This window comes from Heliomicrobium gestii, assembly GCF_009877435.1.
GTDB lineage: Bacteria > Bacillota > Desulfitobacteriia > Heliobacteriales > Heliobacteriaceae > Heliomicrobium > Heliomicrobium gestii.
On the sequence record NZ_WXEX01000009.1, the window covers coordinates 1 to 57,671 of the forward strand.

A 57,671-nucleotide genomic window follows, 5' to 3' on the forward strand; every position below is an offset into this window, starting at 1 on the left:
AAGCGGTCACTCTTGTTCCCTCTGAAGAGCCCCTTTCTTTGATAGATGAACCATTATGTCTTGAAAATTCTGTCGATGACGAATACGATAATACTGTAACACCGGTAAATGAAAGCGTTGAAACAACGGAGGATTCTGCCGAACCAGAACCGAAAGTTGTTACAGCACTGAAAGTCATTGATGACCGGGAAGAAAGCGGGATGGGGATGATCGTTGCAATAAATACGGTCAACAATCCGGACTTGACGAACTCGGCGCCACCGGAACCTTCAGTACCGTCGAAACTCGACTTCGGACAACTGATGGAAGAGGCATTCCGACGGAAAACGCACGGCGATCTACAGGGCACCCTGGAGATTTTCCAGCAAATCACCTGTTCCGGGATCAGCATGGAGGATGAGATATTTATCATCCTCGAAATGTGCGCCATTTACGAACTGATGGAAAGACCGGATGAGGCTTACCATCAAATCACGACATACTGGGGAAAATATCAGGGGAATTTGCCCGCACCTATCCTTGCGGAGATTGAAAACTACCTAAAAACGTATCGTGCGCCGCGAATGGCTGACGAACGAAATGGTATAAGGAGGACGGCTGTGTGACCAAGAGCCAGAATATCATCGGTTTGGCTATCATCAGCATTAACGATGGCCGTGAGCTCGGTTTGGTTCGTGACCTGATCATCAATCCTGACCAGGGATCCGTAGAATACCTGATGGTGGAGAACGAGTCCTGGTATTTGGGAGCGCAGGTCATTCCCTTCGAACGTCTCCAAGGGGTCGGCGAAGACGCCGTAACCATTGAGAGCGAAGAAGCCTTGCAACGCTTGACCGAAATGGCCGATGTTCAGGGGCTGATCCAGCGCCAGGTCAAGGTCAAAGGAACAAAGGTGCTCACCAAACGGGGCCGCCGCATCGGCATCGTCAACGAATACTTTGTCGATGTCTCTTCCGGCAAAATCACCGGGTGTCTGCTCATGCCCTCCCGGCAACAACTGGCAGCACGTATCATTCCGGCGGAGAGTGTGGTCACCTATGGCCGCGACGTGCTGATCGTCGTGGAAGATATGGACGAAGCGAAGCTGGTAGAATACAAGGGTGATGACGAGGACACCGTTGTGGCTGCGCCAGCCGCTCCGGCTGCTCCTGCTCCCGCTCCCGCTCAGGTGATATCCATTTCCCCGGCAGCCGTCTCGCCGGCGACTCCCGTTGCCGCTCCCGAATCGGCTCCGGCGCCCGCTCCGGTTGCGGCTGCGTCGGAAACGGCTTCCTCCATCGCATATACACCGGTGGAAGACCGCGAACCGCTGCCGCCTGTCAAGGAGCCCCTTGTCGAAAAAGAACCGGCGCTGCGGTTGATTGAAGACTTATCCGTCAGCCCCCAAGCGGTCGAGGCCGATATGGATCCGGTAGCCCGTCTTCTTGAAGAAGAGGACAAGCCAAAAGAAGCGGAACCCTTCGCCTTCCCTGCTCTGGAGAAAAAAGAAGTGGGCGAAGTGAAGCCTGAAGGCGGCGACGGACAGGAACGGGGCGCCCTCTTCGGCCAAATGCAGCACAAGTACTACGTGGGCAAGGTGCTCACCAAGACGATCACCAACAACTTAGGTGAAGTGGTTGCTGAAGATGGCGACATCATCACCGAAGAGATGATCGAGAAAGTCCGTCAATCCGGTAAGTATCTGGAAATGATCATGAACGTCAAAGACTAGCCTGCCTTTCGCCAGCTTTTCCCCTCGCGAGAAAGGCAAAGGGAAGCCAGCGCATAGGACGGAAGAACAACGGTGAGACAGTGGGACAGACACAACAGAAACGTAAATCAACGCGGGCGGTTGCTTCTCAATGGAGCATATCGCCCGTTTTTTTCACATCTTGAGGGGTCCGGCGTCCCTCTTTCACGTCTTCCCGGTGTGCCTGTCCAGGGAACGCTTTTCGGGGGTGGTCCGGCGAGCCTGTTTGCCGCGATAAAAAGGGATTATAATAAAAACCGATGGCTCCGTAGCACTTGGAAAGATGGAAAGGTCAGGTGACGCAAAGATGTCTGTTGGCTACAGCGAAGTAAGCCTACATATCCATGGCGTCGATTCCTTGAAAGGGAAACGCCGGGTCTTGAAAAGCATCATCGAGCGGCTGCGGGGCAAGTTCAACATCTCTGTGGCAGAGGTCGATCAACATGACCTCTGGCAGGCATCGGTCATCGGCTTGGCCATCGTCAGCAATGACCGCACCCATATCCGCCAGGTTCTCGACGCGGCGGTGAGGCAAATCGAGGGCTCGGGCGAGGTGGATGTCGTTGCTGTCGATACAGAGATTATGTAACGACCGGCGCTCACGACCCGACAAGAGATCCTCATGAGTCATGAGGCGCATTGAGAGAGTAAGGAATTGAAAAAATTTGCTGGCAAAGGATTGAGCGCGATGCCCTGCTTGCGGTAAAATGCAAAATAAAGGGGTTTTTTCGATGCTTTTGGATCTTCTCGAGAAAAGCAGTGAAGCCATTGCCCAGTTGTTGGCGCAGCATCAGCAAGGGGATGTGGTCAATCATGAAGCCACCGATGGCGGCACGACCAAGTTTGTCTTGTCCCTCCCTAAAACAGCCCAGTTGTACCTGGCTGAGTCGTTGACACAGACACTGGCCAAGGGGGTCGCGTCAGAATCGGGAACGGTGACCAGCCTGCTTAGCGCCACCTTTCCCACGATGCCCAGTGTTGTCTTGAACCTGGCTGCGCAGGTGATCGTCGCTTTAGGCCAGAAGATTGCTGATGAATCGAAGGGCCAAGGCATCATCATCACCCTCTACCTGTCGCCGTTGCAATCTCCGTCAATTGCGCCCCAATAACCGGTAGCGCCCAGACGCCTCGTGTTAGGCGGAAAAGCAAAGTATGTAGGACAAGGGAAATATACATAGGAGTGAAGACCCCCGCTGTTCTCCTGTTTTCGGAGGCAGTGGGGCTCTTTTTTGGGGTTGTGCAGGATCTTTTTTTCTTCCGTTACGTTTTTTTTCATGATACAGTGAGAATAACGATCCTGAAGGACTGCCTTTTCGGATGATCGCGCAGAGTCGGATTGGAAGCATGCCATTTGCCATCGCAACATATTTTGAGAGAACAAAAGGGGAAGAGATCACCATGGACAAGCCGGAAAAAGCAGCAACGATTTTTCAAGAAGGATACAACTGCGCCCAGGCCGTGATCGGCGCCTTTGCCCTCGATTGTGGCATCGATGAGGTGACGGCGAAAAAAATGGCGGCCGCCTTTGGCGGAGGCATCGCCCGGACCGGCGAGACCTGTGGCGCTGTCACCGGGGCGATGATGGCCATCGGGCTTCGCTACGGTCAAACCTGCGGCAGTGACAGTGAGAGGAAAGAAAAAACCTATGAGCAGGTCCATGAGTTCCTGCAGCGCTTCCAGGCGCGCAACGGCCTTCTTCGCTGCAAGGAACTGCTTGGCTGCGACGTGAGCACGCCGGAGGGGCGCCAACAGGCGAAGGACGGCGATTATCACAACACGCGCTGCCCGAAGTTTGTGCGCGATTCTGCGGAGATCTTGGAATCGCTTCTTGAGGAAGGGCGCTTGCGGGACAGTCAGAATTAAAAAGAGAAGTAAGAATGAGAAGAAAAAAGAGTCGGCGATTTACGTTTCCTCGCGCTTTTTTTGCCTTTTAAATGCTTCCGTAATATCGGAAGCGTTTTTTTTATGGGTTATCGTCGAGAACAACGGCGAAGAAAACGGTAACCTGACAGAGCAAAAGAGAAGGAACGGCAGAACATGCTTTTTCCTTTAACCGTAGGATAAGAATGGGCAGTTTTTTCTCCGTCGACCACCCACCTTCGCAAGCGTCATGGGCGGACGGAATCCAGCCGGCAGAAGATGCGCAGGGAGGTTGACCTCCGTGAAGATTCGTAAAGGCAATCGCAAGGATATCCCCGTCCTAGCGAAATTGATCGCTTCCTTGGAACCCTGGGCAGCCTACGGGGTCAATTATGAGCGAGCCAAATATATCCTAACCAATATGCGTGATCAGATCTATGTCGCTGAGCAAGAGGGGAAAATGGTCGGTTTTATCACACTGCGGGGGTACGGGATGGGGGAGTTTGGCGCTTACATTCGGATGTTGGCCGTTAAAGAAGCCTATAAGCGTCAGGGAATCGGCAAGGCGCTGATGAACTACGCCTGTAAAGTCCTCAAACCCTATGGCCGCAACGTTTTTTGCGTCTGCAACGTGAAGAATCAAGCCGCCTGCGCCTTTGTGGAGTCCTACGGGTTTTTGCGGGTGGGGATCATGGAAGACCTTTATCAAAAAGGGTATGATGAAGCGCTCTACCGGAAAACGATTCCGTAAGCAAATAAGAGGAAAAGAGTTGGGGAAAGAAGCTCGCCGATGGGCTCCAGGGTTCTGCGCAAGAACAAGGGAGCCTTTTGTTTTGCATGAATTAGGATTGGCAGGGATATGCAGAGAAGGAAGAGAAAAAGAGAAGGAGATTTTGATCGAAAAAGCCGGAAAGGTGGCATCTGAGATGGCAGTTTACGAAGTGATTGATAAGCTCACCGGTAAACAGATAGAGGAGGCCTATCACCTGTGCAAGCAAGAGTGGTGGGGGAAGGAGCGCAAGCTCGACGAGTTTCAAAAAGCCGTTCACCACTCCAGTGTCGTTCTGGCCTTTCGCGAAGTGGAAACAGAGAAAATCATCGCCTTTGCCCGGGTGATCACTGACTTTACCTATAAGGCGATGCTGATCGACATCGTCGTCGCCGAGCATTACCGAAAAAACGGATTGGGTCGTGAGATGATGGAGCGGATCGTCCACCATCCCGAACTGGAATCGGTGTCTATCTTTGAACTCTTCTGTGCGCCGGAACTGACGCCCTTTTATGAGAAGTGGGGATTTGTTGAGCGGTTGGGGAAGGTTACCTGTATGCGGAGGAGATTGGAGCAAAAAATATAAATATCGTCTTTGATTTACCCTTTTGTTCTATCTTAGGGATGGACTGGAAAGTAGAATTATGCTAGCTTAAGTGTGAGAGCCATAAAGAGGACCGCTATTTTTTGGGTTTTGCTGCGCGAGCGACGATGGTCGGCAGAAAACCCGGGGGTCGCTCGATCCGATAAAATCAAGGGTTTGCGGGTGATCGAGTGGTTACGTGCGGGTTCGTTTGGGAGCAATAGTGGCCTCGCTCGCAAACGGCGGCGCGAGGCCTTGTGGGACAAGGGGGAGAGAGGGGCGCAGTCTCAGAAGAGGTTAATTCCCGTAGGGAATTGAAATAGAATTCAGTCAGTACGCCATTCCACTCTTCGCCTTTATACGTCTCAGAAGAGGTTAATTCCCGTAGGGAATTGAAATGCGGATGCGCGGCACGTTCTCGATCATAATCACGCTGTCTCAGAAGAGGTTAATTCCCGTAGGGAATTGAAATACTAGACGATACCCGCGTCGAAACCCACCAAATCGACCCTTCGCGAATTTAATTTGCTCCGAGCGGGAAGGGACACGTAGTGGGCGTAATATAAAAATCAAGCCACCTGAAAAAAACAGTATTTCAAAAGAAAGATGCATAAATTTATTTTTTGGAAAAGGGGGCTGTATTATGGGAGCCACGGGCAAATTATTGGGAACGATGATAAGTATGGTTTTATTATTAACGTCAACAAATCCGGTTTCCGCTGAGACAATCAACGACATTAAAATAGTTTTATATGGAGAAGAATTAAAAACAAACGATTTTTCTATAAATAAAGATACGAATACTATTTATATCAAAAAGAAAAAAACAGTATTAGGAGAGACTGCTGATAAAAAAATATTATTGTACTCAGAAACACAGGGGAACGGAAATTTTTACGGAATAACATTAGAAGATAGTACCAATAAGAACAGAAAATATTTTGAGTGGAGTAATATTTGCAATGCTACTTGGTTTCCCAGTATTACAAAAACAGATTTAAACAACGATAATAAAGAAGAATTGGTAATTATATTAACAAAAGCTCATGGAACAGAATGTCACGAGGAAGAAATTCATATTATAAATCCTGAAAATTTTGAGGAATTCCAAATCGAACCATTTGATAATATAGAAAAAGATATAGTGTTTAATAAAAGTGAAGATAATAATCAAATTAAATATAGTATTTGTTTCAAAGGTAAAGAAATTTTGGTGCAAAAAAACAAAACCGAATTTAAGGGTGTTGAATTTTTTGACAATATCAAACTTAATAGTATTGTTAAGTTTGATGTAAAAAACAATACTTTAACAGCCACTTTACCTTTGCAAATTTCCCCTCAAATCTTTATTGGGGAAATTAAATTAACATATAAATTTGAGAAAAACAAATTCATTCCGCATGTTTATTCGTTTAATAAATACTAGTATTAACGAGAATTTGAGTATTCAAATAAAAAAAGACGGGTAACCGTCCTTTTTTTTGTTAATTTATCTCTTGATATACGTCTATAACCTTTACCTCCTTGCTTCTTTTATTCCTGACAAATATAACACCACTTAACTCCAGAGTGTAATCATCCTTTTTCATAATGCTAATCTGCCTTCCTGATAATTCATAATTTGATTGTCCATTTATAACAACATCCGTGGAACCGTTTATTACTTCGATAATTCTATCAAAGAAACAACGCGCAGTACAATGAATTGTAATAATATCTTCATACTCTCTTTCTGGTTCGATTGGTATATCTGCGAAAAATGATCGATAATTATAATCACCTAATGCATAAGCAGAGTCGCCGCCAATTAATAATAACGCAACAGTTAAAATAACTTTTAATGCGGCGTTTTTCGCCATATTACCAACCATCCAACCCTCATCTCCCTTTATAATCTCGTCTCTTATTTTACCATATTAAATTTATATTTCCAAACAAAAATATGCACTGGAGCCGCATAAGTCCAGTGAAAAGGAAGGTGAAGACTTGAAAGTGAGTTCGCAGAATAGATTCGCGCCCCGTTTTTATAAGAGGTCGGTCGGGAACATCCCAAATATTGAGTTTGCTTCGGTGAAGATCCATTGCTATTTTATTACCTTTTGGCAGGCGCTTAGAAGCGGCTTAATCTGGGCAGACTGTAATTGCATACAAAACCTTTCTTCCTTCGGTTGTTTTTTGATCAAACCAAGTGTTGGAAGAATCGCGGGTTTCTATGCAGCCCGGTGGCTCAGGCTACCGGTTTTTTTCTCCCCCAACATACCCGAAAAAACGAAACGCCCCTTAGGTCATCAATCATCCGACCGAAGGGGCGTTTCCATCTTAATGCGAGAAAGCTTACGCCTGTTCCCGCGTGTAATTCAGCAATCCACCCGCCTTGATGATCGCCACTTGGCGCGGTGTCAAATCAGGACGGACGAGGAAGGTTTCACCAGTGGTTGCGTTGCGGACCTCCAAGGTTTCGCTCACGCCCAGTTTAGCCGACAAATCGGCGATCTCCAGACAATCGCCCTGGCTGACTTTGGCGATGTCGGCCTCATCGGCGAAGGTGAGGGGCAGGATGCCGAAGTTGATCAGGTTGGCCCGGTGGATGCGGGCGAAGGACTGGGTGATGACGGCCTTGATGCCCAGGTACATAGGCGCCAGAGCAGCGTGTTCCCGCGACGAGCCTTGGCCGTAGTTCTGGCCGCCGACGATGAAGCCTTGGCCGGCTGCTTTGGCCCGCTCGGCAAAGGTGGCGTCGACGCCGGCGAAGACGTGCTGGCTGATGGCTGGGATGTTGGAGCGCAGCGGCAGGATCTTGGCGCCGGCCGGCATGATGTGATCGGTGGTGATGTTGTCGCCCACCTTGAGGATCACGCCGGCTTGCAGGCATTCCGGTAGGGGCTGGTTGATCGGCAGGGGCTTGATGTTCGGTCCGCGCAGGACTTCCACTGCGGCGGGGTCGGCGGCCGGTTCGAGAACCATGCGGTCATCGATGAGGAACTGCTCCGGCATGACCACGTCGATGGCGTCACCCAGTTCGCGGGGATCGGTGAGGACGCCGGTCAGGGCGGCGGCGGCGGCCACCTCTGGGCTGGACAGGTAGATGGAGGCGTCCTTGGTGCCGCTGCGGCCTTCAAAGTTCCGGTTGAAGGTCCGCACGGAAACGGCGCCCGAGTTGGGCGACTGGCCCATGCCGATGCAGGGGCCGCAGGCCGATTCGAGGATGCGGGCGCCGGCGGCGATCAGATCGCCCAGGGCGCCGTTGCGGGCGAGCATCTCGAAGACCTGGCGACTGCCGGGAGCGATGCCGAGGCTGACCGTCGGATGAACCGTCTTGCCTTTCAAAATGCCGGCGACACGCATGAGGTCTGTGTAGGAGGAGTTGGTGCAGGAGCCGATCAGAACCTGGTCGACCTTGATGGGGCCCACTTCGCGGACCGTCTTGACGATATCGGGCATATGGGGGCAGGCGACGGCCGGTTCGAGAGCCGACAGGTCGATGGTCAGCGTTTCTTCATAGACAGCATCGGCGTCAGGGCCGAGTTTGACCCAGGCGTCTTCACGGCCTTGCGCTTTCAAGAAGGCTTTCGTCACTTCATCAGAAGGGAAGACGGAGGTGGTGGCGCCCAGTTCAGCGCCCATGTTGGTGATGGTGGCCCGCTCGGGAACAGAGAGGCTGGCGACACCGGGGCCGCAGTATTCCACGATCTTGCCGACGCCGCCCTTGACGGAGAGCAGGCGCAGGACTTCCAGGATGACGTCCTTGGCCGAGACCCAGGGGGAGAGCTTGCCCACCAGGTTGATGCCGACCACTTTCGGGCAGGTCAGGTAGAAGGGGCCGCCGCCCATGGCGACCGCCACATCGAGGCCGCCGGCGCCGATGGCGATCATGCCGATGCCGCCGCCCGTCGGGGTGTGCGAGTCAGAGCCGAGCAGGGTCTTGCCGGGGACGCCGAAGCGCTCCAGGTGGACCTGGTGGCAGATGCCGTTGCCGGGGCGGGAGAAGCGGATGCCGTGCTTGGCCGCCACCGTCTGCAGGAAGCGGTGGTCGTCGGCGTTTTCGAAGCCGCTTTGCAAGGTGTTATGGTCGACGTACGAGACGGAGAGTTCGGTCTTGACGCGAGGAACACCCATGGCTTCAAACTGCAGGTACGCCATGGTGCCCGTGGCGTCCTGAGTCAGGGTCTGGTCGATGCGAATGGCGATCTCTTTGCCGGGGATCAGTTCCCCTTCGATCAAATGGGCGGTGAGGATTTTCTGCACAAGGTTTTTGCCCACGGATTTCCCTCCTCTAAAGTGCTCAGTCACTGCTTCTCTGGGTTGGTGAGCGACGCGAGAAAAATATCTGATGACGACGCTGTTGTCGCAGTGTCCGTTACAGTAGGAAAGTATAGCATTGGAAAGCCTTTGTGGACAAGGCGCTTCGGTCGTGTATCCACTATACATGAAGACCGTTGGCCCCTTGTGTTTTTGGAGAAAAAGAAGGATTTTTTAAAATATTGTCAAATAAAACATGGTAATTCCAAGAGGAGGTATGTAGGAGGTATGTCGATGCGCAATAAGAAAATCACTCGTGTTATTTCGTGGCTTTCCATGGTGCTTTTCCTCTTTTCCATCGCTCCCCAGTGGGCGTTCGCGTCCACGAAGAGCGCTGACAGCAAGAAAAAACTGACGGTTTCGTCCAGTGATCCGGCGGACAGCGCCGTCGTCACCGATCTTTCCAAACCCATCGTGATTCGCTTTAACAAAGAGATCCGGGCGGGCAAAAACTACGACAAGATAACCATCAAGCGCAAAGATAAAGCGGTCACGATCAAACAAAAAACCATCAAGGCAGATACCCTGACCCTAACGCCCAAAGAATCTTACACCCGGGGGGCCGAGTATACCGTACAGATTCCGAGTAAGTCGGTCATCGGCGTGAACGGTCAGGAACTGCAAAAAGCCGAAGAGTTCACCTTTAAGACATCGAAGAGCACAGACACGAAAAGCCTCTCGGTCCTCAAAACCGATCCGGCCGATGAAAAGACCAATGTGTCAAGAAACGCTTCGGTTACGGTCACCTTTAGCAAACCCGTCGTCAAAGGCGACACCTTTGCCAAGATTTCGATGACAAACCGTTCGGGTAAATCGATCTCTTTCGACGCGAAGGTCAGTGGTTCCAAGGTCATCCTTACGCCGAAAAGCCGGTTGGCGGCCAATACAACATACACCGTTGCGCTGCCTGCCAAATCAGTGAAGGATGAAGAGGGCAACGAATTAAAAAAGACATACGATTTTATCTTTGTAACGGAAAAGACCAGAAAATAGCTCTCAAGGACATTCAGCGATCTTTCCTTGAACGTATCGCCGTTCAGCAGGGAGGTCGCTTTTTTATCGGCTTCTTTTCCTTCTAACTTTCGATAAAAGCGTCGCACCGTGGAGACCATTGTAGGAGGTCGAGCGAGATTTTTGAAGTTTGAACCAAAGCGCCGGACTTACGATTTTGGTTCAAACCATCGTGACCGGAGAATATAACAACAAGGAACGAGCCTCCCGTCAGCGGTAGGAAGGATTTTTCTCAAAACGGGGAGAACTGTTACCAAGTCCCATAGGGCTACTTTTTGCCAATTTACCAAAGCAGATGGAGTGTCGACAACATTGTTTCACATCGTACTGGTAGAACCGGAGATCCCCCCGAACACGGGCAATGTGGCCCGCCTTTGCGCCGGCACGGGCTGCGAACTGCACCTGATCCGACCGCTCGGATTTTCCATCGATGACAAGCAACTCAAACGGGCCGGGTTGGATTACTGGCACCTGGTCAAGGTCCATGTCCACGACAGTTGGGCGGCCTTTATCGAAACACACCGGCAGGCGAACCTCTTCTTTTTGAGCACGAAAGGGAAGAAGGCCTACCATGAGTTTCACTTCCGGCCCGGTGATTTTCTCGTTTTCGGCAAGGAGACGAAGGGCTTGCCTGAGGCGATCCTGAACGAATGGCCCGAGCGGGTAACGCGCATCCCGCTGGCAGCCGATGCCCGCTCGTTGAACCTGTCCAATGCCGTCGCGGTCGTCGTCTTCGAGGGATTGCGGCAGAACGGCTTTGCCGGGCTTCTGTAACCCTCCGCGCCATCTGAGCATGGCCGGGGGAATGGCGGGCCGGTGACGGCGCAGGCGGAAGCGGCCCAGCGGTTCGGGGATACGGGAATGAAGAAAGGGGTATGTGGATGCAAGGCCAGATCAAGCGCATCGGCGTGCTGACCGGCGGCGGTGATTGTCCGGGGCTGAACGCCGTCATCCGCGCCGTAGTTAAAACGGCCATTCGGCGCTACGACCTGGAGGTTGTCGGCATTATCGACGGTTTTCATGGTCTCGTCAACGACGTGATGGAGCCGCTCACGGAGTCGAGCGTCTCCGGCATCCTGCACCGGGGCGGCACCATCCTGGGCACGACCAACCGGGACAACCCGTTTCGTTACGCCGTCGAAAAGGACGGCCAGTTGACCTTTGAGGACCGCTCGGAACAATGCATCGCCAACATGAAAAAGCGGGACATCGACGCCCTTGTCATCATTGGCGGTGATGGCAGCCTGTCCATCGCCCTTGAATTTTACAAAAAAGGCATTCCTGTCGTCGGTGTGCCCAAGACGATCGACAACGACCTCTCGGCCACCGATGTCACCTTCGGCTTCGACTCGGCCGTCACCACGGCCACCGAGGCCCTCGACAAGCTCCACACCACGGCCGAGTCCCACCACCGGATCATGATCCTCGAGGTCATGGGCCGCTATGCCGGCTGGATCGCCCTTTACTCGGGCTTGGCCGGCGGGGCGGATGTGATCCTGATCCCCGAGATTCCCTTTGACCTGGGCAAGGTCTGTGAACATATCCGCGCCCGGGCCGACCGGGGCCGCAAGTTTTCCATCGTCGTCATCGCCGAAGGGGCCAAGGAGATCGGCGGCGAGATGGTCGTGCAGAAGCTGGTCGCCCAGAGCCATGATCCGGTCCGGCTCGGCGGCGTCGGCCATGTGATGGCCCAGAAGCTTGAGATGTGCACCGGCATGGAGACGCGCGTCACCATCCTCGGCCACGTCCAACGGGGCGGTTCGCCGACGGCGCAGGACCGCATCCTGAGCACCCGCTACGGTTCTGCCGCCGTTGACGCGATCATGAGCGGCCAATTCGGCAAGATGGTGGCACTGCGGACGCCGAAAATCCTGCCGGTGCCCCTCGAAGAGGCGGTCGGAACGGCCAAGCAGGTCAAACCGGACGGACAGATCGTCCAGGCGGCTGAGTCGGTGGGGATCTCCTTCGGAGTGTGATCCGCCCTTGACCTGCCCCTGAGGCTCTTAAAAAGGCCAGCACATCGATGTCGCCCGGACAGTCTTTACCGGACAGTCTCTCGTGAAAAAAAGCGACGCAAAAACAGCGCAAGCCGGGCTTCTGCCCGGCTCTTTGCCTTGCCCCCATAGTTCGGCGGGCCCTCGGTAACACTGTAGAACAAATTGCACATGGCGATGGAGGTTTTTGTCCATGCATTCTCCCGCATCGATCCCTGCCGCTTCATTTGCCATTATCGGCGGTTCCAGCACCAATTCGCTCCGCTTCCCGGAAGCGTTGCAGGCGCCGGGGCTCACGGTTCTGGAGAAATATCCGGGCTGGGAGACGCCCTTTGGCCCCAGCCCCGCCTTCGTCTACTTTGAATTAAAAGGGAAGCGCGCCCTGACCTGCATGATGCACGGCTGGCGTCCCGGCGTCAAGCGGGCCGACGCCTCGCGGCAGATCTTCTGGGTCTTTCAACAGGCCGGCGTGAAACAGATCCTCTCCGAGGGCGGTGTCGGCGCGATCAACGAACTGCTGCGGCCGCGCGACCTGGTCATCCCCCACGATTACATCGACTTTTCCATGCGCAAGGATGTCGATCTGGGCACGCCCACCCTCTGCGTGATGCGACAACCCTTCTGTCCGGTCCTCCGTCGCGCCTTTATTGAGGCGGCGGAGACGCTCCCCGGAAAAGGGCGTGTCTTTGACCGCTCCAACTATGTCGTCACCGACGGCCGTCATTTCGAAAGCCCGGCAGAGGTGCGCTTTTTCCGCATCGCCGGCGGCGATGTCATCGGCCAGAGTGTGGCGCCGGAGGTCTACCTGGCTCGGGAGATTGGCGCCTGTTACGCTCGCCTGGAACTGGTGGTCAACTACGCCGAAGGGGTGATCACCGACTGGTCTCACCAGGAGTTGAAGGACATCTTTTTTGAAGAAGCGGAACCGGCGGCGCGGCGATTGCTTATGGCGCTCGACGCGTTGCCGGAGAAACAGGGGGAGGGCCATCTCGGCTGCGAATGCGCCACCCTGCGCAAGACGACATTGCTTCGCGAGCGGAATACCTAATTCACCGCCCGCCAGAAGCGAAGCCCCATCCCGTCGGGTGTCTTTTGTTTTTCGACGGCCAGCAGGGCGTCGCCGTTACGGAACTTATAATCCATGACACCGTAATAGACGGTGGCGTCGCCGCCCGGTTCCACATAGGGCGCTTGGCGGGTGTGACGGTGGCGTTCAAGCACCGTTAGACCGCTTGCCTCGTCGGCATGGACGACAGCCTGGTGGACGATGGTGGAAGAGAAGCAGATGCCGCCGCCCATCTCGGTCACGTACTGATTGCCTACCAGGACTTTGCCGAGGCCGAAACCGTTTTTGGCCTCGCGGGGTCCCACGGCCTGGTTGAAGGAAAAGACCTCATGGGGTTTCAGCACCAGCCCATCGATGCGATCAAGGGCGACCGAGGCGTTTTGTCCGCCGGCTACGCTCACATTGGCCATGGAGAGCAGCACATCAGAAGCGAGTCGCCACGAGGGGACGGCGATTTCGGCGTCAGCTGCCGTCGTTAAGGCCTCGGTGATCCGATCCAGTCCGCCGTCGCGGAGCCGGATGTGACTGGGGAGCGAATCGGCGAAGAGAACAGCGGCCGTGCGGGCCTGAACCGGATCTTTCGACGGGAGGTAGGTCCATGCGCCGGCGTCGACGCCGGCGATTTCTTTTCCGGGGATGAAGGCAAAGGTCTCCTCGCCGATATGCAGGGTGATCGTTCCTCCCTGGGGAACCGGCGCGACGGGCGGGGCGACGGTCGGCGACACAGGGGGTAGAGTGGACGGATCGGGCGGAACGTTTGGTACGTTTGGAAGAACGTTTGGAAGAACGTTTGGAACGTTTGGAACGTTCGGAAGGCTCGGAACGTTCGGAGATGTCGAAGTGACCGGAGCGACCGAAGCCGGTACGGGCGGTGTCAAAGGAGTCGCTGTCGTTGGATCCGGCGTTGGCGTTGGTGCAGTCGTTAGAGTCATCGGCGTCGTCGGCGTTGGAGCCATCAGCGCTGCTGTGGTGGAAGGGTTCTTCAGGGCGTCTGTGGCGGCTGTGACGGGCAATGTTGGCAGGGGCGCCGGCGATGATGTTCCCGCGCCAACGCTGGTCGTCGCCGCTGGCGTAGAAGAAGCGCTGAGCGCAGGGGGCTGTGTCGAGGCGCTTGACGCCGCCGCTGCCGTTTCACTGCCGGAAAAAGCATAAATAAGGGCCAGGGTTAACAAGCAGGACCGAAGGGAACCTTTCAGAGAACCACCTCCCTATCATTGGACCAACGGAAGAGCACAAGAGCATTTCAAAAAAATGGAAAAATTAACCTACTGTACCTTTTTATTCTCCAGGTATTCAAAATAGAAGTGAGAAACAAAAAAAGAGCCGGGACTGCATCCCGACTCAAAAAAATCACCTGTCTGCTTCGTTTCCCGACACGGGGGACGCAGACAGGTGACGCTATTCGACTCTCGGTTATTGTTTCTCCGGTTGGAAGGTGACCTTCTCTCCGTCACAGGTCGCCACAACCGTTCCGTTTTTGTCGGCTCGGAAAACCTGCACGTTGGCTTTGGCGAGTTTGTCGAGGGTTTTCTTGTGGGGGTGCCCGTAATCGTTGCCCTCACCGACAGGGATAAAGGCGTATTTGGGCGATACCGCTTTGAGGAAGGGGGGAGATGTGGAGCTGGTGCTGCCGTGGTGACCGACTTTCAACACATCGGCTCTCAGGTCGTACCCGCGGGCCACCATCTCGCCTTCCGATACAGACTCGGCGTCACCGGTCAGCAGGAAGGAGACCTTGCCATAGGTGACCTTGAGGACGGCGCTGTAATCGTTCAAATCTTCGTAGTTCGTTCCGTTCGGCGCGACGAAGAGGCCGTCGAAATCGGGAACGTCCAGTTTTAGGCCGCCTTTTGCTTCCACACGCTTGGCGCCGCTCTCCTTGACGGCGTTTAGGAAATACTCAAAGGTTTTCGTCGTCGTCGTCGCCTTGGGCATGTACACCTGGCCGACAGGAAAGCTCTTGAGGACCTTATCCAGCCCGCCGATGTGATCCTCATGGGGGTGAGTGGCCACGATGGCCGCCACTTCTTTCACCCCTTGTTGCTTCAGGTAATTGACGACCTTCCATCCATCGTCCACATTGCCGCCGTCGATGAGAACGAAACGACCGCCGGGGGACTGCAGCAGGATGGAGTCGGCCTGTCCCACGTCGATGAAATGAACTTTGAGCTGGCCCTGGGCAGCCGGTTGGGCCGCAGTGGATTGTTTTGTCGTGGCGGTAGACGAACCGCCTGAATTGGCTCCATTGGTGCTCGGTGACGGTTTTGAGCAGCCGGACAGGGTCAGAGCGAGGGCCAGCAAGAACAGAAAGAGCGGTTTCAGCCATCGATTGCGCAACAGAAGGCCTCCTTTTATTTGGGTACATGAATGATTCCACGGTGATCGGCCATTCCCTTCAAGCGATTTGGGCGAGATAAAAAAGAAGCCGGCCGGGCAAGCCGGCCAGCGGGGGGAGGGGCGTGCGTCATTCCGCCGCCAGGTCGGAAGGTTTGAAGCCTCTTGCCGGCGGCGCCGTGACGGCAAAGACCTGGGCGATATAGGTCAGGGCGTCGCCGCCGCCGCTGATGCCTCGAATCGCCGCTTCCACGCTCGTATCGCCGATGTTCACGAGGGAAGTCACGTCAACGGTCAGCGTGTCCCAGAGGCCGTCTTGGGCAAAGCCAGGCAGGGAGGTTCCGTCGGCGCCGTTGAAGGCGTCCTGCGGTTTAAGCGACGAACCCGGTCCGGCGACGATGGTTCCGTTGAACAGCGCCTTGTCGTCGGCAAAACGCGCCTGACCATCGGCGACGACGTAGGTTGTCTGGGCCTGCACGGGAGGACCGTAGACCTCGAAGTTTTGCAGCGTCGTGGACACCGTATCGGCGACAAAAGTCTGGGCGCCGTCATTGATGACGACGGTCGTGCGCGGGAATGTAGGGTTTTGGAAGATCACGACGAGCGACGCGCCCTCCATAAGCGGGAACGCCGTCGACGCGTCTTGCGGCGGTGTGGCGTCGCCTAAGCCGGAGGGGAAGTCGGTGAGGACATTCGCGCCCGCTACGGCGATTCCGGTCACATCGGCCCGGAAGGCGTCAATGAAACCGCTTCCGTCCGGCCAAAGGGGATCGCCGGAGGTGTAGCGCACGTCGGCAGTGATGGCAGTTCCGTTGAGGGTGCCCGTATCGGGTACAGGCGGGTCGCCGGTCCCGCGGATCACGGCCCAGTAGAGGAAGGCTTTTAGAATCGTCGAGCCTGCCGGCAGGGTGATGTTGATCGTGCCAAAACCACGGTTGCGCATGCCGACGCCGGCGGCCACATAGTTCCCGCGCAGCGTATGGTTGTAAAACTCGGTCAGCGGCACTTGGGGACCGAGAACAGCCTGAATTTGTATGGGCGACTTTTCGCCTGCAACCTCTCGTCCGCCGTAATACAATGCAAATTCCCCCTTTTTTTCAAACAGGGTGTGTATCCATAATTAGCCTATTTACGCTCCGGCTCATTTGTTACCATCGCCGCGCCGACGGAACCAAGGAAGGCCCCTTTTTGTCCGATGTTTCCGTAAATTTTCTGTTGCTTTTTATTTTTTCAATTGACGGAAAAGGTCGTCACAGGTACAATAACTCCAAGCGCTTGCCCTATTCGGGCGAGCGGACAATTGAAGACACTCATCCAGAGAGGTGGAGGGAAAGGGCCCGATGAAACCCGGCAACCCGTCGCGACAGTGGGAACTGATGCGACATGGTGCCAATTCCTTCAGGACGGAGACCGTCCTGGCAGATGAGGCGGATAGAAGTATACCCCCTGCGTCTGCGCAGGGGGTTTTTGTATCCTTTCTCGCTTGAAGGTCATTCCTATGCAATCAATAGAGAAGAAGGGAGCACAGTCATGACAGAGAAAAAATGGCGCTTTGACACGATCGCCCTCCACGAAGGACATGTGCCTGATCAGGACACCCTTTCGCGGGCCGTTCCCATCTACCAGACCACATCCTATGTGTTTCGTGACGTGGAGCATGCGGCGAACCTCTTTGCCTTGAAAGAGCCCGGTCATATTTATACCCGCATCGACAACCCCACGACCGACGTGCTGGAAAAACGGCTCGCCGCCCTGGACGGCGGTGTCGGCGCGCTGGCCCTTTCGTCCGGTCAGTCGGCCATCACCCTGTCGATCCTGAACATATGCTCCACCGGCGACGAGGTTGTCGCTTCCACCAGCCTCTATGGCGGCACCTACAACCTGTTCACCCATACGTTGCCGCGGCTTGGCGTCAAGATCCGCTTCGTCGACCCCTCCGATCCGGAAAACTTCCGGGCTGCCATCAACGAAAAGACGAAGGCCCTCTATGGCGAGATCATCGGCAACCCCAAGTGTGACGTTCTGGACATCGAGGCCGTCGCCAACATCGCCCATGAGGCCGGCATCCCTCTCATCGTCGACAACACCTTCGGCACGCCGGCCCTCTGCCGGCCCATCGATTTTGGCGCCGATGTCGTCGTCTACTCGGCCACCAAGTTCATCGGCGGCCACGGCACCTCCATCGGCGGCGTTATCGTCGATTCGGGCAAGTTTGATTGGGCCCAGAACGACAAGTTCCCCGCCTTTACCCAGCCCGATCCGAGCTACCATGGCATCGTTTACGCCAAGGATGTGGGTGCGCCGGCTTATATCGTCAAAGCGCGGGTGCAGTTGTTGCGCGACTTGGGCAACTGCATCAGCCCCTTCAACTCCTTCCTCTTGCTCCACGGCGTGGAGACCCTCTCCCTGCGGATGGAGCGCCATGTGAGCAACACCCGCCGCATCGTCGACTTTTTGGCCAACCACCCCCTGGTCAGTTGGGTCTCCTACCCCGAGCGCTGCGACCACGGTTCCTGCGCGCTCGCGAAAAAGTACCTGCCCAAGGGAGCCGGCGCCATCTTCACCTTCGGGATCAAAGGCGGCGTGGAAGCGGGACGGCGTTTCATCGACAGCCTGAAAATCTTCTCCCACCTGGCCAATGTGGGTGACGCCAAGTCCCTGGTGATCCACCCGGCGTCGACGACCCACAGCCAACTCTCCGAGGAGGCCTTGCGCGCCGCCGGCGTCAGCCCCGATCTGGTGCGCCTCTCCATCGGCCTGGAAGATCCGGATGATTTGATTGAAGACCTCGATCAGGCGCTGCGGGCCGCCGAAGGCCGGGCATAAAAAGGCGGGATCCGAATGAGCACTGGGGCCGTTGTCAACCGGGGTTTGGCGGACAGCCGCGAAGGGCTCGTCCAACCCCAAACGTTTACCTTCGCCGAGGGGTCCGATGCCTTTGTGCTGGAATCGGGCAGCCGGCTCGGCCCCATCACGGTGGCCTATGAGACCTACGGCGTTCTGAACAGGGAACGCTCCAACGCCATCTTGATCACCCACGCCTTGACGGGCGACCATCACGCCGCCGGCAAGCATCACCCCGCCGAGAAGGCGCCCGGTTGGTGGGACGATCTGATCGGGCCGGGCAAGTCTTTTGACACGAACCGTTTTTTCATCATCTGTTCCAATGTGCTCGGCGGCTGCCGCGGCACGACCGGCCCGGCCAGCGTCAACCCGGCCACCGGCAAGCCCTACGGGATGGACTTTCCCGTCTACACTGTGCGGGATATGGTGCGGGTGCAAAAGGCGCTCGTCAATCACCTGGGCATCGAGCGGCTGCTCCTCGTCGCCGGCGGTTCCATGGGGGGCATGCAGGTGCTGGAGTGGGGCGTCAACTACCCGGAGATGATGGATGGCCTGCTGCCCATCGCAACGGCCGGTCGCACGACAGCCATGGGCATCGCCTTCAACGAGATCATGCGCCGGACGATCATGCTCGATCCAGCATGGAATGGCGGCGATTACGCGCCCGGGAAGGGACCGGCCGCCGGTCTCGCCATCGCCCGGATGCTCGGCATGGTCACCTACCGCACCGACGAACTCTTCACGGCCCGTTTCGGCCGGCGGATGACCGATAACCAGGCCAGGGCATACTATGATTTTGACAACCGCTTCGAGATCGAGAGCTACCTGCACTATCAGGGCGACAAACTGGTCCAACGCTTTGACGCCAACAGCTACATCTACCTCTGTAAAGCCATGGACCTGCTCGATGTGGGCCGCGGGCGCGGCGGTTTTGAGAAGGCGCTGGCCTCCATCGCCGCCCGGACCTTGTTCATCGGTGTCGATTCGGACTGGCTGTACCCGCCCGTCTACATGATCGAGATGACGGAGATCATGCAAAAAGCCGGCTGTGCGGCCGACTACTGGGAACTGAAAAGCCCCCACGGCCACGACGCCTTTCTGATCGAGTTTGAACGGATGCGCCCTGTCGTTGCGACCTTTGTCAACGAGATCGCTGCCTTGAGACGATTATAAGAGGGCGCCGGCAGCATCCCACATGAGCAAAGCGGCACTTCATGGACAGAGCAACCAAAACAGTATTCATCGAAGCAGTACAAATACGAGATGGGGCGCCGCGAGGCGTCCTTTTCTTTTGAGAAGGAGGAAGGCTATGAAAGTCAATGTCCTGCTCCCGCTCTTCAACATGATTTTCTTTTTCGCCTGGGGGATCGCCCTGAGAATGGGCAAGACCGTGGAGTGGCTCGCCGGCTACGACGACGCGCGAGACCAGGAGGGCCTCGCGCGCTGGGTGGGCAATCAATTTATCGCCATCGGCGCCGTGTCGCTGCTGTTGATCCTGGCCGGTCCCCTGATTTCCGAGCGATTCGCCTATGTGTACTTCTTCGGCTATCTGCTGCTGCTGGCGCTCTGGTTGAGCCGCGTTTCCGACAAGGCGCGAAAGTATTAGGAAACACCGAAAGGCCATCGCAGCGCATTGCGATGGCCTTTTCGATCCGCCACGGCGGAGATGTGTTGCCGGAGTCCTGCGGAGGCGTTCAGCCTGTGACGCGCCGTCCGCAGATGATGAGATCTCGCTCCAGGCCGTCCAGGATCGCCACACGGGGCAGGTGGCCCCAGCGGCTAAAGCCGAACGCCTCGAATAGGCCGAGACTGGGCTCGTTGTGGGCAAAGATAAAGCCCAGCAGGGTATGTACGCCCATGGACGGCGCGGCCTCGATCGCCTGTTGCAGCAGGAAGCGTCCGATGCCTTTTCCACGGAAAGCCTCAGCGACGTAGATGCTCACCTCGACGGTCCCGTCGTAAGCGGGGCGACCATAAAATGACTGGAAGCTCAACCAGCCGGCGATGACGCCCTCCTCCTCCAGGACCCAGAGAGGGCGTCCGTTCGGGTAGTGGTCGCGAAACCAGGGAAGGCGGTTCTCGACGGAGACTGGCGTCGTATCGGCAGTCACCATCCGGCTGGCGATGGTGGAGTTGTAAATCGCTACGATGGCAGGCAGATCCGATTCGACGGCGTCGCGCAGCAACATGTTCTTCACTCCCGTTGTTCAATCGAGGTTTCAACCGGTATATCGACCCGTACCTACACCTAAGCCCATACATAAACCGAATTCATAAAGCCTATTATACCAAAGCTTTCATCCCCTTGGTCGACGATTTCGCCCTTCCTATGATAGGCTTTGGGGGAAGGTCAATGTTGCAAGGAGTTGAACCGTTTTATGGCGCGGATCGTCCCTATCGCCTTGCCCACCCCGTATCCGGTGGGCGATGTGAATGTCTATTTTGTCGATGATGAACAACCCATGCTGATCGATGCCGGTCCGCCCACCCAGGAGGCCTACAGCATCCTGAAAGAGCAGTTGCAGGCGCTCGGCTGCCCGCTGGAGGCGCTCAAAGAGATCGTGGTCACCCATTTTCATCCCGATCATGTGGGGCTGGCCCAGATTCTGGCGAAGGAAGCCGCCATCCCTGTCCGCCTGCATCCCCTCGATCTCTACACCCTGCGCCTGAGCAGTGAAAAAGCGATCGGCTTTTTTGACGGCTGGGACTTGCCTCCGGGCTGGGATCCCAGCCAATTCGATACGAATCACTGGATTCCGGCCAGGTATCGCCCGTCTGGCGTCACCTTCCTGCCCCTGGAGGCAGGAGAGGTGATCGATACGGGCAGCCTGCGATTTGAAGTGGTGGCCGTGCCGGGCCATTCGCTGGGCCATGTGGCGCTCTGGGAAGAGAAAAATCGCTGGCTCTTCACCGGCGATACGGTCATTCCCGGGCTCGCGCCCAATCCGATGATCTATCATGTCGAGGGCGAACGGGTGCCCACGCTGCCCATGTATCTGAACAGCCTCAGCCAGCTGCGCCGGCTCGATGTGGAGACCCTTTATCCCGGCCATGGCGCCCCTTTCGCCGATCTGGCGGCAGAACTGGACGCCACCGTCGACCACTACCGGCAGAAGGCGCTGGAGGTCTATGCCATCATGGACCGGCAGGGACCGTCCGGCCTGGGCCTGCGCCAGATCGCCGCCTGCCTCTATCCCCGACAGATCGAGAGTCAGCCCTATATGGTGCTGAGCAAGACCCTCGGCTGCCTCGATCTGTTGGAGCGAGCGGGCCTCGCCCAAGCGGCGGGCGGGTCACGGGGGAGGCGAATCTACCGGCTAGCGGCGGAGCGAGAGGGGGAACCGGTCGACGCGTTGAATCCCTTGCTCTGCTCGGATTAGACCAGGGAAAAAAAGGCCCTTGCCGTTTGCGCCACGATGAAACAGACGGCCATCGCCAGCGCCGTGTTCATCACCAGCGAGAGGGCCGGCCAGCGCCAGCTTCCCGTTTCCTTGCCCATCGTCAGCAGCGTGGTGGCGCAGGGGAAGTGGAGGAGCGAGAAGAGCATCACATTGACCGCTGTCAGCCAGGTCCAGCCGTGATCGACGAACAGAGCGGCCAATTCGCTCACCTCTTCCATCTCGACGAGACTGCCCTGGGCCAGGTAGCCCATGACCAGGATCGGCAGGACGATCTCGTTGGCCGGCAGTCCCAGGAGAAAGGCGACGAGGATGTAGCCGTCCAGGCCGAGCGCGCGGCCGAGAGGGTCGAAGAAGGCGGCGGCTGTGGCGAGCAGGCTATGTTCTCCGGCCGGAATGTTGGCCAGCAGCCAAATGACGAGGCCGGCTGGCGCGGCCACCTTGACGGCTCGCCAGAGGACGAAAAGGGTCCGGTCAAAGATGGACGTGACGATCACCCGGCCCACCTGAGGCTTGCGAAAGGGCGGCAGTTCCAGGGAGAAAGAGGAGGCTTCGCCTTTCAGCAGTGTTTTCGATAATCCCCAGGAGACGATGAGGGTGACGGCGATGCCGAAGACGACCAGGACCGCCACCAGCAGCGCGCCCATGCCTTCGCCCACGGTCGCCCCCAGGTAGCCGCCGCTGAGGATGCCAGCGACGGCGATCAACGTGGGGAAGCGGCCGTTACAGGGGACAAAGTTGTTTGTCAGGGCGGCGATGATCTTTTCCCGCGGCGAATCGATGATGCGGCAGGCGACGACGCCGGCGGCGTTGCAGCCAAAGCCCATGCTCATCGTCAAGGCCTGTTTGCCGTGAGCGCCGGCCAGTTTGAAGAGGCGATCCATGTTGAAGGCCACCCGGGGCAGGTAGCCCAGGTCCTCCAGGAGGGTGAAGAGGGGAAAGAAGATGGCCATGGGCGGCAGCATGACCGATACGACCCAGGCCAGGCAGCGGTAGACGCCGTCAACGATGATCCCCTTCAGCCAGAGGGGCGCCTGGGCCGCCGTGAAGAGCTCTGCCAGCCAATCCTGACCGGCGAAGAGAACCGAGGCGATCATCGCCGAGGGGATATTGGCCCCTTCAATGGTCAGCCAGAAGATGACCGTCAACAGGGCCAGCATGAGGGGATAACCGAACCAGCGCGATGTGAGCAGATCGTCGAGCCGATGGTCCCAGGAACGCCCCCCTTCCGGCGCATGCCGCACCACCTCGCTGGCGATGGACTCCGCCTGCCGGTAGATGTTGCCGACGATGCGATCGGCCACTGCGGGGCCGAAGATCTGCCGCGCCTCCCGGGACAGGGCGTGGAAGCGCTCTTTTTCCCCCGAGGGGGTGGGGAGCATCACTGTGGACACAGAAGCACCTCCTCCTTCGCTTCTGGCTGGCCGGCGCCGGTGTGTTCGGTGAGGGAATCGAGGAACTGCTCGTCGCCATCGAGGAGGCGCATGGCTACCCAGCGCGGGTTGAGGTGGGGCAACGCTTGCAACAGCGGTTCGAGCCGGGGCAGCAGTTGCTCCATCGCCGCTCTCACCTCTTCGTCATAGGCAACGGCGAGAGGCGCCGGCGCCACCTGCCCTGTGGCGACACGGCAGAGGGCCTCTTTCAAGGCATCCAGTCCCCGGCCAGAGCGGGCCGCTGTGCCGACAACGGGAACGCCCAGCTTTTCCGAGAGCGCCTCCAGGTCGATCCGGATCCCTTTGCTCTCGGCCTCATCGAGGAGGTTGACACAGAGGACCACTTTGTTGGTGATCTCCATCACCTGCAAGGCCAGGTTCAGGTTGCGGGCGAGACAGGTGGCGTCGACGACGACGATGGTTGCGTCAGGCCGGCCGAAGCAGATGAAATCGCGAGCCACCTGTTCATCGGTGGAATGGGCCAGGAGGGAGTAGGTTCCCGGCAGATCGACGAGCAAAAAGGAGTGGTCGTCGTGGACGAAACGCCCCTGGGCCTGGGTCACGGTTTTGCCCGGCCAATTGCCCGTGTGCTGGCGCATCCCCGTCAGGCTGTTGAAGACGGTTGTTTTGCCCACGTTGGGATTGCCCGCCAGGGCGATCACCTTTTCTCGTCCCGTTTCCTGCCAGACATTGTACCTGCCGCGCAGCGTCACATCGGCGGAAAAGGAGCGGCTGACACAGGATTGGCAGCAGTTTTCCATGCCTCGATCCTCTCCTTCCTGGTTAGTTTTCATCTACCAAAACCTTGGACGCCTCGTCTCTGCGCAGTCCGATGATGGCGCCCCGGACGAGATAGGCCGTGGGGTCGCCGATGGGGCTTCGGCGGATGACCTTCACTTCAGTTCCTGGAACGAGGCCGATGTCGAGCATCCGCCGCCGTTGGAAGCCTTCCAGTTTCAGGTCGGTGACGCGGACCTTGCGACCGACAGGGACTTTGGAGAGGGGGAAGGGGTTGCCCATGGCGCTTCTCCTCCTTGGTAAATGTCGATCAGTTTCCGGGCCGCTATGGCCCGGTTATGTCGCCGGAATCCCATTCACCGGCATCGGTTCACGCAAATGCCTTGCTTACGTATCGTCGTTTGCCCTGTGCACAACCGGCATTGTGGCAGGCGCCCGGCCCGACCTGCCGGCTGGAGAGTTCATCTGCCGCCGAAGCTGTCAAACAGATCCCCCCTCGAGCGGACCAAAGTTTCATTCAGCTAATTTTCTTAGCCTGCTTTAAAATATGGGATGAAGCCCCAATGGTGCTTGACCCAGCCTGGCAATTCATAGCGCCTTGTTGGACGAAAGGCGGATTTTTTCCTATAATGATGCTAATGCCCCAAAAGGGATCACCGTGATAGAAGGTAGGAGGCTGTCCCATGTCTATCCTTGACCCAGCGTCCTGTTCCCCAGAACCGCAATCCCTCGAACCTGTCACCGCTCAGCACCCAGAAGGGCATGCGGACGCCCTGGAGCGTGTCTGCCGGTATCTGGACCCGTTCCAGTTGGGCCTCAAACCCATGCTCTTTGAGGTGTCCACCTCCAGCGCCCAACTGGCTGCCGAGGCTGTCGGTGTCGATGTCGGCGCGATCGCAAAAACCATTTGCTTCCAGGTCAAAGACGAACCCGTTCTCGTCGTCACCAGCGGCGATGTCCGGGTCGACCTGAAAAAACTGAAAGCGCTCGCCGGCGGACGGCCCAAGTTCGTCGACCCGGACAAGGCCTTCGCCCTGACCGGCTACCGGGCCGGCGGCGTTTGTCCCTTTGCCCTGCCGTCGCCGATGAGGATCTATATCGATGAGAGCCTCCGCCGGTTCCCCGTCGTCTACATCGCCGCCGGGACGGCCAATTCGGCATTGCCGATTACCGTCGAGCAGCTCGTCGTGACGACGGGCGGGGAAGTGGCCGATCTGGCGGAGTATCGTGAGCGATAGTTTCCCAAAAAGTAAAGAAACTGCCGACAACGAAGGTTGTCGACAGTCTTGGGCGGCCATTGGCTAAGACGCCAACGGGTGGGAGGACTGGCCATGAACAAGGAAGAACAGGTGATAGACCGTTTTCGGAACTTATTTAACAAATTGCTTTGGCTTAATAAATTTAAGATGGAACACGCTCTTAAGGAGTGTAAGCCTTCTGAAGTACATTGTATCGAATACATTGGAAGACATGTAGATGCCAACGTGACAAAACTAGCAGAGTCCTTTTATATGACGAGAAGCGCCATAAGTAAAATTACGAAGAAGCTCATAGAAAAAGGCTATATCGAAAGCTACCAGAAGCCGGATAACAAGAAAGAAATCTATTTTAGGCTTACTGAGCAAGGGAAAGCAACTTACAAGGTTCATGAGGGGCTGCACAAAGAGTTTCAGGAGCGGGACAAAGCCGTATTTGAACAGGTAACTGAAGAACAATTTGACAGCATGCTTAGTTTCGTAGAAAAGTATAGTAGGCATTTGGATGCAGAGATAAAGAAACTGGATCTAGATATGAAGTCGGAATAAATATGAATAATGAGATTGAAACCACAGGCAGCCTAAACTCGATGGAGGACAGGCTGCATTTTTATTGCTCGTTTTTTGTTGACGAGGAAACAAAAGTGCGATACGATAAAAATGTTTCCGGGGAATCAAAATCATAACGCTTGAAGGGAGCAATGAAGTGTTCAAATCTCCATCACACCATGTACAGAACAAAGAACAAACCGTGGATAAAAAAGCCTTGCTGTTCGGTCTTATGTCCGTGTTTCTTTGCGGAATAGGCTTCAGTATCATAGCGCCTGTCGTCCCATTCCTCGTGCAGCCTTATATAAGCAATCCGGACGATCAAGCTATCGTTGTTACGCTGCTGACTTCTGTTTATGCAGTCTGTGTGTTTTTTGCGTCCCCCATACTCGGAGCGTTGAGCGACAAGTATGGCCGTCGGCCATTGCTCTTGGGATGCCTTTTTGGTTCTGCGATCGGGTACTTTGTTTTTGGCGTCGGAGGAGCGCTATGGGTGCTCTTTGCCGGGCGCATCATCGAGGGGATCACAGGCGGGAGCATAAGCACGATCTTCGCATATTTTGCAGACATCGTTCCTAGAGAACAGCGAACCAAATACTTTGGATGGATGAGCGCAGTTGTAGGTGTAGGCACCGTCATCGGGCCAACGCTAGGCGGATTACTTGCCAAGTTTGGTTATTCTGTACCCATGTATTTTGGAGCAGCAATAACGTTATTGAATGTTGGTTATGGATTCTTTTTTATGCCTGAGAGCCTTGATACGACTAATAGACAGAGAGAGATTACTCTTGTAAGACTAAATCCCTTCACAGAGCTTGCAAGGGTGCTTTCCATGAAGAACGTAAAAACGCTGCTTGTCTCAGCGTTCATACTTTGGATCCCCAATGGGTCTTTACAGGCAGTTTTTTCACAATTTACAATGGACGCTTTCAATTGGCAACCTGCGCTGATCGGACTTATGTTTTCAATTATAGGTTTTCAAGACATTATTTCACAAGGTTTCATCATGCCAAAGCTGTTGATTAAGCGTAGTGATAAAGAGATAGCGATTCTTGGAATGGCATCGGAGATTATAGGCTACAGTCTGATTGCAGCATCGGCTTTGTTCTCATTCTATCCTCTTTTTATCGCTGGAATGTTTATATTTGGTTTTGGCGATTCGATCTTCGGGCCTTCATTCAATGGGATGCTCTCCAAATCGGTCGATTCTAGCGAACAAGGAAGGATTCAAGGAGGTAGCCAATCGATTCAGGCTTTAGCCAGAATGATTGGGCCGGTCATTGGAGGTCAAATCTATGTATCACTGGGTCATGCCGCACCCGCATTTATGGGTATGATCCTGATAGCAGCGGCAATACCCGTTTTGTATAAGGGTACGCATGTAAATGCATAAAACCACCTGCTTTGTATGGGCAGGTATCGGCTTCTTTTGCAATTATAGAGGGGGTAAGCGCAAATTCGGCACACACATCTCCACCTTGTGTGTGATACACTCTCATTGTCCCTCTTCATGTCGAGATACTCCTTGGCGAAGCACCTTGGTGGCGCCGAAATGGGATTTATTCATTATGCGAGTTAACAAAACTTCGAAGCCCCGCTAAAATAAACGTAAGTTTCCACGTTTATTTCATAAGAAAGCCATAACGAAAAGGATGTCAAGCCCCGTGATAACGAGCGATATCCCTAAGCCAAACAACTCCAAATTCGTCCACCTCCACGTCCACACCGAATACAGCCTCCTTGACGGGGCGGCCCGCATCGGCAAACTGGTCGATCGCGCCGCCGAACTGGACATGCCCGCCTTGGCCATCACCGACCATGGCGTCATGTACGGCGTCATCGATTTTTATAAAAAGGCCAAGGCCCGCGGTGTCAAGCCGATCATCGGCTGTGAGGTCTATGTGGCCTCCCGGACCATGGTGGACCGCGATCCCCAGAAGGACAGCGACCAGCACCACCTGGTGCTGCTGGCCAAAGACCTGGAGGGCTACCGCAACCTGACGGCCCTCGTCTCCCAAGCGCATACGGAGGGCTTCTATTATAAACCGCGCGTCGACCATGACCGTCTGGCCCGCCACAGCAAAGGACTCATCGCCATGAGCGCCTGCCTGGCCGGCGAGATCCCCCGGCTGCTCCTCAACAGCCAGGAACGGCAGGCGAGGGAGCGGGCCGCTTTCTATCGGGACACCTTCGGTCGCGAGAATTACTTCATCGAACTGCAGGATCACGACATCCCTGAGCAGAAGCAGGCCAATCGCGGCCTGATCCGCCTCGCCGGCGAGTTGGGCCTTGGCCTGGTGGCGACGAACGACGTCCACTATGTGGAGCGCAAGGACGCCTACATCCAGGATGTGCTCATGTGCATCCAGATGGGCAAGACCCTCCAGGACACGGACCGGATGAAGTTTGACGGCGCCGAGTTTTACCTGAAAAGCGCCCGGGAGATGGCGGCCCTCTTCGGTGAAGTGCCTGGCGCGCTGACGAACACCCTCGCCATCGCCGAGGCCTGTGATCTCCAGTTCGACTTCGGCAAACACCACCTGCCAGCCTATCCCATCCCGGACGAACCGGCATTCGCCCAGTGGCGGCGCGCTCACGGGAGCGCTCCCTGGCCGGGCGTGCCCTGGGAAGCGGCGGAGCAGTACCTGACCTACCTCTGCAAAGCAGGGATGGAGTGGCGCGGCTGCGCCCACCGCGACGACTACCGCCGCCGCCTCGCTTTTGAACTCCAGACCATCTGCCGGATGGGCTTTGCTGGCTACTTCCTCATCGTTCAAGACTTCTGCGCCTTTTCCCGCCGCGAGGGCATCCTTGTCGGCCCCGGCCGGGGGTCGGCGGCGGGCAGCCTCGTCGCCTATGTGCTCGGCATCACCGACATCGACCCCATCGAATACAACCTGCTTTTCGAGCGATTTTTGAATCCCGAGCGGGTTTCCATGCCAGATATCGACATCGACTTCGACTTCGTCCGGCGCGGCGAGGTCATCGACTATGTCGTCCACAAGTACGGTTCTGACCGGGTCGCCCAGATCATCACCTTCGGAACGATGGCCGCCCGGGCAGCTGTCCGCGACGTGGGCCGCGTCCTCAACCTGCCCCTGGCCGATGTGGACAAGGTGGCCAAGGCCATCCCCGCCGAACTGGGCATGACCATCGAAAAGGCGGTCGAGATCAGCCCCGAGTTGCAGACCCTCTGCCAGGACTCGCGCATCGGCCACCTTGTCGAGACGGCCCGCGCCATCGAGGGGATGCCTCGCCACGCCTCGACCCATGCCGCCGGCGTCGTCATCGCGCCGTCGCCTCTCGTCGATTACCTGCCTGTGCAGCGCGGCTCTGAAGAGGGTGTCACCACCCAGTTTCCGAAGGATACCGTCGAAGAGATCGGTCTTTTAAAAATGGATCTCCTCGGTTTGAAGACACTGACCCTGATCGGCGATGTGATCAACAAGATCCGCCGCTCGCGGGGCCTGGCGATCGAACTCAAAGACCTTCCCCTCGATGATCCGAAAGCCTATCAGCTCCTGAGCCGGGCCGACAGCCTTGGCGTCTTCCAGTTGGAAAGCTCGGGCCTGCGGGCGATCCTGCGGGAACTGAAGCCCAACAGCTTTGACGACATCATCGCCCTGGTGGCCCTCTACCGGCCGGGCCCCCTCCAGTCGGGCATGGTGGAGGACTTCATCCGCCGCAAGCACGGCCAGACCGCTGTCGAGTACCTGCACCCAGCCCTAGAACCGATCCTGAAAGACACCTACGGCGTCATCCTCTACCAGGAACAGGTCATGCGCATCGCCAGCGAACTGGCCGGCTTCACCCTCGGCGAAGCCGACATGTTGCGCCGCGCCATGGGCAAGAAAAAGCCCGAGGTCATCGCCGGGCTGCGCCAGCAGTTCATTGAGGGCGCTGTCGCCCACCACATCCCCGAGCAGACGGCCGGCGCCATCTTTGACCTGATGGAGTTTTTCGCCGGCTATGGTTTTAACAAAAGTCATTCGGCGGCCTATGCCCTTATCGCCTACCAGACGGCCTACTTGAAGGCCAACTACCCCGTTGAGTTCATGGCCGGCCTGTTGACGAGTGTCGCCGATTCGTCCGATAAGGTGGCCCAGTATGTCGATGAGTCCCAGCGCCTGGGCATCCGCGTCCTGCCGCCCGATGTGAGCGCCTCAGAGATCGATTTTTCTGTCGTCGTCGACCCCCTTGGCGGCGGCCGCCAGATCCGCTTCGGCTTGGCCGCTGTGAAAAATGTGGGCCGCGGGGCCATCGACTCGATCCTGCTGGCCCGTGAAACCGGCGGCCCTTTCACCTCCCTCGACGATTTCTGCACCCGTATCGACAACCGCCAGGCCAACCGGCGCGTCCTGGAAAGCCTGATCAAGGCGGGGGCGCTCTCCTCCCTGGGCAAACGCCGTCCCCTGTTGCAGGCCCTCGATAAGTGCATGGACGTGGCGGCCCGTCGCCAGCGCGACCTGGCCACGGGCCAGATGAACCTCTTTGACTTCGGCGGTCTTGGCGGGGAAGCGGGGGAGAGCGGGGGATTCGGGGGAATGGGCGGTCTTGGCGGATCCGGTGAACCCGGAGGAAGCGATGGGACCGGCGGATTCATGGGCATCCCCGGTGGTTCCGCCGCCGAGACGGCTGTTCCGCTGCCGGAGATTGCCGATTTTCCTCACCGCGAAATCCTGGCCATGGAAAAAGAACTGCTCGGCATCTACTTCAGCGGTCATCCCCTCGAGGAGCTGCGCCCCTGGCTGGAAAAGCAGATCTCCATGACCATCGCCCGCATTCAACCTGACAATGACCAGCAGCGGGTGAAACTGGGCGGGTTGATCCACGCCTTGCGGCGGACGACCACCAAAAAAGGCCAACTGATGGCCTACTTTACGTTGGAAGATTGGAGCGGCGGCGTCGATGTCCTCGTCTTTCCCCGCACCTATGAACGGTGCGCCGAAAAAATTCAGGACGATGCTGTCGTTATCTTAGAAGGAAAAATCCACTACGAGGAAGAAAACAAAAAAATCTTTTGTGAGAATCTCCTGGTGGTGGACGCCGCCCAACTGGCGGCGTCTGTCGATCCGGTTACGGCGGCGCAGACCAGCGCGGCCTTCGATCCGGCGAGGGCAGCGGTCGGGCGAAAGGTTAACGCGGCGGCAGACACGAACCCAACAAACACGAACCCACAAAACCCACCGCATCGACCGGATGCGCCGACGCTGCAGCTTTGGCTGCCGGTCGCCTCGACCGACGAGGGAGCCCGTGAACGACTCATTTCCATCCTCCGCGCCCACGGAGGACCATCGCCGGTTCAACTTTTTTTTACAGCGGATCGAAAAGCCTTCCGCCTGAATCCTGACCTTTGGGTCACCCTGTCCGGTGACCTCCAGGCAGCGCTGGGTCGGCATTTCGACGGGATTCGAATGGAAGTCGCCCAGGGATAGGAATGATCGATTGATCTTCGATATGATTTGCATCGAAGGTAAAAATTGTGTTATCCTTAATCTGATCTGGGTCTTCCATGTGTGCGACAACACGGAAATTGACATAATCTCAGGGAAGGTTGTGCTCTTATGCTGGAGAAGGAAACGTCCATCGGTGGCGAGTACATTGTCATCAAAGCTTTGGAGAACGGCGTAACGATCATCGGCTTGACACGGGGCAAGGATACGAGGTTCCACCATTCCGAGAAATTGGACAAAGGCGAGGTTATGGTTGCCCAGTTCACGGAACATACATCGGCCATGAAGATCCGCGGCCGGGCGACGATCTTTACCAAGCACGGTGAAATCGAAGCCGGAATCTGAATGGGACAAGAGAGAGGTGATTCCCTATGTGGACCGTCGTTTACATCGCACCCAACCGCACAACCGCCGAAATGTTGAAGAATGTACTCACCAACGAAGGTTTGCTCGTCATGTTGCGACCTGTTGGGGTGCCTCATCTTGGCGATTCAGGTTCCGTAGAAATCCTCGTGCCAGAATCAGAAGCTGAAGAAGCCCATGAGATTTTGAGCGGGGCCTTGGGCGGTTGACCATAGCCAAGCCTCGGCCCACGCCACCCACGCTGTCACGCCGCGGGCAGTTCCCCAGCGTAACCGTACCAGCGGAACCACTTTCGAATAAGGGGCGCGATAAACAAATGGATGGCTTGTGGGTGAAATGCAAGCAGTGTCAGCAGATCCTGTTGACGAAAGAGTTAGAGAAGAATCTGAAGGTATGCCGGTGCGGTTACCACTTTCGGATGACGGCGCAGGAACGGATCAACATGCTGGTCGATGAGAACAGCTTTATCGAGTGGGACCGGGAGTTGGCAACGAAGGATCCCCTCAAGTTTCCTGGATATGCACAAAAAATTCAGAAGTGTCAGATTGAGACGTCGATGGGTGAGGCGATCTCTACCGGCCAGGGCAGGATCTGTGGCATCCCCTTCGCCATCGGTGTGATGGATCCCCGTTTCATCATGGCGTCCATGGGCGCCGTTGTCGGTGAGAAGATCGTGCGCGCCGCTGAACGAGCGCTGAAGCTGCGCCTGCCGCTGGTGCTCTTTTCCGCTTCCGGCGGCGCTCGCATGCAGGAAGGCGTCCTCTCGCTGATGCAGATGGCTCGCACCAGCGCCGCCCTGACGCGCCTCTCTGAGGCTGGGCTGCCCTTTTTCTCCATCCTTACCGATCCGACGACCGGTGGCGTCACGGCCAGCTTCGCCATGCTGGGTGACCTGATCATCGCCGAACCGGGCGCTTTGATCGGCTTCACCGGTCCTCGCGTGATCGAGCAGACGATCCGTCAGAAACTGCCTGAAGGATTTCAACGGTCAGAATTTTTGCAAAAACATGGCATGGTCGACATCATCATCGAACGCCCGAAAATGCGCGAACAACTGGCTGCGTTGCTGGGCCTGCATCATTGTGATGCCGTTGAGGGGGTGCAGGGCTGATGGCATTGCCGCTGGATTTTGAAAAGCCGCTCTTTGAGTTGGAGACGAAAATCAACGAACTGCGCACCTTCTCTCACGAAAAGGACCTTGATTTCACCAGCGAAATCGCCACGCTGGAACAGAAGGCTGAGGAACTGCGCAAGAAGATCTACCGCGACTTGACGCCGTGGCAGCAGGCCCAATTGGCCCGTCACCCAGACCGGCCCAACACGATCGAGTACATCCGGCTGATCTTCGAGGAGTTCTTCGAGATGAAGGGCGACCGCCTTTACGGCGACGACCCGGCCATCATGGGCGGCATCGGCCGCTTCCAAGGCCGTCCCGTCACCGTCATCGGCCATGTGAAGGGCAAGGATACGAAGGAGAACATCTACCGCAACTTCGGCATGCCCCATCCTGAAGGGTATCGCAAGGCCTTGCGGCTGATGCGGCAGGCAGCCAAGTTCGGCCGGCCCATCATCTGCTTTATCGATACACCGGGCGCCTACTGCGGCATCGGCGCCGAGGAGCGCGGCCAGGCAGAAGCCATCGCCCGCAACCTCTTTGAGATGGCGGCACTGCCGGTGCCGATCATCTCTGTGATCATCGGTGAAGGCGGCAGCGGCGGCGCCCTGGCCCTTGGTGTGGCCGACCGTCTGTTGATGATGGAACACGCTGTCTACTCCGTCGCTTCGCCCGAATCGGCCGCCTCGATCCTCTTTAAGGATGCCACCCTGGCGCCGCAGGCGGCGGCGGCCATGGGCATCACGGCGGAGCGGTTGAAAGACCTGAAGTTGATCGACCGCATCGTCCCCGAGCCCTCTGGCGGCGCCCACCGCAACCCGATCGGAACGGCGAAAGAACTGGCGGCGGCGCTCAGCGGCGAACTGGAATCGCTGATGGCCCTTTCCGACCAGGAACTGCTCGAAGGCCGCTACAGCAAGTATCGCAACCTGGGGTTGCACTGCATCGATGATCAGCCCTTCGCACCTTGCGGCGCGGACGCTTCCGATGCGGCCGAGATGTGATTGCGAAACAAATAATCAAAAAGACGTCGCCGGGCGCAAGCACCGGCGGCGTTTTCTTTTACCTTCCGTCCGCCCTTTCCGTACAATGCAGAGAGGGGGGGTTACGGACATGCGCGATCACAACAGGCGCAACAGCGATCAGAAGGGCGCCATCGTTATTTTTTTTGCCCTGCTGCTGCCCGTCCTGATCGGCTTTCTCGGCTTGGCCATTGACCTGAGCTGGCTGTACCTGAACAAACAGAAGGCCCAGGCGGCCGTCGATTTCGCCGCCTTGTCGGCGGCCCAGAAAGTCGTCGAAAACCCAGCGGCGGCCAGCGCGGCGGCTACTACGATGGCGGCCAAAAACGGCCTCGACCCAGTCAACTTCCGGATCGAACAGGATGAGCACGGCATCGCCAACATCGTGCGCCTGGAGGCGTCCAAAGGGGTCGATCTCTTTTTTCTTCCTTTATTCGGCTACCGGGAGTGGGCGCTCCACGTCACGGCTGCGGCGAAGGCCTATGATCGGGCGGCGCCGGTCTTTCGGTACACGATCTTCGCCGGTTCGGACACATCGGCACTGTCTCTCTCCGGCAACGGCAACACCATCAACGGCAAGGTGCGGGCCAATGGCGGCCTAGACATCACCGGCACGGGAAATCAGTTTACCGATGTCGTTGAATATGGCGGCGCCTTATCCGGCATGAGCGGCAACAGTTTTACTCGGTTGCCCCTTTTGATGTCACCGGCGCCCTTCTCCCTGCCCGGCTGGGCCGAATTGCGCGACGGCGCTGTCCAATCCTATGCGAGCGGGCTCGTCATCACAGAGATGAACCTGAACGGCATCCTCTATGTCGATGGCGATGTCACCGTCGAATCGGCGTCATTGAGCGGAAGCGGGGTGATCGCCGCCTCCGGCGACATCCGCATCACCGGCACGGGAGCGCGGTATAACGGCGCCGGGAGCCGGGCGGCCTACTACTCGCGGAAAAACATCTTTGTGAGCGGCGACGGGCTGCAGGTGGACGGTGTGCTCTGCGCGCCGGCAGGAAGCATCATCGTTTCTGGTTCAACGAACCGGCTCGTGGGGGCGCTGACGGCGTCGACGATCACATTGAACACATCACAGAGTCTCTTTTTCTACGACGCCTCAGCCGTCGGGCTGCTCACCGGAAAAGGGGCGCAATTGTTAAAATAACGATTGCGCGAACAAGTTGGAAGGAATAGGGGCAAGAGGAAAGAATCTTTCTTGGGGAAAAGGGTCGCAAGCCGGAAGAGGCTTGCGGGCAGTCTAGTATGGAACGGTGATTCCGAAGGGAAGAGCGATAGTCAAGAGCGGTTTCTATGGAGGGATGGGATTGGTTCAACATATCGGCGTCCTCACCTCTGGCGGCGATGCGCCCGGCATGAACGCCTGTGTGCGCGCTGTCGTCCGGATGGCCATATACCAGGGGATCAAGGTGTCCGGGATCCTGCGCGGCTATGCAGGCCTGCTGGCCGGTGAGATGCGCCCCATGGACGTGGGATCTGTCGGCGACATCATCCATCGCGGCGGCACGGTGTTGCGCACGGCCCGCTGCAAGGAGTTTTTTGAGGAGAAAAACCAGGCTTTGGCCGCCGGCAAGCTCAAGGCCGCCGGCATCGACGCTCTCGTCGTCATCGGCGGCGACGGCTCCTTCCGCGGCGCCCAGGCCTTGATGGGCCACGGCATCCGCATCGTCGGCATTCCCGGCACCATCGACAACGACATCCCCGGCACTGACTACACCATCGGCTTCGATACGGCCGTCAATACGGTCCTTGACGCCATCAACAAAATCCGCGATACGGCCACCTCCCATGACCGGACCAACGTGATCGAGGTCATGGGCCGGCGAGCCGGCCATATCGCGCTGTTGGCCGGGCTGGGCGGCGGCGCTGAATCGATCCTCGTTCCCGAGGTCTCCTTTGACATCGACGAGGTCTGTGCCCGGTTGATGCGCGGCCATGAGCGTGGCAAGCTGCACTCGATCATCCTCGTCGCCGAGGGGGCCGGCAGCGCTGTCGAGATCGGCAAGCGTATCGAAGAGAAGACCGGCCTGGAGACGCGAGTGACCATCCTCGGTCACATCCAGCGCGGCGGCAATCCGACGGCGACCGACCGGATCTGGGCCTCTCGCATGGGCGCTCAGGCAGTGGAAGCGCTCTTGCGTGGTCAGAGCAACATCATGCTGGGCGTGCGCAAGGGAGAACTGATCGAAGAAAATCTGGACAAGGCCTTGACGGAGCGCAACGGCCTAGACGAGGAACTGTACCGGTTGGCGGGCGTGTTATCCATTTAAGAAGCCGGGGGTAAACTATCCTCGGGGTGAGCGATGTGTTTTCTGATCAAAACTGGACCAAGGTTCGCGGCGGTCTGTATGGCGCAGCTGTCGTTGTGCTGCTCAGCGGGGCGTTGCTCTACGGGTATCATTCACGGCTCGGCTCCCTGCTCCTGATCGGAGGGGGCGCCTGGTTCGTCTACCTGTTGGTGACAAAATCGGCCAAAGGCAAGGTCAAGTAAGGGAGCGCCGCCGCGCTTCGACGGGGGAGGTTCGAATTCATGCATTCCATTTCCCAGGAGGCGTCTTCGACCGGGAGGCCTCGCACCAAGATCGTCTGCACCGTCGGACCCGCCAGTTCCGATCCCGCCATCTTGACGGAGATGATCCGGGCCGGCATGCGGGTGGCCCGGTTGAATTTTTCTCACGGCACCTATGAGGAGCATGCCGCCCGCATCGCTGCTGTCCGCCAGGCTGCCGGGGCTTTGGAACAGCCCATCGCCATCCTCCTCGACACAAAAGGCCCCGAGATCCGTCTCGGCCAGGTGGCTGGTGGTAAGGCAACCCTTGCGGAAGGCGCCGAGGTCACCCTCTTTCCTGACGACGGGACACTCGGAACTGCGGAGCGCCTGCCGATCAGCTATGGCGGGCTCGTGGAGGATGTGCGACCGGGCGTGCGGGTGCTTATCGACGACGGGAACATCGAGATGGAAGTGATCGCCGTCCAGACAGGCGAGATCCGCTGTCGCGTCAAAAACGGCGGCGACGTGAGCAGCCGCAAGGGCGTCAGCGTCCCCGGCGTGGCCCTGCGCATGCCGGCCATCAGCGAGAAAGAGGTGAAAGATCTCGAGTTCGGCATCGCCCAGGATATGGATTTTGTCGCCATTTCCTTTGTTCGCGACGCCTCCGATGTGCTCGGCATCCGCAAGATATTGGAGGATCGCGGCGCCTCTATGCAGTTGATCGCCAAGATTGAGAACCACCAGGGCGTCGATAACATTGACGAGATCCTGGCCGTTTCTGACGGGATCATGGTCGCTCGGGGCGATCTCGGCGTCGCCATTCCGACGGAAGACGTCCCTCTTGTCCAGAAGATGATCATCGAGAAGTGCAACATCGCCGGCAAGCCGGTGATCACGGCGACACAGATGCTCGACTCGATGATCCGCAACCCTCGGCCGACGCGGGCGGAAGCGACCGATGTGGCAAACGCCATCCTCGATGGGACTGACGCCATCATGCTCTCCGGTGAAACGGCGGCCGGCAAGTACCCTGTCGAGGCGGTGACGATGATGGCCCGCATCGCCATACGGACAGAGCGGGTGCTGCGCCATGACGAGGAGTTGGATCGCCGCCGCAAATCGGGGCTGGGATCGGTCACCGATTCGATCAGCCACGCCACCTGCAGCATCGCCGCCGACCTGGGGGCCAAGGCGATCATCACCTTGACCAAAGCGGGATCGACGGCCCGCATGGTCTCCCGCTACCGTCCCGAATGTCCGATCATCGCGGCCACGCCGGAGACAAAGGTGTTGCGCCAGATGGCGGTCGTCTGGGGCGCCGAACCGATGAAGGTGCAGGAAACAGCGGGCACTGATGAGATGCTGGGCGATGCCATCGAATGCGCCTTGAATGAAGGGCGCATCGCTTCGGGTGACCTCGTCGTCGTCACCGCCGGCGTGCCTGTCGGCGTATCGGGGACGACGAACCTGCTCAAGGTCCATGTGGCCGGCCGGATCCTGGCTCACGGCATGGGCATCGGACGGAAAAAGGCGGTCGGCAAGGTTCGCATCTGCCGCTCCCCCGCAGATGCGGCTCGATTGGAAAAGGGCGAAATCATGGTCGCTTTCGGAACCGACCGCGAATACGTGCAGGCTCTTGAACGGTGCGCTGGCATCATCACCGTCGAGGGTGGCCTCACCTCCCATGCCGCTATCGTCGGCTTGCAGTTCGGCATCCCTGTTATCGTCGGTGTGGACAACGCTTTTGAGGCGCTCTCTGACGGGGACATCGTCACCATCGATGCGACTGAACGGGGGATGGTGTACGAGGGGACAGCCCGGGTGTTGTAAGGTCATCATGCAAACACTGGAGGAACTCCTGCTTGTGGAAAAAAGAGGAGTTCCTAAATTTTTAAAATATATTGACAGAAAATTCGGAATAGGGATACAATGGAGACGGCCATTGGAAGCTGATGCGCTCAAAACCACAGCGCCGATCCAAACAACGCCCATGCGGATCCATGACAGGCGTCACTGAATGAAGACTCACTCAGTAGAGTGGCAACAGCACAGGATGGTTAGCCAGCTTGCCGGAGGTGATCCACTTTAAAAAGGTCTTAGGCATCGTAGCATCGAAACGACGGTTGGGAAACAGTGAAGTGCTGCTCAAAGAGATCATGGACCATGTTCCCGATCCTTGCAGCAAAGAATTGATCCGGTTGCCTGATTGTCGCATCGACCCCTGCAACGGTTGTTACCGTTGTCTTCAACCGGGACAGGGCTGCCCCATTAAAGACGATTTTTCATTCATCATCGACAAGATCCGAGAGGCCGACGCAGTGATCATTGGCGTCCCCGTCTATTTTTTCGGTCCCCACGCCTCGCTGAAATTATTGATCGATCGCCTGTTAGGTGTGCAGCGTTTTGTTGACGATACCCGTGGCAAGCCCTGCCTGGTGGTGATTCCCTATGGCATTGAACAATGGCAGGGGTATGCCCAGACAGCCGCCTTGGTGCTGCCGCGTGTGATGGAGATGAAGCTGATCGACTGCTGGACCTTGCAGGCGGCGCTCCCCGGCGCTTGTTTTGACAAACCGGAACAACTGGAGCGAGCGAGAGAGTTGGGGAGGACCCTGTTCCAGGCCAAGGAATGCGAGAAAAGGGTGCGGGAATGCCCCACCTGCGGTTCTGACCTCTTTCGGATCCATGACGACGGGAATTTGGCATGTCCTCTCTGCGGGACGATCCGAGCCCATGTATCAGGGGAAAGCGCGCCCATTGACGGTCCCAGGGAGAGCCGGCTATCTTCCATGGCACTTCATGATCATTTTCGCTGTCGGCTGGTGTCCATGATCGAAGAATACCAACGAGAACGGGTTCGATTAAAAAGGGTGCAGAGCGACTACGCGGGCAAGACGTGGTGGGTCGCTCCTTCGGAAGGGAAGGTTGACCAAAGAGACGAGCAAAACGATATGAGGTGAAGCGGAATGGATCAATCGAGCCGTAACGGTGCCGATGAGTGGAACCTGGGCAAGGTGTGGTTGCAAAGTTACCCGCCCGAGGTGTCGCCGCGCTTGGATTACAGCGCAGAAACAGTGCCACAGGTGCTGGAGAGAACAGCGGCGTCATATCCTGACCATGGCGCGCTCTCTTTTCTGGGAGCGCGGATGACCTACCGGCAGTTGTGGCAGGAGGTAACCCGTTTTGCCAACGCCCTGGTCCATAGGGGGCTTCGGCCCGGCGACGCCGTATGCGTCATGCTGCCCAACTGTCCACAGGCGATCATCGCCTTCTACGGCGCCCTTCAAGCCGGCGCTGTCGTGGTCATGACCAACCCCTTGTATGTGGAGCGGGAACTGCAATACCAGTTGCAGGATTCGGGCGCGACATTCATCGTCGCCCTGGATCTGCTGCAAGAGCGGGTGCTGCGGGCGATCGAAAAGACAAAAATCGAACAGGTGATTTTTACCGGGATTCAAGACTACCTACCCATTCCGCCAAACCTTGTAAATGCCTCCGCGCCGCCGCCGCAAGGCGCAAACCCGCCGGTTGTCGTCAGCGCCACGATCCACCGTTGGCCGGCTGTGTTGGAAAGCGGCCGTAGCGAGGCGGAGATCACGTCAAGGCAGGCGGAGGATGTCGCCCTTTATCAGTACACCGGGGGAACGACGGGGACGCCGAAAGGCGTCATGTTGACCCACCGCAACATCAACGCCAACACCCAACAGATTTTCGCTTGGTTTTACAAATGCGAACCCGGCAAAGAACGGATCCTCTGCGTATTGCCCTTTTTCCATGTCTATGGGCTGACCATGGGGATGCACCTGGGCATCGCCGTCGGCGCCGAATTGATCCTGTTGCCCCGCTTTGAGAGCGATAAGATCTTGGAGACGATCGACCGGGAGCGTCCCACCATGTTCCCGGGAACACCGACGATTTATATCGCCATTATCAATCACCCGAAGGTAGCCCAGTATGATCTGTCATCAATCAAGGGGTGCATCAGCGGAGCGGCGCCGTTGCCGGTGGAGGTGCAACAACGGTTCGAGGAGCTGACAGGCGGTCGGATCGTGGAAGGCTATGGGTTGACGGAAGCGTCGCCGGTCACCCATGTCATCCCCTTGTGGCATAAACGAAAATCGGGCAGTATCGGCTTGCCCTTGCCTGACACAGAGGTGAAGATCGTCCACCTGGAGACGGGGGCGGCTGTAGCCGGCGGGGAAGTGGGCGAATTGGCCGTCAAAGGACCGCAGGTGATGAAGGGCTACTGGAACCGTCCGGACGAAACACATGAGGTCTTGCGCGATCGTTGGCTCTACACCGGTGACCTGGCCTACATGGATGAAGAGGGTTTCTTTTTCATCGTCGGTCGCAAAAAAGACGTCATCATCGCCGGCGGATACAATATTTATCCGCGCGAAGTGGAAGAGGTCCTCTACGAACATCCCGCCATCCAAGAAGCGGTTGTCGTCGGCGTTCCCGATCCCTACCGTGGGGAAACGGTGAAAGCCTATCTCGTGCGCAAAGCGGGAGCCGAGATCTCTCCGGCGGAGATCGAACAATACTGCCGGAACAACATGGCCACCTATAAGGTTCCTCGGGTCATCGAGTTCCGGACGGAACTGCCCAAAACGCTTTCCGGAAAAATATTGCGTCGCCAACTGTTGGAAGAGGAGAACGAGGTGGCTGCAACGAAAACGGAAAATTCATAATATTCTATATGTATAGGGCTTGAGGGACATTGGCTATGACGCGGCAACGTGAAAAGGACAAATTGCCGATCATCATTGAAGCGGCGAAGGTGATCTTCGCGTGCTACGGCTTCCATGATTCCCATATCGCCAAGATCGCGAAACAAGCGGGGATCGCCGAAGGCACCATCTATCTGTATGTTCGCAGCAAAGAAGAACTGATGATCCGCCTCTTTGAGCATCAAGTAGGATCGTTCATCGCGGCGCTGCAGGAGCAACTGCGATCGATCGATGACGCGAGGGCGCAGATCCGCTGCATCATCCAGCAACACCTGGCAAAGTTGGAAGAGGACCCGGAGTTGGCCCGGGTGTTCCAGTTTGAACTGCGCCAACCCAACCTCACGATCCGGGAAGGCATCGCCCCCATCCTGCGGCAGTACTTTCAGATCATCGAGCATACGATACGGTTGGGGCAGCAGCAGGGGCATTTTGATCCTACCCTATCGGCGGTGCTGGTTCGCAAGCTCATCTTTGGCGGCATCAATGAAGTGGCCACTTCCTGGGTGTTCAGTCAGAAAGACTACTCCTTGCGTTCCCAGGGAGAACCGTTGCTCCGCATGATCCTCAAGGGCATCACAACGTGAATGATTTTTTCTCGATCGAGATGAATGAGCGCTCACTCATAAACCGGCGTTCATGAGGGGAAGTCCCTCGGGAGCCAAGTGGAAAGGGATGAGGAGGGAAACCATGGTCCAATCGATCCAAAAAGCGGTTGTCCTTGGGGCGGGCGTGATGGGATCGGCGATCGCCGCCCATCTGGCCAATGCCGGTCGAGAGGTGCTCCTGCTGGATATCGTTCCGAAAGACCTTACGGCAGAAGAGGCGAAGCAAGGCTTGACCTTGCAAGACGCGATCGTGCGCAATCGCATCGCCGCCGTCGCCAAGGCGAATCTGCTCAAGCAAAAACCGTCGCCCCTGTATTCGCCGGACGTGCTGGATCGGATCGCCGTTGGGAACTTGGAAGATGACCTTCCCCGCGTCGCCGGGGCCGATTGGGTCATCGAAGCCATCGTCGAACGGCTGGATGTGAAGAGAGCCATCTGGAAACGAGTGGAAGCGCACTGGCGGCCTGGCACGATCGTTAGTTCCAACACATCGGGAGTGTCGATCAACGGGATAGTCGAAGAATGCTCCGATGACTTCCGGCGCCATTTTATGGGGACCCACTTCTTCAATCCGCCCCGGTACATGAAGTTGTTGGAGATCATCCCTTGCCGGGAGACGGATGAACAACTGATCGGCTTCATGCAGTCTTTCTGTGAGAAACAGTTGGGCAAAGGCGTCGTGCTGGCGAAGGATACGCCGAATTTCATCGCCAATCGCATCGGCACCTATGGATTGCTCGTCACCTTGCAGGCCATGGAGAAGCACGGCCTCACGGTCGACGAGGTGGATGCCTTGACCGGTCCTGTTATCGGACGGCCGAAAAGCGCTACATTCCGCACCCTCGATCTGGTGGGCCTTGATGTCTTTGTCCATGTGGCGAACAACGTGTTCCAGACGACGGCAGATCCCGAAGAAAGGGCCGTCTTTGCGACACCGGCGCCGCTGCAGCGGATGCTGGAGCAGGGGTGGCTCGGCGATAAGAGCGGCCAGGGTTTTTACCGCAAAGAAAAAGGACCCAAGGGAACGGAGATTTGCGCCCTCGACATCGGAACGCTATCCTACCAACCCCGCAAAAAAATCGCCATCCCTTCGTTAGAGACGGCCAAGATGGGCAAGGGGACGGCGGAAAAAATCAAGACCCTGATCAGCGGCAAGGATCCCGCCGCCCAGTTCAGCTGGGAGATCCTCAAAAAAGTGCTTCTCTACTCGGCCAACAAGCTGCCGGAAATCGCCGACGATATCGTCAGCGTCGACGCAGCGATGCGGTGGGGCTTTAACTGGTCCCTGGGACCCTTTGAAACGTGGGATGCCATCGGGGTCAAGGAAAGCGTCGCCCGCATGGGCGCCGAGGGAGAGGTCATTCCGCTCTGGGTGGCCCAGATGCTTGAGAAGGGACAGGAACGGTTCTACGGCGAGCGTGACCACCAGCGCTTCTATGTGCGCCTGTCCGGTGACAGAGCGGAGATGGAACGGCCGGCCGAGCAGCTGCAGGTGGCCGATCTGCGCCGGCAACCGCCCATCCGTTCCAACGCCGGCGGTTCCCTCTATGACATGGGCGACGGCGTGGCCTTCCTCGATTTTCACTCGCCAAAACATGCCATCGGACCCGATTTCCTGCAGATGGTCCGCTGGAGCATCGAAGAGGCGGAACGCAACTACAAAGGGCTCGTCATCGGCAACGAGGGCGCCAACTACTGCGTCGGCGCCAACCTGATGCTGATTCTTATGGAAGCGGAAGACGAGAACTGGGATGACCTCGACTACATGGTGCGCCAGTTCCAGCAGACGGCCATGGCCATCAAGTACAGCCGTTGTCCCGTCGTCGTGGCGCCCCATGGCCTCACCCTGGGCGGCGGATGCGAACTGACGATGCCGGCGGCGGCCATCCAGGCAGCGGCGGAGACCTACATCGGACTGGTGGAGGTCGGCGTAGGTCTGATTCCCGGCGGCAGCGGCCACAAGGAACTGCTCCTGCGGGCCATGGACGAGGCGGGCGCCGGTGAAAAAGACGACCTGCAGCCGATCGTCAACCGGGTCTTCGAGACCATCGCCATGGCCAAGGTGTCAACGAGCGCCATGGACGCTCAACGGCTTGGGTACTTCCGCCGCAACGACGCCATCACGATGAATACGGACTGCCAACTTTATGAGGCAAAGCAAAAAGCGCTGGCCCTGTGGGATCAAGGCTACACGCCGCCGGTGTCGCGCCGGATCCCTGTCGTGGGCGAACCCGGTCTGGCCCTGCTGAAGCTGGGCGTCTATTCGCTCCAGCAAGCGGGACGGATCAGCGACCATGACACCAAGATCGCCGGCAAGGTGGCTCATGTCTTGACGGGCGGATATATCCCCGCCAAGAGCCTTGTGCCGGAGCAGTATCTCTTGGACCTTGAGCGAGAGGCCTTCCTCAGCCTGGTCGGCGAGCCGAAGAGCCAGGATCGGATGCGCCACATGTTGACCAAAGGGAAACCGCTGCGGAATTGAGCGATGGGAGGTTCGGGAAGATGAGAGAGGCCGTGATCGTCAGCGCCGTACGGACTCCCGTCGGCAAAGCGCCGAAAGGCGTCTTGAAGGATGTGCGCCCGGAAGATTTGGCTGCCCTAGCGGTCCAGGGCGCCTTGGCGCGCGTGCCGGCCATCGCGCCGGAAGAGGTGGAAGATGTCATCATCGGTTGCGCCTTCCCTGAAGCGGAACAGGGGATGAACCTGGGGCGGATCGTGGCGCAGCGAGCCGGATTGCCCTACAGCGCCTGCGGCATGACCGTCAACCGGTTTTGTTCCTCGGGGCTGCAATCGATCGCCATCGCGGCGGAACGGGTGATGACCGGTTTTGCCGACAGGCTGATCGCCGGCGGCGTGGAAAGCATGAGCACGATCCCCATGGGGGGAACCAAAATCGCCCCCAATCCCTACCTGATGGAACATATGCCGGAAGCCTACATGGCCATGGGCATCACGGCGGAAAACGTGGCCGCCCGGTTTGGCGTCAGCCGGGAAGAGCAAGACCTCTTTGCCCTGAAAAGCCATCAAAAAGCGGCCCAGGCGCAAGCGGAGGGACGCTTTATCGAGGAGATCACACCGGTGACCTTCACCAAGCGGTGGGTCGATGAAGCGGGAAAGTTGCAAGAGCGGGATGTCTTCTTTGAGAAGGATGAAGGCGTTCGCGGGGATACGTCGCTGGAGGCGTTGGGGAGATTGCGCCCCGCTTTTCGCGAAAACGGAACCGTCACCGCCGGCAATTCTTCACAGATCAGCGACGGCGCTTCGGCGGTGCTGGTCACCTCGCGGGAGAAGGCGGAACAACAGGGATTGCCCATACTCGGCGCCTTTCGATCCTTCGCCATCGGCGGCGTCCCAGCGGAGATCATGGGCATCGGGCCGGTGGAGGCGATCCCGAAGGCGCTCAAGCTGGCCGGAATCGGGCAAGACGAGGTGGACCTCTTTGAACTCAACGAGGCCTTTGCTGCTCAAGCGCTCTATGTGATCCGTCATTTGGGGATCGATCCGGAGCGTGTCAACGTCAACGGCGGCGCCATCGCCCTTGGTCACCCGCTGGGTTGCACCGGCAGCAAGCTGACCACGACGCTCTTATACGAAATGAAGCGGCGCCAGGCTCGCTTCGGCGTCGTCTCCATGTGCATCGGCGGCGGAATGGGCGCGGCAGCAGTATTCGAAAGATTCTGATAAAACTTGAGTCGTTCTCCTGTTCTGCCCTGTGAACAGACAGGTTCACTAAAAAATAAACATGAGGTGAAAAAGCATGAGCGATTTCATTCGCGGCGGGAGCTTTTTGACGGAGACCCTGGCGCCGGAACAGGTCTTCACGCCCGAGGATTTTACGGAGGAACAACGGACCATCGCTCAGACGACGGCCGATTTTATCGCCGGCAATGTGACCCCACACCTGGAGCAGATCGAGAAGCTGGACTATGGCCTGACCCGTACCTTGCTGAGAGAAGCCGGTGAAATCGGGCTCTTGGGCGCCGATATCCCGGAAGCCTATGACGGCGTGGCCCTTGACAAGATCTCGTCCACGTTGATCACCGAGAACATGGCCCGGGGTGGCTCCTTCGGCCTGAGCCATGGCGCCCATGTTGGCATCGGCACCTTGCCCATCGTCTTTTTCGGCAATGAGGAACAAAAACAACGCTACCTGCCGGCGCTGGGCAGCGGCGAAAAAATCGCCGCCTACTGTCTGACCGAGCCGGGTTCCGGTTCTGACGCCCTCGGCGCGAAAACAAAGGCGCTGTTGAGCGAAGACGGCCGCCATTACCGGTTAAATGGGACGAAGCAGTACATCACCAATGCCGGTTTCGCCGATGTCTTTGTCATTTACGCCAAGGTGGATGGCGACAAGTTCACCGCCTTTATCGTCGATCGCGACACGCCGGGCCTGTCCATCGGCCCGGAAGAGAAGAAGATGGGGATCAAAGGCTCTTCCACCTGCCCGGTGATCCTGGAAGACGCCTCTGTGCCTGTTGAGAACGTCTTGGGCGAGATCGGCAAAGGCCACCAGATTGCCTTCAACATCCTGAACATCGGCCGCTACAAGCTCGGCGCCGGCTGCATCGGTTCGGCCAAATGGGCGATCCACCTATCGACCAAGTATGCCAACGCCCGCGCCCAGTTCAACACCCCCATCGCCCGCTTCCCCCTGATCCAGGAGAAGATCGCCGACATGGCCATCGAACTCTATGGCGCCGAGTCGGTCATCTACCGCACGGCGGGCCTGATCGAAAAAGCCCTCGAGGTGAAAGAGCCCTTGCAGGCCACGGCGGAATACGCCGCCGAGTGCTCCATCTGCAAGATATTGGCCTCGGAGATGCTTGATCAGGTCGCTGATGAAGGCGTGCAGATTCACGGCGGCTACGGCTACACCCAGGAGTACGAGATCGAGCGCATGTACCGCGACGCCCGCATCAACCGGATCTTTGAGGGCACCAACGAGATCAACCGGCTCTTGATCCCCGACACGCTGTTGAAGCGGGCCATGAAAGGGGAAATCCCGCTGCTGGCGGCGGCGCAGCGACTGCAGTCGGAACTGTTCACCTTGGGCGTTCATATGGATGACGGCGTTCCCCTGAGCGTCGAAGCCGATCTCGTCGAACGCAGCAAGAAGACCCTGATCTTCGTCGCCGGTTTGGCCGTCCAGAAGTATCAAAAAGCCTTGGCCCAGGAACAGGAGATCCTCCGCAACATGGCCGACCTGGTCATCAACGTCTTTGCGATGGAGAGCGCCCTGCTGCGGGCCAAAAAGAAGCTGGCCCAGTCCAATCAGGAACAGGCGTCCCTGTCGATCGACCTGGCCAGAGCTTTTGTCAACCGGCGCTTTGGGGCGATCGAACAGATTGCCAAGCAGTCCTTGGCCGCCATGGAGGAAGGCGACACGCTGCGGGCGCAGCTGTCGATCCTGAAAAAGTTGACCCGCCACCTGCCCGTCAACGAAAAGGCGCTGAAGCGGAAAATTGCTCAACCCTTCTTGGAGGCGGAAAAGTACGCCCTCTAAGGCGTCTGCAAAGGGGGCGGGAGCTTCCGGCTACTTCAGCCAAGCAAACAGTGACGCTATGACAAGGGTATTTTGCTTTTGAAAATACCCTTGTCTGGTTGTCCAAATGATGTGTTGTGGAACCCATGCGGTGTGAAATCATGCAGTGTGGAAACTGTGCGAAAAAAGACGTTGGGGTGAGGCTGGATGGCGCGGATCATTCCGTTACAGATCCCTACCGATTACCCTGTGGGGGATGTCATCGCTTATCTGATCGATGACAAAAAAAAGGTGCTTATCGACACGGGGCCGCCGAGCCCAAAAGCGATGACCTGTCTGCGCCAGCAGTTGAGCGCTGCAGGTTGCGAGTTGCGTGATTTGGATGACATCATCATCACTCACTACCACATCGACCATTTCGGATTGGCCCATCTCCTGTACGAAGAGGCGCAGATCGCCATCACGATGCACAGCTTGGATCACTATTCCTTTACAACCGAACAAACCGTCGCCAAAATGCTCATGCAGGGGTGGGCGCTGCCAACCGACATGGTGCAGAAGATGGAGCGTTCGGCAAAGGGCATCTTCATCCCTGAGGCCTATCGCCGAAAAGACGTGCAATATAAATGGATACAAGAAGAGGAACGGCTGGACACGGGCGAATTTCAATTCCAGATCATCCATACGCCCGGCCACTCCCTCGGTCATGTCGCCTTATGGGAAGCGAAGCAGGGATGGTTGCTGAGCGGCGATCTGCTGCTCCAACAGATCGTCCCCAACCCCTATCTGAGCCAGGTGGCGGGTCAGCGAATTCGAACATTGCCCTTGTTTTTTAACAGCCTCGATAAGATCGATGCCGTGGGACCGAAAATCTGCTTCCCTTCTCATGGGCCGTCCTTCCATTACGACAGGGAGATCGTGCAACGACTGAAGCGACACTTCATCGATAAGGCCCTGGCGGTTTTCGAAATCCTGCATGAACGCAAACAGGCCGATCTCATCACCCTGGCGCAAGCGTTGTATCCGAAGGAAATCCTGCGCGATGGCTTTGGCGTGTTCAGCAAGGTTATCGGATGTCTCGATCTATTGGAAGAACTGGGGCTTATCCAATATGAGAAGGGGACCGTTCATCCCGTCATCCAGAACACCGGATGGGCCCGGCAACGGTTGGTTGAACGACACGGTTTGGACAAAAGCGCGCACGGCGCCGGACTGGCCGGGCGGTTTACCGGATCAGCAATTTCAGGGCAACAAAGAACATGATCACGGCAAAGAGCTGCATCAGCCGCCTGCTGTTTACTCTCGGCGCCAGGCGTGTGCCGATCTGAGCGCCGCCGATGGCGCCGATGGCGAGCGCCGCAGCAGCGCCCAGTTGCACATCGCCCTGCAATAGGTGGGGCAGTGTTCCGGCAAGGGTGGACACGGCGAGAATGCACATGGACGTAGCGGTCGCGATGTGTGGGGGAAAACCCATGACCAGGGTCATGACCGGCACATGAACGATGCCCCCGCCGATGCCGAAGATGCTGGAAAGAAAGCCCACAAAGAAGCTGATCAGGACGCCAAAACCGGGGCTAAAGCGGTATTGATGGGTGATGCCGTGGGCATCGGTAAACCTGCGGGTCACTTTTTTTCCGAGCCAATCGGGCGTGCGATCAACCGACTGCCCCTGGGGGCGAAACATCATGAACAGAGAAACGATGATCAAGATGATGGCAAAGGCCACATCAAAGGCCCGTCCGGACAGGTAGGGGACCAGGTAAGCGCCCATGAGGGCGCCGGGAATCGTGCTGATGGCAAAAGGGATGGCCGTGGCAAAGTCCACCCGCTTTTGCCGGGAGTAGTGATAGGCGCTGACGAGGGAATTGATGAAGATAAAGGAAAGGGATGTGGCCACCGTTGCCGTATGGGAGTAGGCAAACCCGAGCAGCAGAACCGGTACGACGATGAATCCGCCGCCGACCCCCACCAGCGCCCCCAAGGCGCCGGCCAGCAGGCCGGAGAGCGACAGGAAAAGATAGTCCATTGGCGATTGCTCCTATAGCGTCGATGTGTCGATAGATTATGTTGGCCGAAGTATAGTGGTTTACCTGCATAGAAAATTGTATACACTTCAAATAAAAGGAGCCTGTCTACGGTGTTGAACCGCATGACAGGCTCTTGTGCTGGCGAATTTAGCCGGCCTTCCCCAGGGCGAAACTGATGATCAACATGGTGAGCACAAACAGCGTAATCGCCACAAAGGTATAATCCCGTTCACGGAGATAGACAAATACCGAAGCGGCTACCCGGAACAGGGGCGTTAGAATGAGAACAATCAGCCCTACATCGATGATCCCGTAGGGATGAAGGGCCCGCAGGGCTTGCCAGATGCCGGGGAGCGTGGTGGGGAAGGATTGAGACAATCCAACGGGCGCCAGTTGTAAACGGACGAGCCCGATGAGGGTGATCAATCCGCAAGCGATCAGGCCGGTGCGCAGGGTATTGCTGATCAACAACTCCAGATCGCGGGGAACCTTGCCTGCTTTGTCCATCTCACAACACCCCCAGACCTTTCAAGAACATTTGCGCGGCGATGAGGAGGAGGATGGGCACGAAGATCGTCCGCAGTGTCTTGGCGCGCAACCGGTTCATGATCCGGCTGCCCGTCATCGCCCCCAGCATCATGCCGAGCGCCACCGGCGCCGCGATGGCCGGGTGGATATCGCCTCTGGCGAAGAAGACGCCGGCGCTGGCGGCCGCCGTGACGCCCATCATAAAGTTGCTCGTCGCCGAGGAGACCTTGACAGGCATCTTCATGATCTGATCCATCGCCAGCACCTTCAAGGCGCCGTTGCCGATGCCCAGCAGTCCCGATAAGATACCGGCCACAAACATGAGGCCCAGCCCTTGAAGGGGCTTTTGTGTCTTATAGGCGATGTCCCGGTGGAGCGCCTTGTCCACATAGTGACCGCTCAATTGCAGTTTTTCCGCCAAGGCGTCTTCCTCGGCGTTTTCAACGAATTCGACATGGCGATTGCGAAACATCATGTATGCCGAAAAAAACATCATGCCGGAGAAGACGATGAAAAGCAACTGGTTGCTGATCAAGCCGGAGAGATAGGCGCCGGTGATGGCGCCCACCGTGGTGGCGATCTCCAGAAACATGCCCACACGGATGTTGCTGATGCGGTCGCGCACATAGGCGGCCGCCGAGCCGCTCGACGTGGCGATGATGGAAATAAAACCGGCGCCGATGGCATAATGAATCGGCACCCCCATAAAAATGGTGAGCACCGGCGTGAGAAAAAGCGCGCCGCCCAAGCCCAGCAGGGAGCCGAGGATCCCAAAAAAATAGGAAAGTACGAGAATCAGCAACGGGGAGTATGTAAGTTCCGTAACCATCACCTCATTAGATAGGATAAGATAGGATATTTCGTATCAATTCATTTCGTATGCAGAAAATTGATTGTTCCGTCAAGAACATGCTTCCTACATCTCATTTCTCCGGTGAGGTGTTCTTTCCTGCCACAAACTCGTAATCAGACGATTCAGACGACAAGATAAAAATAATAAAGAGGAAAAGGGCCGCCTGTGAAGAATCCATCTCTTTGACCCTTGTCTTAGCGGTCGATTACAATATAATTAGTCTATCCGGTTATTTTTTCCGGTATGTAGATAAAGGTGGGGACAAAGGGATGCATGGATTGCGTGTCATCATCGGAGAACCAGATGACCTCCAACGTGCGGAATTGAAGAAGTTGCTGCATGTCCTCGGGCAAGTCATCGTCGGCGAAGCGGAGGACGGTTTGGGGACGTTGAAAATGGTTCGACGGTTGAATCCCGACCTCGTATTTCTCTCCCTGCAACCTTCCATGAAGGACGGGGAGCATGTGGCCCATATTATCGAAGACGAGCGACTCTGCCCCGTTGTGTTGCTGGTCGAACGGGGGCTCCGGGAGAGCATCCGGAGCCGCCAGGCCGATACTCTGCTGCCCTACCTGATCAAACCGGTGCAAGAGATGTCCCTGCTGCCGATCATCGACCTTGCCGTCAGCCGGTTTCGCGAAGTCAGCCGTTTGGAGAAGGAAATCCGTCAGTTGAAGAACACCATAGAAACGCGCAAGATTGTTGAGAAAGCCAAAGGGTTGCTCATGCGCAACCTGGGCATCAACGAATCGGAGGCCTTTCGGCGCATCCAGAAGCAGTCGATGAACAAGCGACTGAGTCTGAAAGCCGTGGCGGAGGCGATCATCGTCGCCTACGACATGCAATAGAATTCCATAGGAAGGTGAACCGAGTGAAAAAGATTGAAGCCGTTTTTCGTCCCGAACGTTTGGACCTGGTCAAACAGCGCTTGGAGGCTGTCGGCATCCGGGGCATGACGCTCACCCAGGTGATGGGCTGTGGGAGACAAAAAGGCGAGACAGGCGTATACCGCGGGCAGGAATACGCCATCACCTTGCGGACGAAAGTGAAGCTGGAGTTGGCCGTTTCAGACGGTGAAGTGGAAACAGTGGTGCAAGCGATCATCGAAGCGGCCCGGACGGGAAATGTAGGAGACGGGAAGATCTTCATCTTGCCCATCGAAGAGGCGGTGCGGATCCGCACGGGCGAGCGAGGGGCCGTTGCGCTGTAACGCGCCCTAGATGTCGCTGTGATAGGATTTCACCCGCAACCCTTGATGCATCGTCGATAGTTCTTCATTTAACCACTGCTGCCTGTGGACCGATTCCTCCAACGCTTTGTTGAGTTGGCCGGCCCGGTGCAGCAGTTTGTCGTTTTCCGACATGATCGACAACTGGCGGAAGATGAGCATAAGGATGGTCAACAGGGCGCCCAGCTTCAAAACGATTGTATCGGGCAGGAGAATATCGAGGAGAGACAGCAGGATCAATCCGCCGTAAGGGGTGAGCGTGAAGGCCAGGGCGATTCGCCGCAGGGGCTGCAGCGGTTCAGCCGGTGGACGCTCAAAGGAATAGAGCCGTTGGGCGTATTCCTGCCGCACTTCGATCAAGCTGATCAAGACCATGAACATGCCCATGCCCCAGAGGGGATCGACCATGTTTCCCGATTCGTAGGTCTGCGTCATGGTCGTCTGCAGGTAGTAGAGGTCGGCAAAGATCTCCATCCAGATCCCCGCCACGAGGCAGGCGATGACGCCCTGGAAGTGTTTTGGCCACAAATACCCCATGCAGATGGTGAAAAAGATCAAGATAAAGTCGAAGAAGGGATAGGCCACCTGGATGCAGCGGCTGGTGAAATCCAATTCTGATTGATTCCAGAGGGGCAGGATAAAGAAATGGGTCATCAGTGTCGCTACCAGCGTGGTGATCGACAGGATGTCGATATAGAACTTCATAGCGCTGCGCCGGTTCATCTGCTCTTTGAGCAGGAGCGCTAAACCGGCGACGAAGGACACCTGCTGGCCGAGATAGAAGAGATCGGCCAGCGAGCCTTTTCCTGACTCGATGCCGGCAGCATTGTAAAAGGCCCAGATGGTATCGCCCGTGCCATAAGAGGCGGCGCCGAGAGCGAGAAGTGTCCAGGTGACGCGGCTGGCGCCCGTTAGGGAGCGAGCCTGAAAGGCGCTGTAGAGGCCGACCAGAATCAGCGTAGGACCGTACCAGAGGTCGATCAGCAACTGGGGCTTGTCGGGCAAGAAGATCAACACGTAGTACAAGACGCTGTGCAGCCCGGCCGCCCAAATGTACACCTGGTTCATTCGGGTCATCCTTTCGCAGGTTCGCCGGAAATAGGGTTTCTCTGTATCACCATATACAAAAAATAGGGCATGTGCTCCTTTTTACTTTTTTGCGCATCGGTGATGCGCTGGATGGACTGGATGACGTTTACCGCCGTACTGCCCTGGTTGTTGCCACCGTGACGATGTGAAAAATCATGGATAGGGAAGAAAGATCCGCTTGCAAAAGACCTATTCGGGACCTATAATGTCACAAGAGGTATAGTGATGCAGGGGCAGAGACGCCCTAGACCCGGCGAAAGCAATTCGTGGGGTCTAGGGCGTCTTTGTTTTTGCCGGATTGTTCCCTTGGTTCGTGGTCGTAGTGATACAGAGGAGGAGTAACAATGACACCCACGCCTGAGCAACTGGCCATGGGGATCGACACCGTATGGGTGTTGCTGGCCGCCGCACTTGTCTTTTTCATGGAAGCCGGTTTTGCCGCCTTGGAGGCGGGATTCGTCAGGGCGAAAAACAGCATCAACATCATCATGAAGGTCTTTATGGATTGCACCGTCGGCATGCTCGGGTACTGGGCATTCGGCTTTGGCGTTATGTACGGCTTGGACAAGGCCGGCATCATCGGAATCAGCGACTTCTTCCTGCAAGGGCAGGCCGAACATCTGGGCCTGAAAATCCCTCTCTACGCCTACTGGCTGTTCCAAGCGGCCTTCGCCGTCGCTGTGGCGACCATTGTCTCCGGCGCGGTGGCGGAGCGGATGAAGTTTGGTCCTTATATCGTGTTTAGCTTTTTGGCCACCGCCATCATCTACCCGTTGGCCGGACACTGGGTTTGGAATGCCGACGGCTGGCTTGCCAAGATGGGCATGGTCGACTATGCCGGCAGCGCCGCCGTTCACGCTGTAGGCGGCTGGGCGTCCCTCGCGGCCATTCTCGTTCTGGGACCTCGCATGGGCAAGTTCAACGCCGACGGCAGCCCGAACGTGATCCCCGGTCACAACCTGCCCCTGGCCGCCATGGGAGCTTTCATGCTGTGGTTCGGCTGGTTCGGATTCAACCCCGGCAGTTCCCTCTCCGGTCTTGACATGAATATCGCCCGCGTGGCCGTGACGACCAACCTGGCGGCGGCGGCAGGCGGCACCATGGGCGCCATCTATACGATGCTCAAATGGGGCAAACCGGATCCCAGTATGGTCATCAACGGCTGCCTGGCCGGGCTGGTCGCCATCACCGCCGGTTGTGGCAGCGTATCACCGGTTGGCGCCGCCGTCATCGGCGCCATCGCCGGCGTGCTTGTGGTTGAGGCTGTCGGCTGGGTCGATCACCTGCGGGCCGACGATCCTGTCGGCGCAGTGGCCGTTCACGGTTTCTGCGGCACCTTCGGCGTCATCGCCGTCGGCTTCTTCCACACCGAACGGGGCCTCCTCTACGGCGGCGGCATGGAACTGCTGGGCGTCCAGATCCTTGGCGTTCTCGCTGTCTCCCTCTTCGCCTTTGGCGCCACCTACCTGGTCTTCAGTGCCCTTAAGGCCACCGTCGGCATCCGCGTGAAGCCGGAAGAGGAGATTGACGGGATGGATCTGGCGGAACACGGCATCGCCGCCTATTCCGATGTGCCCAACTACACCGGCGCCCATCCGGCTGGCTTCCCTGTCGGCGGCCACCCCGCCGGTGGTCCTGCCGCTTTCGCCGAAGTCCCAGCCGGCTCGGCCCAGTGGACTTCCAGCAAGCCCTAGGGGACTGTGCGCAGTCACGTCTCGCGCCAGTGCAAGCGGACGCCCGCGAAAGGTTTTTTCTCGTAGCGACAACAAAGGGAGTGAGCATCCTCAGCGATGCCACTCCCTTTCGTTTTTTTCTTGGTTCCCTCTGCCGATGCGGATGACGAGTCCCTGTGATGTCCGGTGCTCCGTCACCGAGGGCTCTTTCGGCTGGACAGGGGGCGCTTGCAAGACGCGCCGGATCGATGGCATGACCGCCATGGCTGCAGCATACCCCACCTCGACGGCCGCGTCGATGTCATCGAAGTCAAAGACGCCCATGTGTCCAAGGGCCGGTTCGATGACCAGATCGGCGCCGCCCAGAATCGTGCAGAGGTCGATCTCATAGCCCAGGATGTCGATGGAACGCAGGACTGTTCCGATGAGGTTGTCCGGCGGCGTTGCCGGTGTATCGGGGTCGCGCAGGCTGACACAGATGACCACTTTGGCGCCCAAGCTGCGGGCCAGGTCGGTGGGCAGATTGGCCCGCACGGCTCCGTCGACGAGGCAGTACCCCTTCAGGCGAACGGGATGAAAGACGCCGGGGATGCTCGAACTGGCCCGGACGGCCTGGGCAATGGGCACGCCGGTGACGAAGCGCCGGTAGGGAAGGGGATCCTTCGGTTCCAGTTCCTTCGGCAAAAAGCAGATCGTCGCGCCGGTGATCAGATCGACTGCGGTCACCACAACCCGTGGGTCTGTGTCGTCGAAGGTTTGCTGTCCCCAGATCTGGCGAAGCAGTTTTTCCAACTGGTTGCCCACAAGAAGGCCGGTAGGCAGACCGGGCCAGAGCGCCGCGTTGGGTCGACCTTGGGCCAGGCGGAGGAGTCCCAACAACGCCCCGGTCATCCAGTGCCAGTCAAAGTCAAAGAGAAAATGCCGTGAGGCCCGTTTGGCGATGGCGATCATGTCCTCGGCCCGGTGACCGGTGCCGTAAAGGGCGCCGGCAATGCTGCCGGCGCTGACGCCGACGACAAGGGGAGGCCGCAGCCCTTCCTTTTCCAGAGCCTGGATCACGCCGATATGGGCGGCGCCGCGCGAACCGCCGCCGCTGAGGACCAATGCCCAGTCCATCGCCATCCCCCTCTCCATGACAGATACTTATGTGGCAGAGAGGGGAAAAATGTTAGAATCAGGGATGCTCAACGGGGAGTGGCGAGGGGAAACCCTTGACGAAGCGCGCTTCAACACGTATGCTAAAAACATCACAAGCGCGCTCAGAATATTGGAATTTCTCTCCGAATGGGGACGGCTGTGGGTTATTTTGATGATGGACGAGCCCGCTTCCCGCCTGCTTTTCATAAACCGGCGCCGCTTGCTTTATTGCCGCGATGTACGCTTGGATGGGGAGGAAGCATGTCGTGACAACGAATCGACCGGACGAACAGACCATGACGGCGATCCGAAAGGCCATGGTCGACGCCGTTGCCGATAACCGGCTGACCTGTGCCGATGCCCGGGCCATCGCTGAGACCTTTCACGTGCCTTACAGCCTCGTTGGACGCCTGGCCAACGATCTGAAGATCAAAATCCGCCACTGCGAGTTGGGCTGCTTCTAACCGCTGATTTAACGGGGTTCCCTTCTATGCACTCATACTGCCAAGAGACGGGGTGGCCGAAATGATTGATGCCTTCGCTCGGGACATCCACTACCTGCGCGTCTCTGTCACGGATCGCTGCAACCTTCGCTGTGTCTACTGCATGCCGGAGGAGGGCATTCCCCTTGTCGACCACCGCCAGGTGTTGCGTTTCGAAGAGTTTGAACGGCTGATTGCCATCGCCGCCAGCCAGGGCATCCGCCGTGTGCGGATCACCGGCGGCGAGCCGCTGGTGCGCAAGGGGATCGTCCCCTTCGTGTCGCGGGTGAAAGCGATGGCGGGCATCGAAGACGTGGCACTCACCACCAACGGCATCCTGTTGCCGTCCTTTGCCGGCGATTTGCAGGCGGCCGGCCTGGATCGCGTCAATATCAGCCTGGACACGCTGCGGCCGGAGCGCTTTCGCGACGTCACCCGTGTGGGACGGATCGACGATGTTTGGGCTGGCGTCGAGGCCGCCCTGGCGGCCGGCCTGCATCCCGTCAAGCTGAATGTCGTCGTCATGGGCGGCGTCAACGACGACGAACTGGCCGACTTTGCCCGCCTCACCCTGCAGTGGCCTGTCCACGTGCGTTTTATCGAACTGATGCCCATCGGAGAGGGCGATCCCCGTTTTCGCGGCCAATTTGTTTCCATTGAACAGATGAAAACAAAGATGGCCCAGGAGGGGTTGCGACTGGTCCACCACCCCGGTATCCGCGGTGGCGGACCCGCTCGCTATCACACCCTGGAGGGCGCTTTGGGGACAGTCGGTTTTATCAGCGCCATGTCGAAACACTTTTGCGGCGCCTGCAACCGACTGCGGCTGACGGCTGAGGGGAAACTGCGTCCCTGCCTCCACTCGCGACAGGAGATCGATCTGCGAGCGCCCTTGCGACGAGGCGCGCCCGACCATCTGCTGGCGCGGATCTTTCAAAGAGCCGTCGAGGCCAAACCCTATCAGCACAGCATGCTCGATGAAGGCTGGGGTGACCGGTCACGCCGCATGTCCCAGATCGGGGGATGAGCGACTGAGCAGAGGCAATGGATTTGTCTGAAGAAGCCTCCGTAAGGGCATGAGCCCCCGTATCGGGGGAGGTTCGATAAAGGCGATGAGTTTGATTAAAGCGATGACAGCGGAGGTGGCGAATGGATCCTTTGACGCATTTTGATGAAAAAGGCGGCGCTCGCATGGTCGATGTGAGCCTGAAGGGGGAGACGCGGCGCGAAGCGGTGGCTCGCGGACGGGTGCTCATGCACCGGGACACTTTCCGGCGTGTCCGGGACGGCCAGATCGCCAAAGGTGATGTGCTGGCTGTGGCCCGCCTGGCAGGCATTATGGCCGCCAAGCGGACGAGCGACCTGATCCCCCTCTGTCACCCCCTGTTTCTCACCGGTGTCGACGTGACCTTTACCCTCGACGAACTCCATTCGACGGTGGAGATCGAGAGCCGCGTCAAAACAACCGGCAAGACCGGTGTGGAGATGGAGGCCTTGACGGCTGTATCGGTGGCCGCCC

Annotated in this window: 56 protein-coding genes and 1 riboswitch (1 of these 57 running past the window's edge); of the genes, 42 read left to right on the plus strand and 14 right to left on the minus strand. The window is 57.5% G+C overall.

The window, feature by feature from the left end; genetic code table 11:
- The 8 genes from GTO89_RS11110 to GTO89_RS11145 form a co-directional block, all read left to right on the plus strand.
- On the plus strand, positions 1-605 hold a 605-nt coding region (locus GTO89_RS11110; protein ID WP_161262168.1), incomplete at its 5' end, for a hypothetical protein.
- On the plus strand, positions 602-1,711 hold the full coding sequence (locus GTO89_RS11115) for a PRC-barrel domain-containing protein (RefSeq protein ID WP_161262169.1): 1,110 nt from the start codon (positions 602-604) through the stop codon (positions 1,709-1,711). The genes GTO89_RS11110 and GTO89_RS11115, both read left to right, overlap by 4 nt.
- Positions 1,712-2,036: 325 nt before the next feature.
- Complete coding sequence (locus tag GTO89_RS11120; RefSeq protein ID WP_161262170.1) at positions 2,037-2,318, plus strand: DUF503 domain-containing protein; 282 nt, start codon at positions 2,037-2,039, stop codon at positions 2,316-2,318.
- A 142-nt stretch (positions 2,319-2,460) separates the two neighbouring features.
- A complete protein-coding gene (locus GTO89_RS11125) occupies positions 2,461-2,838 on the plus strand; it encodes a hypothetical protein (RefSeq protein ID WP_161262171.1) in 378 nt (125 codons plus the stop codon).
- Between the two features lie 289 nt (positions 2,839-3,127).
- Positions 3,128-3,592, plus strand: a complete 465-nt coding sequence (locus GTO89_RS11130; RefSeq protein ID WP_161262172.1) for a C-GCAxxG-C-C family protein — start codon at positions 3,128-3,130, stop codon at positions 3,590-3,592.
- A gap of 298 nt (positions 3,593-3,890) precedes the next feature.
- Entirely contained in the window at positions 3,891-4,340 is a 450-nt protein-coding gene (locus tag GTO89_RS11135) for a GNAT family N-acetyltransferase (RefSeq protein ID WP_161262173.1), read from the plus strand.
- Between the two features lie 175 nt (positions 4,341-4,515).
- Positions 4,516-4,944, plus strand: a complete 429-nt coding sequence (locus GTO89_RS11140) for a GNAT family N-acetyltransferase (protein WP_161262174.1) — start codon at positions 4,516-4,518, stop codon at positions 4,942-4,944.
- Positions 4,945-5,584: 640 nt separating this feature from the next.
- Positions 5,585-6,367 carry a hypothetical protein gene (locus GTO89_RS11145; RefSeq protein WP_161262175.1) on the plus strand — a complete coding sequence of 261 codons (783 nt, stop codon included), beginning with the start codon at positions 5,585-5,587 and terminating at the stop codon, positions 6,365-6,367.
- A gap of 58 nt (positions 6,368-6,425) precedes the next feature.
- Here GTO89_RS11145 and GTO89_RS11150 read toward each other — a convergent pair whose 3' ends face one another.
- Positions 6,426-6,812 carry a hypothetical protein gene (locus GTO89_RS11150; RefSeq protein ID WP_161262176.1) on the minus strand — a complete coding sequence of 129 codons (387 nt, stop codon included), beginning with the start codon at positions 6,810-6,812 and terminating at the stop codon, positions 6,426-6,428.
- A 463-nt stretch (positions 6,813-7,275) separates the two neighbouring features.
- Positions 7,276-9,201 (minus strand): aconitate hydratase, encoded by a 1,926-nt coding sequence (locus GTO89_RS11155; RefSeq protein WP_161262177.1) that lies wholly within the window; start codon positions 9,199-9,201, stop codon positions 7,276-7,278.
- A 273-nt stretch (positions 9,202-9,474) separates the two neighbouring features.
- Here GTO89_RS11155 and GTO89_RS11160 point away from each other — a divergent pair, with 273 nt between their 5' ends.
- The 4 genes from GTO89_RS11160 to GTO89_RS11175 all read left to right on the plus strand — a co-directional run bounded on the left by GTO89_RS11160 (position 9,475) and on the right by GTO89_RS11175 (position 13,293).
- Positions 9,475-10,233: an Ig-like domain-containing protein gene (locus GTO89_RS11160; RefSeq protein WP_161262178.1), complete on the plus strand. Its 759-nt coding sequence runs from the start codon at positions 9,475-9,477 to the stop codon at positions 10,231-10,233.
- 330 nt (positions 10,234-10,563) lie between these two features.
- On the plus strand, positions 10,564-11,025 hold the full coding sequence (gene trmL, locus GTO89_RS11165) for a tRNA (uridine(34)/cytosine(34)/5-carboxymethylaminomethyluridine(34)-2'-O)-methyltransferase TrmL (protein ID WP_161262179.1): 462 nt from the start codon (positions 10,564-10,566) through the stop codon (positions 11,023-11,025).
- A gap of 101 nt (positions 11,026-11,126) precedes the next feature.
- On the plus strand, positions 11,127-12,227 hold the full coding sequence (locus GTO89_RS11170; RefSeq protein ID WP_161262180.1) for a 6-phosphofructokinase: 1,101 nt from the start codon (positions 11,127-11,129) through the stop codon (positions 12,225-12,227).
- Positions 12,228-12,438: 211 nt separating this feature from the next.
- A complete protein-coding gene (locus GTO89_RS11175) occupies positions 12,439-13,293 on the plus strand; it encodes an MTAP family purine nucleoside phosphorylase (protein ID WP_161262181.1) in 855 nt (284 codons plus the stop codon).
- Here GTO89_RS11175 and GTO89_RS17845 read toward each other — a convergent pair.
- Complete coding sequence (locus GTO89_RS17845; protein WP_161262182.1) at positions 13,290-14,036, minus strand: VanW family protein; 747 nt, start codon at positions 14,034-14,036, stop codon at positions 13,290-13,292. The genes GTO89_RS11175 and GTO89_RS17845 overlap by 4 nt on opposite strands.
- 115 nt (positions 14,037-14,151) lie before the next feature.
- Here GTO89_RS17845 and GTO89_RS11185 point away from each other — a divergent pair, with 115 nt between their 5' ends.
- A complete protein-coding gene (locus GTO89_RS11185) occupies positions 14,152-14,463 on the plus strand; it encodes a hypothetical protein (protein ID WP_161262183.1) in 312 nt (103 codons plus the stop codon).
- A 261-nt stretch (positions 14,464-14,724) separates the two neighbouring features.
- Here GTO89_RS11185 and GTO89_RS11190 read toward each other — a convergent pair whose 3' ends face one another.
- Together GTO89_RS11190 and GTO89_RS11195 are read right to left on the minus strand one after the other, a co-directional pair.
- Positions 14,725-15,648, minus strand: a complete 924-nt coding sequence (locus GTO89_RS11190) for a ComEC/Rec2 family competence protein (RefSeq protein WP_235920417.1) — start codon at positions 15,646-15,648, stop codon at positions 14,725-14,727.
- 127 nt (positions 15,649-15,775) lie between these two features.
- On the minus strand, positions 15,776-16,723 hold the full coding sequence (locus GTO89_RS11195; protein ID WP_161262184.1) for a DUF3344 domain-containing protein: 948 nt from the start codon (positions 16,721-16,723) through the stop codon (positions 15,776-15,778).
- A gap of 229 nt (positions 16,724-16,952) precedes the next feature.
- A riboswitch (SAM riboswitch) is annotated at positions 16,953-17,074 on the plus strand.
- A 101-nt stretch (positions 17,075-17,175) separates the two neighbouring features.
- On the opposite strand from GTO89_RS11195, the gene GTO89_RS11200 reads away from it, so the two are divergent.
- From GTO89_RS11200 to GTO89_RS11210, 3 genes are all read left to right on the plus strand, one after another.
- Positions 17,176-18,471 (plus strand): homocysteine synthase, encoded by a 1,296-nt coding sequence (locus GTO89_RS11200; RefSeq protein WP_161262185.1) that lies wholly within the window; start codon positions 17,176-17,178, stop codon positions 18,469-18,471.
- 15 nt (positions 18,472-18,486) lie between these two features.
- On the plus strand, positions 18,487-19,662 hold the full coding sequence (metX, locus tag GTO89_RS11205) for a homoserine O-acetyltransferase MetX (RefSeq protein ID WP_161262186.1): 1,176 nt from the start codon (positions 18,487-18,489) through the stop codon (positions 19,660-19,662).
- Positions 19,663-19,798: 136 nt separating this feature from the next.
- Entirely contained in the window at positions 19,799-20,095 is a 297-nt protein-coding gene (locus GTO89_RS11210; protein WP_161262187.1) for a DUF3784 domain-containing protein, read from the plus strand.
- Between the two features lie 88 nt (positions 20,096-20,183).
- Here GTO89_RS11210 and GTO89_RS11215 read toward each other — a convergent pair whose 3' ends face one another.
- On the minus strand, positions 20,184-20,678 hold the full coding sequence (locus tag GTO89_RS11215; protein WP_170294493.1) for a GNAT family N-acetyltransferase: 495 nt from the start codon (positions 20,676-20,678) through the stop codon (positions 20,184-20,186).
- Between the two features lie 189 nt (positions 20,679-20,867).
- Between GTO89_RS11215 and GTO89_RS11220 the strand changes: the two genes are divergently transcribed.
- On the plus strand, positions 20,868-21,869 hold the full coding sequence (locus GTO89_RS11220; RefSeq protein WP_161262189.1) for an MBL fold metallo-hydrolase: 1,002 nt from the start codon (positions 20,868-20,870) through the stop codon (positions 21,867-21,869).
- Here GTO89_RS11220 and GTO89_RS11225 read toward each other — a convergent pair.
- The 3 genes from GTO89_RS11225 to GTO89_RS11235 are packed head-to-tail and all read right to left on the minus strand — an operon-like array spanning position 21,866 to position 24,340.
- A complete protein-coding gene (locus tag GTO89_RS11225; protein ID WP_328793909.1) occupies positions 21,866-23,281 on the minus strand; it encodes a nucleoside recognition domain-containing protein in 1,416 nt (471 codons plus the stop codon). The two genes, GTO89_RS11220 and GTO89_RS11225, sit on opposite strands and share 4 nt — an antisense overlap.
- Positions 23,269-24,081 (minus strand): FeoB small GTPase domain-containing protein, encoded by an 813-nt coding sequence (locus GTO89_RS11230; RefSeq protein ID WP_161262190.1) that lies wholly within the window; start codon positions 24,079-24,081, stop codon positions 23,269-23,271. The genes GTO89_RS11225 and GTO89_RS11230 overlap by 13 nt, the downstream gene beginning before the upstream one ends.
- Positions 24,082-24,103: 22 nt before the next feature.
- Entirely contained in the window at positions 24,104-24,340 is a 237-nt protein-coding gene (locus GTO89_RS11235; protein ID WP_161262191.1) for a FeoA family protein, read from the minus strand.
- A 401-nt stretch (positions 24,341-24,741) separates the two neighbouring features.
- Between GTO89_RS11235 and GTO89_RS11240 the strand changes: the two genes are divergently transcribed.
- The 19 genes from GTO89_RS11240 to GTO89_RS11330 all read left to right on the plus strand — a co-directional run bounded on the left by GTO89_RS11240 (position 24,742) and on the right by GTO89_RS11330 (position 48,398).
- Positions 24,742-25,296: a YbaK/EbsC family protein gene (locus GTO89_RS11240; RefSeq protein WP_161262192.1), complete on the plus strand. Its 555-nt coding sequence runs from the start codon at positions 24,742-24,744 to the stop codon at positions 25,294-25,296.
- 93 nt (positions 25,297-25,389) lie between these two features.
- Positions 25,390-25,863 (plus strand): MarR family transcriptional regulator, encoded by a 474-nt coding sequence (locus GTO89_RS11245; RefSeq protein WP_161262193.1) that lies wholly within the window; start codon positions 25,390-25,392, stop codon positions 25,861-25,863.
- A gap of 157 nt (positions 25,864-26,020) precedes the next feature.
- A complete protein-coding gene (locus tag GTO89_RS11250; protein ID WP_161262194.1) occupies positions 26,021-27,256 on the plus strand; it encodes an MFS transporter in 1,236 nt (411 codons plus the stop codon).
- A gap of 271 nt (positions 27,257-27,527) precedes the next feature.
- Positions 27,528-31,298 carry a DNA polymerase III subunit alpha gene (locus tag GTO89_RS11255; protein ID WP_328793910.1) on the plus strand — a complete coding sequence of 1,257 codons (3,771 nt, stop codon included), beginning with the start codon at positions 27,528-27,530 and terminating at the stop codon, positions 31,296-31,298.
- A 129-nt stretch (positions 31,299-31,427) separates the two neighbouring features.
- Positions 31,428-31,661 carry a trp RNA-binding attenuation protein MtrB gene (gene mtrB / locus GTO89_RS11260; protein WP_161262195.1) on the plus strand — a complete coding sequence of 78 codons (234 nt, stop codon included), beginning with the start codon at positions 31,428-31,430 and terminating at the stop codon, positions 31,659-31,661.
- 26 nt (positions 31,662-31,687) lie between these two features.
- Positions 31,688-31,888 (plus strand): putative signal transducing protein, encoded by a 201-nt coding sequence (locus GTO89_RS11265; protein WP_012281256.1) that lies wholly within the window; start codon positions 31,688-31,690, stop codon positions 31,886-31,888.
- A 107-nt stretch (positions 31,889-31,995) separates the two neighbouring features.
- Positions 31,996-32,790, plus strand: a complete 795-nt coding sequence (gene accD / locus GTO89_RS11270) for an acetyl-CoA carboxylase, carboxyltransferase subunit beta (protein ID WP_235920419.1) — start codon at positions 31,996-31,998, stop codon at positions 32,788-32,790.
- Positions 32,790-33,797, plus strand: a complete 1,008-nt coding sequence (accA, locus tag GTO89_RS11275) for an acetyl-CoA carboxylase carboxyl transferase subunit alpha (protein ID WP_161262196.1) — start codon at positions 32,790-32,792, stop codon at positions 33,795-33,797. The genes accD and accA overlap by 1 nt, the downstream gene beginning before the upstream one ends.
- Before the next feature lie 109 nt (positions 33,798-33,906).
- Entirely contained in the window at positions 33,907-34,974 is a 1,068-nt protein-coding gene (locus GTO89_RS11280; protein WP_161262197.1) for a pilus assembly protein TadG-related protein, read from the plus strand.
- 154 nt (positions 34,975-35,128) lie between these two features.
- Positions 35,129-36,097 carry a 6-phosphofructokinase gene (pfkA, locus tag GTO89_RS11285; RefSeq protein ID WP_170294494.1) on the plus strand — a complete coding sequence of 323 codons (969 nt, stop codon included), beginning with the start codon at positions 35,129-35,131 and terminating at the stop codon, positions 36,095-36,097.
- Positions 36,098-36,132: 35 nt separating this feature from the next.
- The gene (locus tag GTO89_RS11290; RefSeq protein ID WP_161262199.1) at positions 36,133-36,318 is read left to right on the plus strand and encodes a hypothetical protein; all 186 of its coding nucleotides are present in this window, start codon (positions 36,133-36,135) and stop codon (positions 36,316-36,318) included.
- Positions 36,319-36,357: 39 nt separating this feature from the next.
- Positions 36,358-38,148 (plus strand): pyruvate kinase, encoded by a 1,791-nt coding sequence (pyk, locus tag GTO89_RS11295; protein ID WP_161262200.1) that lies wholly within the window; start codon positions 36,358-36,360, stop codon positions 38,146-38,148.
- Positions 38,149-38,393: 245 nt separating this feature from the next.
- On the plus strand, positions 38,394-39,278 hold the full coding sequence (locus GTO89_RS11300) for an NAD(P)H-dependent oxidoreductase (RefSeq protein ID WP_161262297.1): 885 nt from the start codon (positions 38,394-38,396) through the stop codon (positions 39,276-39,278).
- Positions 39,279-39,284: 6 nt separating this feature from the next.
- Entirely contained in the window at positions 39,285-41,009 is a 1,725-nt protein-coding gene (locus tag GTO89_RS11305; RefSeq protein WP_161262201.1) for a long-chain-fatty-acid--CoA ligase, read from the plus strand.
- A 35-nt stretch (positions 41,010-41,044) separates the two neighbouring features.
- Entirely contained in the window at positions 41,045-41,632 is a 588-nt protein-coding gene (locus GTO89_RS11310) for a TetR/AcrR family transcriptional regulator (protein WP_161262202.1), read from the plus strand.
- Positions 41,633-41,735: 103 nt separating this feature from the next.
- Positions 41,736-44,135 (plus strand): 3-hydroxyacyl-CoA dehydrogenase/enoyl-CoA hydratase family protein, encoded by a 2,400-nt coding sequence (locus GTO89_RS11315; protein WP_161262203.1) that lies wholly within the window; start codon positions 41,736-41,738, stop codon positions 44,133-44,135.
- A 20-nt stretch (positions 44,136-44,155) separates the two neighbouring features.
- Positions 44,156-45,334 (plus strand): acetyl-CoA C-acyltransferase, encoded by a 1,179-nt coding sequence (locus GTO89_RS11320; protein WP_161262204.1) that lies wholly within the window; start codon positions 44,156-44,158, stop codon positions 45,332-45,334.
- Positions 45,335-45,410: 76 nt separating this feature from the next.
- Positions 45,411-47,156 (plus strand): acyl-CoA dehydrogenase family protein, encoded by a 1,746-nt coding sequence (locus GTO89_RS11325; RefSeq protein WP_161262205.1) that lies wholly within the window; start codon positions 45,411-45,413, stop codon positions 47,154-47,156.
- A gap of 186 nt (positions 47,157-47,342) precedes the next feature.
- Entirely contained in the window at positions 47,343-48,398 is a 1,056-nt protein-coding gene (locus tag GTO89_RS11330) for an MBL fold metallo-hydrolase (RefSeq protein ID WP_161262206.1), read from the plus strand.
- Here GTO89_RS11330 and GTO89_RS11335 read toward each other — a convergent pair.
- From GTO89_RS11335 to GTO89_RS11345, 3 genes are all read right to left on the minus strand, one after another.
- Positions 48,361-49,161 (minus strand): sulfite exporter TauE/SafE family protein, encoded by an 801-nt coding sequence (locus tag GTO89_RS11335; protein ID WP_161262207.1) that lies wholly within the window; start codon positions 49,159-49,161, stop codon positions 48,361-48,363. The genes GTO89_RS11330 and GTO89_RS11335 overlap by 38 nt on opposite strands.
- 148 nt (positions 49,162-49,309) lie before the next feature.
- The gene (locus tag GTO89_RS11340) at positions 49,310-49,669 is read right to left on the minus strand and encodes a DUF1634 domain-containing protein (protein WP_161262208.1); all 360 of its coding nucleotides are present in this window, start codon (positions 49,667-49,669) and stop codon (positions 49,310-49,312) included.
- Position 49,670: 1 nt separating this feature from the next.
- Complete coding sequence (locus GTO89_RS11345; protein ID WP_161262209.1) at positions 49,671-50,519, minus strand: sulfite exporter TauE/SafE family protein; 849 nt, start codon at positions 50,517-50,519, stop codon at positions 49,671-49,673.
- 293 nt (positions 50,520-50,812) lie between these two features.
- On the opposite strand from GTO89_RS11345, the gene GTO89_RS11350 reads away from it, so the two are divergent.
- Together GTO89_RS11350 and GTO89_RS11355 are read left to right on the plus strand one after the other, a co-directional pair.
- The gene (locus GTO89_RS11350) at positions 50,813-51,391 is read left to right on the plus strand and encodes an ANTAR domain-containing response regulator (protein ID WP_161262210.1); all 579 of its coding nucleotides are present in this window, start codon (positions 50,813-50,815) and stop codon (positions 51,389-51,391) included.
- A 23-nt stretch (positions 51,392-51,414) separates the two neighbouring features.
- Positions 51,415-51,753, plus strand: a complete 339-nt coding sequence (locus tag GTO89_RS11355; protein WP_161262211.1) for a P-II family nitrogen regulator — start codon at positions 51,415-51,417, stop codon at positions 51,751-51,753.
- 6 nt (positions 51,754-51,759) lie between these two features.
- On the opposite strand, the gene GTO89_RS11360 is transcribed toward GTO89_RS11355, so the two are convergent.
- The gene (locus tag GTO89_RS11360) at positions 51,760-52,839 is read right to left on the minus strand and encodes a hypothetical protein (protein WP_161262212.1); all 1,080 of its coding nucleotides are present in this window, start codon (positions 52,837-52,839) and stop codon (positions 51,760-51,762) included.
- A 365-nt stretch (positions 52,840-53,204) separates the two neighbouring features.
- Between GTO89_RS11360 and GTO89_RS11365 the strand changes: the two genes are divergently transcribed.
- Positions 53,205-54,554: an ammonium transporter gene (locus GTO89_RS11365; RefSeq protein ID WP_161262213.1), complete on the plus strand. Its 1,350-nt coding sequence runs from the start codon at positions 53,205-53,207 to the stop codon at positions 54,552-54,554.
- 90 nt (positions 54,555-54,644) lie between these two features.
- Here GTO89_RS11365 and GTO89_RS11370 read toward each other — a convergent pair whose 3' ends face one another.
- Positions 54,645-55,649 (minus strand): patatin-like phospholipase family protein, encoded by a 1,005-nt coding sequence (locus GTO89_RS11370; protein ID WP_161262214.1) that lies wholly within the window; start codon positions 55,647-55,649, stop codon positions 54,645-54,647.
- Between the two features lie 287 nt (positions 55,650-55,936).
- Here GTO89_RS11370 and GTO89_RS11375 point away from each other — a divergent pair, with 287 nt between their 5' ends.
- The 3 genes from GTO89_RS11375 to moaC form a co-directional block, all read left to right on the plus strand.
- A complete protein-coding gene (locus GTO89_RS11375) occupies positions 55,937-56,134 on the plus strand; it encodes a hypothetical protein (protein ID WP_161262215.1) in 198 nt (65 codons plus the stop codon).
- Positions 56,135-56,195: 61 nt separating this feature from the next.
- Entirely contained in the window at positions 56,196-57,179 is a 984-nt protein-coding gene (gene moaA, locus GTO89_RS11380; RefSeq protein ID WP_161262216.1) for a GTP 3',8-cyclase MoaA, read from the plus strand.
- Positions 57,180-57,301: 122 nt separating this feature from the next.
- Positions 57,302-57,671, plus strand: partial view of a cyclic pyranopterin monophosphate synthase MoaC gene (moaC, locus tag GTO89_RS11385; RefSeq protein ID WP_161262217.1) — the 5' portion only. Its footprint extends 110 nt past the window's final position; the window shows 370 of its 480 coding nt (coding positions 1-370); it begins with the start codon at positions 57,302-57,304; its stop codon lies off the right edge, out of view.

Excerpts from the sequence above, each read along its gene's own strand:
- GTO89_RS11140 (WP_161262174.1), top strand. The coding sequence starts at position 4,516 with ATGGCAGTTTACGAAGTGATTGATAAGCTCACCGGTAAACAGATAGAG.
- GTO89_RS11200 (WP_161262185.1), top strand. The coding sequence starts at position 17,176 with ATGACAGAGAAAAAATGGCGCTTTGACACGATCGCCCTCCACGAAGGA.
- GTO89_RS11280 (WP_161262197.1), top strand. The coding sequence starts at position 33,907 with ATGCGCGATCACAACAGGCGCAACAGCGATCAGAAGGGCGCCATCGTT.
- GTO89_RS11345 (WP_161262209.1), bottom strand. The coding sequence starts at position 50,519 with ATGGTTACGGAACTTACATACTCCCCGTTGCTGATTCTCGTACTTTCC.
- GTO89_RS11145 (WP_161262175.1), top strand. The coding sequence starts at position 5,585 with ATGGGAGCCACGGGCAAATTATTGGGAACGATGATAAGTATGGTTTTA.
- GTO89_RS11120 (WP_161262170.1), top strand. The coding sequence starts at position 2,037 with ATGTCTGTTGGCTACAGCGAAGTAAGCCTACATATCCATGGCGTCGAT.
- GTO89_RS11330 (WP_161262206.1), top strand. The coding sequence starts at position 47,343 with ATGGCGCGGATCATTCCGTTACAGATCCCTACCGATTACCCTGTGGGG.
- GTO89_RS11170 (WP_161262180.1), top strand. The coding sequence starts at position 11,127 with ATGTGGATGCAAGGCCAGATCAAGCGCATCGGCGTGCTGACCGGCGGC.
- GTO89_RS11340 (WP_161262208.1), bottom strand. The coding sequence starts at position 49,669 with ATGGACAAAGCAGGCAAGGTTCCCCGCGATCTGGAGTTGTTGATCAGC.
- GTO89_RS11130 (WP_161262172.1), top strand. The coding sequence starts at position 3,128 with ATGGACAAGCCGGAAAAAGCAGCAACGATTTTTCAAGAAGGATACAAC.
- GTO89_RS11365 (WP_161262213.1), top strand. The coding sequence starts at position 53,205 with ATGACACCCACGCCTGAGCAACTGGCCATGGGGATCGACACCGTATGG.
- GTO89_RS11360 (WP_161262212.1), bottom strand. The coding sequence starts at position 52,839 with ATGAACCAGGTGTACATTTGGGCGGCCGGGCTGCACAGCGTCTTGTAC.
- pyk (WP_161262200.1), top strand. The coding sequence starts at position 36,358 with ATGCATTCCATTTCCCAGGAGGCGTCTTCGACCGGGAGGCCTCGCACC.
- GTO89_RS11370 (WP_161262214.1), bottom strand. The coding sequence starts at position 55,649 with ATGGACTGGGCATTGGTCCTCAGCGGCGGCGGTTCGCGCGGCGCCGCC.
- GTO89_RS11150 (WP_161262176.1), bottom strand. The coding sequence starts at position 6,812 with ATGGTTGGTAATATGGCGAAAAACGCCGCATTAAAAGTTATTTTAACT.
- GTO89_RS11265 (WP_012281256.1), top strand. The coding sequence starts at position 31,688 with ATGTGGACCGTCGTTTACATCGCACCCAACCGCACAACCGCCGAAATG.
- GTO89_RS11335 (WP_161262207.1), bottom strand. The coding sequence starts at position 49,161 with ATGGACTATCTTTTCCTGTCGCTCTCCGGCCTGCTGGCCGGCGCCTTG.
- GTO89_RS11325 (WP_161262205.1), top strand. The coding sequence starts at position 45,411 with ATGAGCGATTTCATTCGCGGCGGGAGCTTTTTGACGGAGACCCTGGCG.
- GTO89_RS11175 (WP_161262181.1), top strand. The coding sequence starts at position 12,439 with ATGCATTCTCCCGCATCGATCCCTGCCGCTTCATTTGCCATTATCGGC.
- GTO89_RS11320 (WP_161262204.1), top strand. The coding sequence starts at position 44,156 with ATGAGAGAGGCCGTGATCGTCAGCGCCGTACGGACTCCCGTCGGCAAA.
- moaA (WP_161262216.1), top strand. The coding sequence starts at position 56,196 with ATGATTGATGCCTTCGCTCGGGACATCCACTACCTGCGCGTCTCTGTC.
- GTO89_RS11210 (WP_161262187.1), top strand. The coding sequence starts at position 19,799 with ATGAAAGTCAATGTCCTGCTCCCGCTCTTCAACATGATTTTCTTTTTC.
- GTO89_RS11350 (WP_161262210.1), top strand. The coding sequence starts at position 50,813 with ATGCATGGATTGCGTGTCATCATCGGAGAACCAGATGACCTCCAACGT.
- GTO89_RS11310 (WP_161262202.1), top strand. The coding sequence starts at position 41,045 with ATGACGCGGCAACGTGAAAAGGACAAATTGCCGATCATCATTGAAGCG.
- metX (WP_161262186.1), top strand. The coding sequence starts at position 18,487 with ATGAGCACTGGGGCCGTTGTCAACCGGGGTTTGGCGGACAGCCGCGAA.
- pfkA (WP_170294494.1), top strand. The coding sequence starts at position 35,129 with ATGGGATTGGTTCAACATATCGGCGTCCTCACCTCTGGCGGCGATGCG.
- GTO89_RS11235 (WP_161262191.1), bottom strand. The coding sequence starts at position 24,340 with ATGGGCAACCCCTTCCCCCTCTCCAAAGTCCCTGTCGGTCGCAAGGTC.
- accD (WP_235920419.1), top strand. The coding sequence starts at position 31,996 with ATGGATGGCTTGTGGGTGAAATGCAAGCAGTGTCAGCAGATCCTGTTG.
- GTO89_RS11160 (WP_161262178.1), top strand. The coding sequence starts at position 9,475 with ATGCGCAATAAGAAAATCACTCGTGTTATTTCGTGGCTTTCCATGGTG.
- GTO89_RS11240 (WP_161262192.1), top strand. The coding sequence starts at position 24,742 with ATGTCTATCCTTGACCCAGCGTCCTGTTCCCCAGAACCGCAATCCCTC.
- mtrB (WP_161262195.1), top strand. The coding sequence starts at position 31,428 with ATGCTGGAGAAGGAAACGTCCATCGGTGGCGAGTACATTGTCATCAAA.
- GTO89_RS11315 (WP_161262203.1), top strand. The coding sequence starts at position 41,736 with ATGGTCCAATCGATCCAAAAAGCGGTTGTCCTTGGGGCGGGCGTGATG.
- GTO89_RS11220 (WP_161262189.1), top strand. The coding sequence starts at position 20,868 with ATGGCGCGGATCGTCCCTATCGCCTTGCCCACCCCGTATCCGGTGGGC.
- accA (WP_161262196.1), top strand. The coding sequence starts at position 32,790 with ATGGCATTGCCGCTGGATTTTGAAAAGCCGCTCTTTGAGTTGGAGACG.
- GTO89_RS11245 (WP_161262193.1), top strand. The coding sequence starts at position 25,390 with ATGAACAAGGAAGAACAGGTGATAGACCGTTTTCGGAACTTATTTAAC.
- GTO89_RS11125 (WP_161262171.1), top strand. The coding sequence starts at position 2,461 with ATGCTTTTGGATCTTCTCGAGAAAAGCAGTGAAGCCATTGCCCAGTTG.
- GTO89_RS11230 (WP_161262190.1), bottom strand. The coding sequence starts at position 24,081 with ATGGAAAACTGCTGCCAATCCTGTGTCAGCCGCTCCTTTTCCGCCGAT.
- GTO89_RS11305 (WP_161262201.1), top strand. The coding sequence starts at position 39,285 with ATGGATCAATCGAGCCGTAACGGTGCCGATGAGTGGAACCTGGGCAAG.
- GTO89_RS11215 (WP_170294493.1), bottom strand. The coding sequence starts at position 20,678 with ATGTTGCTGCGCGACGCCGTCGAATCGGATCTGCCTGCCATCGTAGCG.